Here is a 57,671-nt window from a genome sequence, read left to right as displayed (position 1 = left end):
TGGGGCCGCGACGATCAGGCCCCCGTGCAAAGCCCGTTGGGCGACGGTCCGTCCACGCCCGCGGCGTTGCTCGAAGGCGCCGCGCTGGCCGAACAATGGACGGGGCCGGCCGTGCGCTGGGTCGAGCACGGCCTGCATCACGTGCGGCTGCATTCGGCGCCGCTGTCCGTGGCGCAGGCGTTCTCCAAGTTCCGCAAGCCCGGCCAGGCCTGGATCATGACCTCGGCCACGCTGTCGATAAACGGCGAATTCACGCACTTCACCAGCCAGTTGGGCCTGGATACCGCGCGCACCGGCAAATGGGAGTCTCCATTCGACTACCCCGAGCAGGCGCTGCTGTTCGTGCCGCGCGGCATGCCAGAGCCCCAATCGCCGCAGTTCCTGGATCGCTTCGTTCAGACATTGCTGCCGCTACTGGAGGCCAGCCCCGGCGGCACCCTGGTGCTCTGTACGACGCTGCGCGCCGTGGACAAGGTCGCCAATCTGCTGGCCGATGCCTTTGACGACGCGGGACATGACTGGCCGCTGCTCAAGCAGGGCGAGGGCACTCGCCGCGATCTGCTCGATCGCTTCTGCAAGCTCAAGCATCCGGTGCTGGTGGGCAGCGCCAGCTTCTGGGAAGGCATCGACCTGCCGGGCGATGTGCTGACGCTGGTGGCGATCGACAAGCTGCCGTTCGCGCCGCCCGACGATCCGGTCATCGAGGCCCGCCTGCGCGCCTGCCGTGCGCAAGGCGGCAATCCATTTGCGGAGTACCAGTTGCCGGAAGCCGCCATCTCGCTCAAGCAGGGCGCCGGCCGGCTGATCCGCACCGAATCCGATTGGGGCGTGCTGATGGTGGGCGACGCGCGGCTCGTGGAAAAACCGTACGGCAAGCGTCTTTGGCGCGGCCTGCCGCCGTTTGCGCGCACGCGCGAGCTGGAAGAGGTGCTGGCCTTCTACCGGCGCAAGCGCGGACCGGACGACGCTTAACACGGCACATCGCGCGCCCAGCAGACGAAAAAAAGCCCTTCAGAAATCTGAAGGGCTTTTTGTTTCCCATGCGGGCGGAATCAGTTGAAGGGATTCCACCAGCTCTTGTCGGCCTTCAGGCCCTGGGTCCGGAACGCGCTGTTCGGAAAGTTCTTGTCGTAGACGCGCTGGGCGTCGTTCTTCAGGTCGGTCATGTTCAGTTTGTCGTACGACTGAACCATCAGGTAGAGCGCCTCTTCGGTGGCGGGGGCGCCCTCGAAGTCGGTGATGACGGTCTGCGCGCGGTTGGCGGCGGCCACGTAGGCGCCGCGCTCGTAGTAATAGCGGGCGACGTGGACTTCGTTCATGGCAATGGTGTTGACCAGCCACGCCACGCGCTTTTCAGCGTCGACGCTGTACTTGCTTTCCGGGAAGCGCTTGATCAGCTCGGTGAAGGCGTCATAGGACGCGCGCAGACCCTTGGGGTCGCGCTCGGCCGGATCCTGGCCGGTGAGGTTGCTCATGAAGGCGCTGGCCGGCGTGAAGTTGATCAGGCCCTTCAGGTAGAGCGCGTAATCGGTGCCGGGGTGGTTGGGGTAGAGCTGCTGGAAGCGGTCGATGGCAGCGAGCGCCTGTTCGTTTTCGCCGTCTTTCCAGTTGACGTAGGCCAGCTCCAGCAGCGCCTGTTGCGCGTAGACGCCGAACGGGTAGCGGCTTTCGATGGCGGTCAGGCGCTCGCGCGCTTCTTTCCAGCCGCCCGACGCCATTTCAGCCTTGGCGTCCGCGTAGAGTTGTTCTGCGCTCCAGTTGGTGGTCTTGTCGAACTTGCTGTCCGCCCCGCTGCAACCGGCGATGACAAGGACGGTGAAAAGCGCGATAACCACGCGCAAAACCGACCCGCTGCGGGATGCGGGGTTCGAGGGAGCTGCAGGGTGGTGAATCACGAGAATCGTATCCTTGGTGTTAGCATGGCAGGCTGATTATATGATTTGTCTCCATGTCTGATACAGCCGCCCGCGCAGATCTTGTTTCCGACGACAGCGCCGACGAAAATCTCGACGAATCCGGCCGCCCCGAGCCACAACTTGTAACCGTGCCGTCCGCCACGCGCGCCGACCGGCTCGACAAGGTTCTGGCGGGTCTCTTGCCCGACCATTCCCGCAATCGCCTGCAAGGCTGGATCGAATCCGGCAACGTCCTGGTCAACGGGTCGCCGGGCAAGATCCGGCAGACGGTCGGCCCCGGCGACGAACTCACCATCTGGGCGCAGCCCGCGCCCGATGCGCAGGCATTCACGCCCGAGCCCGTCGAGTTCGGCGTGGTTGCCGAAAGCCCCGACTGGATCGTCGTCAACAAGCCGGCGGGCCTGGTCACCCACCCGGGCGCCGGCAACTGGAGCGGCACGCTGCTCAATGGCTTGCTGCATCGCTACCCGGAACTGGCGCAGGTTGCCCGCGCCGGCATCGTGCACCGGCTGGACAAGGACACCTCCGGCCTGATGGTCGTCGCCCGCAACGACATCGCCCAGACCCATCTCGTGCGCCAGCTTCAGGCGCGCAGCATGGGCCGCGAATACGTGGCCCTGGCGCACGGCTGGGTGGCCGCCGCGGGCAAGGTCGACCGCGCCATCGGCCGCGATCCGCGCGTGCCGGTGCGCATGAGCGTCGAGCGGCCCGTCGCGCCCAAGCCGGCCATCACCAATTACGCGCCGGCCCGCCGCGGCTCCGTGGACCCCGGTGGCCGCGTCACCGAAGTGGTGTGCCGCCTGGAAACCGGGCGCACCCACCAGATCCGCGTGCACATGGCCAGCCTGGGGCATCCGCTGCTGGCCGACACGATCTACGGCGGCAAGAATATCGCCGGAGCGCAGCGCCAGATGCTGCACGCCCGTGCGCTGCATTTCGACGATCCCGGAGGCAAGGGCGACGTCCAGTTCGACGCGCCGGTGCCTGCCGACATGGCGCAGGTCCAGGAGAGCATCGCATGGAACGTCTGATCGCAGGCCTGCCCGTCGTGACGGGACCCGACTGGCATGGCGTCGGCTACTTCTGCACGACCCGAGCCGGTGGCGTCGGCGTGGCGCCGCATGACACCCTCAATCTTGGCCTGCGGGCCGAGGACAACCCCGAGGCCGTGGCCGAGAACCGGCGCCGCGTACGCGCGGCGGTGCCCGCCGAGCCCCTGTGGCTGCGCCAGGTGCATGGCAGCGAGGTCGTGGACGCGGACGCGTCCGATGTGCCCGCCGAGCCTGCAGTGGATGCCAGCGTCACGGCGCAGCCCGGGCGCGTCCTGGCCATCATGGTGGCCGATTGCCTGCCGGTGGTCATCGCCGACGCCGAGGGCAAGGTGCTGGGCACGGCGCACGCCGGCTGGCGCGGCTTGTCGGGCGGGGTGCTGGAGCACACGCTGGACGCCATGCGCGCCAAGGCGCCTCACGCGACCGGATGGCGTGCGTGGGTCGGGCCCGGCATCGGTCCGGAGCAGTTCGAGGTGGGGCAGGACGTGCTCGACGCCTTCACCGCGGACGACCCGGCGACGGTGCGCTTTTTCACGGCGCGTTCCGGCGCCGCCGGCAAGTGGCTGGCCGACCTCGCCGGATTGGCTGATTTCCGGTTGCGGCGCGCCGGGGTACAAGAGGTGTCCCTCAGCGGGGAATGCACGGTGACGCGCAAGGAACGGTACTTTTCGTACCGCCGCGACGGCGTGACGGGACGCATGGCAATGCTGGCCTGGTTGCACCCGGTTTGACGCTGCGCAAAGGCCGGCGCCGGCCTTGCGTCCCGCGGTAGCAGCCTCCTTGTATACCCGCATTGACAGCCCTGAACCCGGAATGCAACATCAATCGCGAAGTCTCGATAACAAGGTGTCGAAGTGAATGCCAATCTCTCCGCAGGTCCCATTCCGGTGAGCGTGGCACCGGAAGTCCTGGCTGACATCCAGGCAGAGTTCGCGCGCGAATGGCAACGCCTTTGCGACGATGCCCAGCGCGGCACGCTGGCGCCGCCGTCCGATCGCCGGTTCTCGGGTGATGCCTGGGCGGCGAACGCGTCGCACCTGTTGCTGGCGCATACCTATCTGCTGTCCGCCCGCGCCATGCAGCGCATGGTCGATGCCGCGCAGGTCAGCGAGCCCATGCGAGACCGCCTTCGATTCTCGATCATGCAGTGGGTAGACGCGCTGTCGCCGTCCAACTTCCTGGCGCTGAATCCCGACGCGCAGCAGTCCATCGTCGAAAGCGCGGGCCGCGCGCTGAACGAAGGCCTGGCGAACCTGCTGGGCGACGTGCAGAAGGGCCGCATCACGCAGACCGACGAGTCCCAATTCGAGATCGGCCGCAACGTGGCCACGACTCCCGGCGACGTGGTGTTCGAGAACCCGCTGTTCCAGCTCATCCAGTACGCGCCGTCGACCGGCACCGTGTACGAACGGCCGCTGGTCATCGTGCCGCCGAACATCAACAAGTTCTACATCCTGGATCTGCAGCCCGAGAACTCGTTCGTGCGTCACGCGGTCGGGCAGGGCTACACGGTCTTCCTGATTTCCTGGCGCAATCCGGTTGCCGCCGATACCGATGGCGTCGACCGCGCCACCTGGTCCGACTACCTTGACGACGCGGTGCTGCAGGCGCTGCGCGTGGCCAGCGACATCACGAAGCAACCGCAGGTCAATGCATTGGGCTTCTGCGTGGGCGGCACGATGCTGGGCGCGGCGCTGGCGCTGGCCGAAGCGCGCGGCGAGCATCCCGTAGCCGCGCTGACGCTGCTCACCTCGATGCTCGATTTTCACGATACCGGCGTCTTGAACGTCTTTGTCGACGAGACTCACGCGCTCATGCGCGACCATCAACTGGGCAACGGCGGCCTGATGCCGGGCCGCGATCTGGCCACCACGTTCTCGTTCCTGCGCCCCAATGAGCTGGTCTGGAACTACGTGGTCGGCAATTACCTCAAGGGACAAAAGCCCCCGGCCTTTGACCTGCTGTTCTGGAACGGCGACAGCACCAATCTGCCTGGGCCTTTCTTTTCCTGGTACTTCCGCAATACCTACCTGGAGAACAATCTCAAGGTGCCGGGCCGCGCGCAGGCCGCCGGCTTGCCGCTGGACCTGACGCGGTTGCGCATGCCGGCCTATATCTTCGGTTCGCGCGAAGACCATATCGTGCCCTGGGTGTCGGCCTATGCGTCCACGCAGGTACTGCGCGGACCGCAGCGTTTCGTGCTGGGCGCCTCCGGCCACATCGCGGGCGTGGTGAATCCGCCCGCCAAGAAGCGCCGCAGCTATTGGGTGGCCGATGCGCTGGAACAGGAAAGCCAGCCGTTGCCCGGCGACCCCAACACGTGGTTCGCGCAGGCCGTGGAACACCCCGGAAGCTGGTGGCCCGACTGGACCGGCTGGCTGGCTGGCCATTCAGGCAAAGAGGTCAAGGCGAGGACAAAGTCAGGCAATGCCAAGTACCGGCCGATCGAGCCGGCCCCTGGCAGATATGTAAAGGTCCGGGCGGCCTGATACCGCGCATTGCGGTCCGATCCCCGGCAGGAAGATGTTTAATCAACGAGGCGTCCGTCGCACACAGGAGGAAGTCCAATGAGCGGAAAACTGGCTTACGTAACAGGCGGGATGGGCGGGATCGGCACCTCTATTTGCCAGCGCTTGGCCAAGGATGGCTTTCGCGTGGTGGCAGGTTGCGGCCCCAGCCGCAACTACCAGCAATGGCTGGATGAGCAGGCCGCGCAGGGTTTCACGTTCTACGCGTCGGTTGGAAACGTGTCCGATTGGGACTCCACCGTTGCCGCATTCGAAAGGGTTACGGCAGACCTCGGGCCGGTGGACGTGCTGGTCAACAACGCGGGCATCACGCGTGACGGGCTGTTCCGCAAGATGACCGCCGACGATTGGCGCGCGGTCATCGATACCAACCTGAACAGCTTGTTCAATGTGACCAAGCAGGTCATCGACGGCATGGTCGAGCGCCAGTGGGGGCGCATCATCAACATCAGTTCGGTCAACGGCCAGAAAGGGCAGTTCGGCCAGACCAACTACTCCACGGCAAAGGCCGGCATCCACGGATTCACGATGGCGCTGGCGCAGGAAGTGGCCAGCAAGGGCGTGACCGTCAACACGATTTCGCCGGGCTACATCGGCACCGACATGGTCCGTGCCATCCGGCCGGACGTGCTGGAGAAGATCGTCGCCACGATTCCGGTGCGCCGCCTGGGCACACCTGAGGAAATCGCGTCCATGACATCATGGCTGGCGTCCGATGAATCCGGCTTTTCGACCGGCGCGGATTTCTCGCTGAACGGCGGCCTGCACATGGGTTGACGTGACGTGGGCCGCCCCGCGGCGGCCCACTCGCGCTGTACGGCTTCGGGCATAGGGCCGTACGGCATTACACTCACATTATTCGAAGCCTAAAGAGATCGCCCGATCCGGGGACAACCATGACGCAAGCACAAACCGGCGCCAGCCTGCGCCTGATTAAAAAATACCCCAACCGTCGCTTATACGACACCCGGACCAGCACCTACATCACCCTGGCAGATGTCAAGCAACTGGTCCTGGCGAATGAGGAATTCCAGGTCGTCGACGCCAAGAGCGGCGAAGACCTGACGCGCAGCATCCTCCTGCAGATCATTCTTGAAGAGGAGAGCGGCGGCATGCCCATGTTCTCTTCGAACATGCTGTCGCAGATCATCCGTTTCTACGGCCACGCCATGCAAGGCATCATGGGCTCGTACCTGGAAAAGAACATCCAGGCGTTCATGGAGATCCAGCAGCGCATGGCCGAGCAGTCCAAGGGCCTGTACGGCAGCCAGTTCGGACCGGAAGCCTGGACCCAGTTCATGAATGTGCAGACGCCGATGCTGCAGAACATGATGAACAACTACATCGACCAGAGCAAAAACCTGTTCGTGCAGATGCAAGACCAGATGCAGGATCAGACGCGCGCCATGTTCTCGACCTTCCCGTTCACGCCGGGCAGCACCCCGGGCGCGGGCCGCAAGTAAATACCGCCGGACGCCGGGCCGCTACGGTCCGCGTCAATGCAAAAAAGCCGTCTTGGTGCATGCCAAGGCGGCTTTTTGACGATTGAGCCAACGCAATGATCTGGCACTTTTAGTGCGGCCAGGTTCAGGGTTGTGTCAGCAAAATCCACTAAATTAATGAAAACGGTTCTTGTTTGTGTTTTGAGAGCCGCTATTTTCATTTGTGTCTCAAGGATTATGCACATGATCAAGAAAGCCTTGGCGCTGGCCATTGTCGCGTTGAGCGTATCCGCCGCCCATGCGGCCGAGTACCCCATCGGCAAGCCTGTCGAGAAAGGTGGCATGGAAATCGGCGCCGTGTACCTGCAGCCGATCGAAATGGACCCGCCCGGCATGATGCGTCCGGCCAAGGATTCCGACGTGCACCTTGAGGCAGACATCCACGCCACGGCCGGCAACAAGACCGGTTTCCCGGAAGGCGAGTGGGTGCCGTACCTGGTCGTGAATTACGAGATCCAGAAGGTCGGCAGCCAGAACGTGCAGAAGGGCACGTTCATGCCGATGGTCGCCAACGACGGCCCGCACTACGGCGAAAACGTGAAGCTCGAAGGCCCGGGCAAATACAAGCTCAAGTACACGATCCTGCCGCCGACCGCGAACAAGATGAGCCACTTCGGCCGCCACGTCGACAAGGAAACGGGCGTGGGCGAATGGTTCGAACCGTTCGACCTGGAGTATGAATTCGTCTACGCCGGCACCGGCAAGAAGGGCGGGTACTGATCGTGCGCCGCCTGCTTCGCGTTCTTGCCGCAATGCTGATCGGCCTGGCCGGCGCGGCGGGCATGGCGCCCGCGCAGGCGGACGAACTGCCCACGTTCACCTTGCGGTTCAAGCCGGACGGCACGTTCGAACCGGCCACGCTGGAAGTGCCGGCGGGCCGTTTCAAGATTGAACTCATCAACGAGAGCAACGAGCCGGTGGAATTCGAAAGCATTCCGCTGCGCAAGGAAAAAGTCCTGGGGCCGGGGGTGAAGTCCTTCGTGGTCATCACCATTTCGCGTCCCGGCGAATATCCCTTTTTTGACGACTTTCACCAGAGCGTGAAAGGCACCTTGGTCGTCAAGCCCAAGGAATAACGCGGCACCAAAGCATGGAACAGGTACTTTTCATCGTCTGGCGCGAAAGCGTCGAAGCCCTGCTCGTGGTGGGCATCCTGTACACGTGGCTGCGCGCCACGCCGGAAGGCAAGCGCGGGCTGCCGTACCTGTGGGGCGGCGTGGCGGCGGGCCTGGCTCTGGCCGTGGCGCTGGCGCTGGTGCTGCTGGGTGTGTCGTCCTGGCTCAGCGATGAAGGCCAGGAATGGTTCCAGGCCATCATGTCGCTGGCCGCGTGCGCGCTGGTGGTGCAGATGGTCGTGTGGATGAAGAAGCACGGCCGCACGCTCAAGGGCGAACTCGAAAGCGGGGCGCGCGCCTCCGTGGCAAGCGACAACTGGTGGGGCCTGCTCGTGCTGGTCGCCATCGCCGTCGCCCGCGAAGGCAGCGAAACCGTCGTGTTTCTGTACGGCACGGTGTCGGCGGGCGAGGGCGGCAGCGACATGCTGATGCTGGCCGTCGCTGGCGTGGCCGGTTTTGCGGTGGCGCTGCTGACGTTCTGGCTGCTGCAGTTGGGCGGCAAGCTCATTACGTGGCGCCGCTTCTTCTTCGTGACCGAAATCCTGTTGCTGCTTCTGGCCGGCTCGCTGCTGGTGGGCGGCCTGGATCACCTGATTTCCCTGGATGTCCTGCCGACCATCGTGGACCCGGTCTGGGACAGCTCCTGGCTGCTGAGCGACAGCACGGGCGTTGGCAAGGTGCTGGCCGACTTCGCGGGGTACCGCGCACTGCCCGCGCTGTCCTCGCTGCTGTTGTGGGTGGCTTACTGGCTCATCGTCTGGGCGCTGCTGCGCTGGGCGGGCGGACGGCCCGCGCCCGTGGCCGCAGCCCGTGGAGCATCCTGATTCCGGTGTTTTCTCCGGACTGAATTTCTTAAGGTTTGACCATGGCTGCTGCACTCGGGAGGGCAACCTCCCGCATCGCCGACTTCCTCCGTGACCATGCCCCGCTGTTGCGCAAGCTGCAGTGGGGCATTGTCGCGTTGTACGCGTTCCTCCTCATCGTGCCCGTGCTGCTGCCGCTGCCCGACAACGCAGCGTCGGTGTTCAACAACCTGACCGTCGTGGCGCAGTTCGCGTTCTGGGGCGTGTGGTGGCCGTTCGTCCTGATCTCGATGCCGATCCTGGGACGCGCGTGGTGCGGCTGGCTTTGCCCGGAAGGCATGCTGACCGAATGGGCCAGCGAGCGCGGGCAGGGCCGAGCCATTCCGAAGTGGATGCGCTGGGGCGGCTGGCCGTTCGTGGCCTTCGCGCTGACCACGATCTACGGCCAGCTCGTCAGCGTCTATCAATATCCGCTCGCCGTGCTGGCGGTGCTGGGCGGGTCCACCGTGGCGGCCATGATCGTCGGTTGGCGCTACGGGCGCAGCAAGCGCGTGTGGTGCAAGTATCTGTGCCCGGTCAATGGCGTGTTCAACCTGCTGGCCAAGCTGGCGCCCTGGCACTTCAAGGTCGACGAGGAAAAGTGGCGGCATCCCGTCATCCGCATCGAACCCATCAACTGTGCGCCGCTGGTGCCGCTGCGCCACATGAAGGGCGCTGGCGACTGCCACGTCTGTGGACGGTGCAGTGGCTATCGCGGCGCCATTGCACTGACACCCCGCTCGCCCGAAGAAGAGATCGTGCACGTGGCCGACGGCGATCCGTGGCAGACGGCGTTGCTGTGCTTCGGCCTGATGGGTATTGCGATCGGCGCGTTCCTCTGGAGCGCCAGCCCGTGGTTCGTGACGGCCAAGCAGTGGGCCGCGACCTGGCTGGTCGAGCACGACATCCTGTGGCCGCTGATGGACAACGCGCCGTGGTTCATCCTGACCCACTATCCCGACGTGAATGACAGCTTCTCGTGGCTGGACGGCGCCGGCATTTTGCTCTTTGTCGTCGGCGCCACGGTATGCGTGGGCGGCGCAACGTTCCTGTCGCTGTGGATCGCCGACCGCATTGCGCCTGCCGCACCCGTGCCGCCGGCGCCCTTGAATTCTCATGCTGCCCATGCACCGGTATCGCGCTGGGGGCGGGCCGGCCTGCACAAGCTGGCGCAGGCGCTGATTCCGTCGGCCGGTATCGGCGTGTTCCTGGGCCTGTCCGCCACCACCATCACGCTGCTCAAGCATGAAGGCGTGCAGGCGGCCTGGGCGACGCCGGTCCGGTTCACGCTGCTGACGCTGGCGGTGTTGTGGACGCTGCGTCTTTACGCGCGACTGCTGAATGCGCGTCCGGTCGGCATGGCGCGCAAGGTTGGCGCGGGGCTGGTGCTGGCCGCGGGCCTCGCGCCGTTCTGCATTGCCTGGGTGCTGTTCTTCGCGGTCTGGTAAGCGTCCGCCCGGACGCTGCGATACAGTTGGGGACTGCGCCGGCGCCGCCGGCAATTTCCCTGACTGCTTTTTGCCATGACTTCCTACGCGTTCCGGCTTCTCAACGTATTTGCGTCTTCCACGTTCAGCGGCAATCAGCTCTGCGTGTTTGAAGATGCCCGCGGCATGGACGACGCCACCATGCTCAATCTCGCGGCGCAATTCAATCTGTCCGAAACCACGTTCATCCTGCCCTCCGAGCGGGCCGCCGCGCGCGTGCGCGTCTTCACGCCTGGGTTTGAAATGAAGTTCGCCGGGCATCCCGCCATTGGCACGGCGCAGGTCGTGCGCGACCTGCGGCAACCCGGCGACGCGTTGACGCTGGAATTTCAGGCCGGCGTCGTGCCTTTGTCCGCCAGCGGCGACGCGTGGACCTTCACCGCACCGTGTCCCGGCGGGGTGCGCACCGCCGCGCCCAAGTTGGACCCCGCCGGCATCGCCGGACTGGTGGGTCTGGGCGAAAGCGACCTGCTGGCCGACCCGATTTGGGTCGACACCGGCGCGGACCAACTGCTTGTGCCGCTCGCCAGTGTGGACGCAGTGCGCCGGGCCAAGCCGGACGCGTCGCTGCTCGGCCGCTGGCAGACCAGCAGCCTCGAGCGCAAGTCGCTGTATCTGTTTGCGTTTGACGAAGGCAATGTCCAGGCGGGCCGGCAGGTCGTCGTGGCCCGCTACTTCTATGCCACGCCGGGCGGTGCGATCAACGAGGATCCGGGCACCGGTTCGGCCTGCGCCAACCTGGGCGGCTGGCTGCTGCATCGCAAGGCTGCACTGTCGGCCAGCGTGCTGGTCGAGCAGGGCGATCAGACCGGCCGGCCGTGCCGCCTGCAACTGGATGTCTCGACCGACGGCCGCATCCAGGTGGGCGGACGCGCGCTCGAAATCGGCCGCGGCGCCGTCACGCTGTAGCGGGAAGCCGCTACCCCAAAGCGTGCATGCGAAATGGCCCCACGTGAAAACGGCGCCTGTGCTAAACACAGGCGCCGTTTTCAAATCAGGCGTCGATTGATTCGATGCCGTGATTACTTGCGGTTCTTGGCCGGATCAACCTTGATGTTGTTCTTGACCTGCTTCACGCCTTCGACGCCACGGGCGACCTTGGCGGCGTGATCCGCTTCGGCAGCGGTGCCCACGGTGCCGGTCAGCGTGGCTTCGCCGTTGTTGGTTTCGACGGCGATTTCCAGGGCGCTCAGCTGCTTGTCGGCAACAAAGGCGGCCTTGACCTTGGTGGTCACGGTGGCGTCGGACGCGTATTCACCCACGGACTGTTTCGGCTTGCCGTCATCGGCGGCAAAAGCCATGGAAGTGAAGACAGCCCCCGTACCCAGTGCGGCGGCGGCGATCAGCTTACGAATTTCCATAGTAATGCTCCTTTTTCTTGGTGTTCAGCGCGTTCGAGACGCTATGACAATCTAAAAACGTTCAGGTGCGAGTTCTATTTCTTGCGGAAGGCGCCGCCCAGAATGGACAGCAGAGCCAGGACCAGAAAGACGAAGAACAGGATCTTGGCAATCCCCGCGGCGCCGGCGGCGATGCCGCCGAAACCCAGGACAGCCGCGATGATCGCGATAACGAAGAAAACTACGGCGTAATGCAACATGTCAGCTTCTCCTGGTGGTTATAAGAATCAGGGATTGCGGTCGAAGAAGTCGCGGACTTCCTTTTGCGCCTCATCCTTGGTCTTGCCGTAGCGTTCCTGAATCAGACCTGCCAGGCGCTCGGCGTTGCCTTCGGTACGGGTCAGTTCGTCGTCGGTGAGTTCACCCCAGGCCGCCTTGGCCTTGCCCGTCAGTTGCTTCCACTTTCCGGCGATGATGTCGTTGTTCATGTGGTGACCTCTCTCTGGTTACGTGCGGCGGCAGGTTCATGGCCTATGAAGCTGCCGGGACGCGGTGTGTTGGGCACTGATCAGCTAGCTTCTAAGCTACGAGTCGCCCCCAGGGGCTGTCAAACGACGCTGTGGGGAAATGTAACTGCGCCGCCGTGGAAAATGCCCCGGGTTTGAGACGGGAAATCGCGTTCCGGGAGCAATCGGGTCGAGTTACATTTGAGCAACCATTTGACCCCTTTTGTGCGCGGCTAGTAACCGATCCGCTCTCGAAAGCCAGTGCTGGCGCGGCTGGCCGGGCAGGGCGCATGCCGGTATAGTCCACACGGAACCGGCTGGCGGTTCGACACGCAACGGGAGAAACACTCGCATGACGAAACGACTTTGCAGCGCCATCTTGCTGGCGCTTGGCGCCTTGGCGGCCGTGGGATGCACGCACGTGACGGACCGATATCAGGCCACGGCGCCCGTCGCGTCACCGCACGGCTAGCGGCGGCATAGCCGGACGAAAAAACGGGGCGCCTGGGGCGCCCCGTCCGCTTTGCCGCCGTGCCGCTCAGGGCTGGGCGATGCGCTTGGCGATGTGGTCCAGCGCTTCTTCCACCTGATCGACCAGGATCAGGCAGAGGTCGCCGGGATTCAGGCGCGCCAGCGCCGTGTCGATCGCCACGAATTCGCCGTGGATCTCGTCGATCTGCGTGGTGCGGCTGGCGCCCACCAGACCCTGCTGCAGCAGGGCCAGCACTTCGCCGTCCGCGCGGCCGCGTTGGCACTGGTCCTGGTAGAGCAGCACGTCGTCGAAGGCGGCGCCCAGGATTTCGGTCTGCATGCGGATGTCTTCGTCGCGGCGGTCGCCCGCGCCGCTGATGACGACAGAACGCTTCTTGGCCGGCATCGCATCAACGGCACGCACCAGCGCCTGGATGGCGTCGGGGTTGTGGCCGTAGTCGGCGATCACCGTGGCGCCGCGGTAATCGAACACGTTAAAGCGCCCGGGCGCCGTCTGCGCGTCATTGACGAACGTGGCCAGGCCGCGGCGCACGACATCCCAGCCCAGGTCCAGCGCCCACGCCGCCGCAATCGACGCCATCGCGTTCTCGACCTGGAACGTGATCGTGCCATTGCGGGTGAGAGGGATCTCGGCCAGCGGGAAGCGCACCTCATCGGCGCCTTGCGCCGCGACGATGGCATCGCCATCGCGGTAGACCGAACGCAGGCCCTGCGCGCGGTGCGTGGCCAGCACGGGATGATTGCGGTCTTCGGCGAAGTAGGTGATCGAACCCGGGCAGCTCGCGGCCATCTCGGCCACGATGGGATCGGCCGCGTTCAGCACCGCCATGCCCGACGGATGCACGTGCTGCACGATGACGCGCTTGACCACTGCCAGGTCCTCGACCGTGCTGATGTAGCCCAGCCCCAGGTGATCGCCCATGCCGATGTTGGTGACGATGGCGACGTTGCAGCGGTCAAACGCCAGGCCTTCGCGCAGGATGCCGCCGCGCGCGGTTTCAAACACCGCGGCGTCCACGTCCGGGTGCATCAACACGCTGCGCGCGCTGCGCGGGCCGCTGCAGTCGCCGGTGTCGATGCGCAGGTTGTCGACGTACACGCCGTCCGAGTTCGTCATGCCCACGCGGTTGCCGGCCGCGCCCAAGAGGTGCGCGGTCAGGCGGACCGTGGTGGTCTTGCCGTTCGTGCCCGCGACGGCCACGACCGGAATGCGGCCGTCGTCGCCATCCGCGAACATGTTGGCGATGATGGCTTCGCCCACCGCGCGGCCCTTGCCGAACGAGGGGTTCAGGTGCATGCGCAGTCCGGGCGCGGCGTTGACTTCCACGACGCCGCCGTGCTGGTCTTCAAGCGGGTACTGCACGGTCTCGGCGACCACGTCCACGCCGCAGATGTCCAGGCCGATCATGCGGGCCGCGGACACCGCGCGCGCCGCCATTTCGGGATGGACCTCGTCGGTCACGTCGGTGGCCGAGCCGCCCGTGCTCAGGTTGGCGTTGTTGCGCAGGAAGATCAGCGTGCCGGCGGGCGGCACGGAATCGGCGTCAAAGCCTTGTTTTTTCAGCGTCGCCAGGGCGATGTCGTCGAAACGGATCTTGGTGAGCGAGGTGGCGTGGCCGTCGCCGCGCAAGGGGTCGGCGTTGACCTGGTCGACCAGTTGGCGGATGGTCTGCTGCCCGTCGCCCGTGACCTGCGGGGGATCGCGGCGCGAGGCCGCGACCAGCGCGCCGCCCACCACCAGCAGGCGGAAGTCGTGGCCCGGAATGTAGCGTTCGACGATGACTTCGGAGCTGATCTCCTCGGCCACTTCAAAGGCCTGGATCACGCGCTCGCGAGTTTCGATGTTGACGGCAACACCGCGGCCCTGGCTGCCGTCGCGCGGCTTTACCACGACCGGGCCGCCGAGTTCCTGCGCCGCTTCCCAGGCTTCCTCGGCGGTGGTCACGGAACGGCCCATCGGCACCGGCACGCCGGCGGCGTCCAGGAGCATCTTGGTCAGGTCCTTGTCCTGCGCAATGGATTCCGAGATGGCGCTGGTCAGGTCGGTTTCGGCCGCCTGGATGCGGCGCTGCTTGCTGCCCCAGCCAAACTGCACCATGCTGCCCTGCGTGAGGCGGCGGTAGGGGATGTTGCGCGCCGTGGCGGCGTTCACAATGGAGCCGGTGCTGGGCCCCAGGCGCACGTCCTCATCCAGTTCGCGCAGGCGCTTCAAGGCGTCGGCAATGTCGAACGGCGTGTCGTCCAGCGCGGCGCGCACGAGTTCCTGCGCCAGTTCCATCGCCAGCTTGCCGACTTCTTCTTCGCTGTACTCGACCACGACCTGGAACACGCCCGGCTCGATGGTGGAGGCGGTGCGGCCAAACGTGACGGGGCAGCCGGCGTGCGCCTGCATCGTCAGCGCGACGATCTGCAGCACGTGGGCGATGGACACCGCGCCCTGATGACCTTCGGGGCGCAGCAGCCCGGTTTGCGGCAGCCGCGCGCGCAGGCGGGCTTCGAACTCGGGCAGGTTGTCGATGGAGCATTCGGCGTCGCCGCAGGACACGATGGCCTCGATTGCGGTGTTCTTGCTCCAAAGATTGGGGCCGCGCAATGCTCGGATACGGGAGACTTCCATGGCAGGGTTTCCTGTCGTCTGGCGCGCGTCCGCCGGGGGCGGCCGCGCGCGCAATAAGGTCAGTTTTGTTGGATCCAGCGGCGGACCAGGTCGATGGTCGGACCGGAGAACGCCTCGTCGGACTGAAGCAGGGCGAAGTCGCCGGCGCCGATGCCGTCCAGCACGCTGGCGATGGCCTTGCCGTGGTCGGGCTCGTCCTGGATGTCCTTGACGCGGCTGCCTTGCGCCAGGCCCTGGCGCAGCAGCGCGCGGGCCTCGCCGTCGGGGCGCTTGCTGCGCACGGTCGCGTCGTCATACAGAACCACGCGGTCGAAGGCGTCGCCAAGCAGCTTGCCCTGTTCGATCAGGTCCGCGTCGCGGCGGTCCGCGCCGGCCGAATAGACCGCTGCGCGCTGGGTGGCCGGAAACTGGCCGATGGCCGAGATCAGCGGGCGCAGCGCCGACGCGTTGTGCACGTCGTCGACCACCACCGTGGCGCCGTTGCGCTCGAACAGCGTGAACTGCCAAGGCGCGTCGGCCTGGTCGATGTCGAAGGTCTCGATGCCGGCGCGGATCAGTTCCACCGGAATGTCCAGCGCCCACGCCGAGCCCACGGCCGCCAGCACATTTTCAACCTGGAAGGCCACCCGGCCGCCGTGCGTCAGCGGAATGGCGGCCACGTCGGCCAGGCGTTCTTCCTGGCTGCCGTGCGCCAGCACGATGCTGCCGTCGCGCACGAACACCGCGCGTCCGTCCTGGGCCAGGTGCTGCGTAATGGCGGGCAGGGCGGGGTCGATGCCAAAGAAGATCACGCCGCCGTCGCAGAGCTCGGCCATTTCCACGACGCGCGGATCGCGTGCGTTCAGCACGGCCACGCCGTCCGGCAGGACCACGTCAACCTGCGTGCGGAAAACGTTGAACAGGCGTTCCGTTTCGTTGATGTCGAAGTCGCCGAGATGATCGCCGTCGTCGATGTTGGTGACGACGCCGACCTGGCAGCGGTCGTAGGCCAGGCCCTGGCCCAGGATCACGCCGCTGTCGTTCTCGATGACGGCGGCGTCCACGTTGCGGTTCATGAGCAGGCGCGTGCCCGACGCGTAGTCGGCGCGGTCGCCTTTCTGCACGAGACGGCGGTCCAGGTAGAGGCCTTCGCTGCACGCGAGGCCGGTGCGCTTGCCGGACAGGTGCAACAGGCGCGCCACCAGGCGGGCGACGACGGTCTTGCCGTTGGTGCCCGTCACGCCCACGATGGGAATGCGGCCCGCGTCGCCCGCTGGGAAGAGGTGGTCGACGATGGCGCGGCCCACGGGACGCGGCGTGCCGTCGGCGGGCTTCAGGTGCATCAGGAGGCCTGGTCCGGCGTTGACCTCGACGATGGCGCCGCGCTGTTCATCCAGCGGGCGCGTGATGTCTTCGGCCACAAGGTCCACGCCGGCGATATCCAGGCCGACGATGCGCGCAGCCAGCGTCACGGTGGCGGCTACGCTGGGGTGGACGCGATCAGTCACGTCGAATGCGACGTTGCCGCTGCGCTGCACCAGCACGCGCTGGCCTTCGGGCGGCACGCTCTCTTCCGACAGACCCTGGCGCGCGATTTCCAGCCGGGCGGCGGAATCCAGGCGCACGGGATTGAGCGGATGGTTTTCGGTGCGGCCGCGGCGCGGGTCGGTATTGATCTGGCTGTCGATGAGTTCGGTGATGGTCGACTTGCCGTCGCCCGTCACCCAAGCCGGTTCGCCGGCGGCGGCGGCCACCATCCGGTTGCCCACCACCAGCAGGCGGTGTTCGTTGCCCAGCACGAAGCGTTCGACGATGACGCCGCTGCCTTCGTCCACGGCGACGCGGTAGGCCGAGACCACTTCCTCGCGCGTCGTCAGATTGGTGAAGACGCCGCGGCCATGGTTGCCGTCGTAGGGTTTGACCACCACGGGCAGACCGATGTCCTCGGCGGCGTCCCAGGCGTCTTCCTCGCTTTCGACCAGGCGCCCTTCAGGCACCGGCACGCCGCAGGTCGACAGCAATTCCTTGGTCAGGTCCTTGTCGCGCGAAATGCCTTCGGCGATGGCGCTGGTGCGATCGGTCTCGGCCGTCCAGATACGGCGCTGGGCGGAGCCGTAGCCGAATTGGACGAGGTTGCCCTCAAAAAGGCGGATATAGGGAATATCGCGATCATCGGCCGCATCGACGATGCAGGCGGTGCTGGGACCGAGGCAGTGGCGGTCGACCAGGCTGCGCAGCTTGGCCACCGTGGCGGGCACGTCGAACGGCCGGTCTTCAATGGCGGCCATGACGAGGTCGCGCGCTTCGTTCAAGGCGGTGCGGGTGACCTGTTCCTGCCAGGCGCGCACGACGACCTTGTACACGCCGCGCTTGGAGGTCTCGCGCGCTTTGCCGAAGCCGCCGCGCAAGCCAGCCAGGTTCTGCAGTTCAAGGGTGACATGCTCGAGAATGTGGCCGGGCCACGTGCCTTCTTTCAGGCGGGCCAGAAAACCGCCGCGCACGCCGGGGCTGCATCGATGTTCGATAAGGGTCGGCAGCCATTCGGTCAGGCGCTCATAAAATCCGGGAATCGTGTTGGAGGGGTAGTCCTCCAGTTCGCCGATATCCACCCATGCTTCAAGGACCGGGCGATACGTCCAAATGTTCGGGCCGCGCAAAGCCACGACATCGATAAATTCAATGTCTTTCTTTTTCATGTTTTAATTTGCTCGAGAAGCAGGTTGGCACGCGCGGACGCCCCTATGCAAGACCGCGATTTTATTGGGGTTGCGCCTTAAGAATAATGCCAACGAGTGGGGGATCCCAGATATTCCTAATTAGAAAAATCGGCTGATACTATACGACGCCTTCATGGCGTGAACTCGTTGTGTTGTAAGGAAGGGACACGTTTGCCGCCGATGGCGTCAAACCGGTTGCCGCCTAGTAGGGCAGAGTCCTGGCCCGGTATGCGTTCCAATGAAAAAACCACACCTGCTTTCCGGCCTTGCCGACGCATTTCCTGCCCGCTGGCGGGATGAAATCCGCACCGAACTGGCGGATGACGAAACCCTACTGGCCTGGGTCGAAATAGACCTAGATCAGCGTTTGAAGTTCCAGCCGGGTCTGGTCGCCGTGACCGACAAACGGCTGATCGCCCGCCTTCCCGACGATTCCGCTTGGGAATCCTGGCCATACGGCCCTCAATTGAAGCTATCTCTCAGCGACCACGCCGGCGCCGCCGTGCTGGAGCTGCACGACGACACCGGCCGTCTGGGCGTCTGGCGATTCACGCTGGCTTGCAATCCCGCGGCGCTGCGGCTCTTGGCCCAGTTCGAAACCCAGCAGTCGATTCGTCTGTCGGGAAAACCGGCCGAAGCGCTCGAAGAACGCACCTGCACGATCTGTAATAACGTCATTCCCGCGGGCGAGGAAGAATGCCCGACGTGCAACCAGGAACAGGCCGCGCCGTCGACCACGTGGGCGCTGCTGCGGTTGTGGCGTTTTGCTCGGCCATATCGCGGCCCGTTGTTTGCCGGGTTTCTGCTGACGCTGCTGGGCACCGCGGCTACGCTGGTGCCGCCGTATCTGACGATGCCGCTGATGGACGATGTGCTGATTCCGTTCCAGAACGGCGCGCCCATCGATTACGGCCTGGTGCGGCTTTATCTGGGCGGCCTGCTGGGATCGGCCATTTTGGCGTGGGGATTGGGTTGGGCGCGCACCTATATTCTGGCGTGGGTCAGCGAACGCATCGGCGCGGATCTGCGCACCACCACTTACGCGCACCTGCAGCAACTGTCGCTTGAGTATTTCGGCGGCAAGCGCACCGGCGATCTTATTTCTCGCATCGGCAGCGAAACCGACCGCATCTGTGTATTCCTGTCGCTGCACCTGCTGGACTTCGCCACCGACATCCTGATGATCGTCATGACGGCGGTTATCCTGATCAGCATCAATCCGTGGCTTGCGCTGGTCACGCTGGTGCCGCTGCCGTTCATCATCTGGATGATCCACGCCGTGCGCGACCGCCTGCGGCATGGCTTCGAAAAGGTCGACCGCATCTGGTCCGAGATCACGAACGTGCTGGCCGACACCATTCCCGGCATCCGCGTGGTCAAGGCATTTGCCCAGGAAAAGCGCGAGGTCGCGCGCTTCCGCGAAGCCAACAACCGCAACCTGGAAGTCAATGATCGCGTCAACACGACCTGGTCGCTGTTCTCGCCGACGGTCACGCTGCTGACCGAGGTGGGCCTGTTGGTGGTGTGGATTTTCGGCATCTGGCAGGTGTCGCAAAGGCAGATCACCGTGGGCGTGCTGGCCGCGTTCCTGGCGTATATCGGGCGCTTCTACCTGCGCCTGGATTCCATGAGCCGCATCGTGTCGGTCACGCAGAAGGCTGCCGCCGGCGCCAAGCGTATCTTCGACATTCTGGACCACGTGTCCAGTGTGCCGGAACCGCAGAACCCCGCCAAGCTGCCGCACATCAACGGCCGCATCGAACTGCGCGACGTGGGCTTTCGCTATGGCAACCGCCAGGTCATCCGCGGGTTGAATCTGACCATCGCGCCGGGCGAGATGATCGGGCTGGTGGGCCACAGCGGCTCCGGCAAGAGCACGCTGATCAACCTGATCTGCCGCTTCTACGACGTGTCCGAAGGCGCGGTGCTGGTGGATGGCGCCGACATCCGTTCGGTGCGCGTGGCCGATTACCGTCGCAATATCGGGCTGGTGCTGCAGGAGCCGTTCCTGTTCTTTGGCACCATCGCCGAGAACATCGCCTACGGCCGGCCGGACGCCACGCGCGACGAGATCGTGGCCGCGGCGCGCGCCGCGCACGCGCACGAATTCATCCTGCGCCTGCCGCACGGCTACGACTCGCTGGTGGGCGAACGCGGTCAGGCCTTGTCCGGCGGCGAACGCCAGCGCATTTCGATCGCGCGCGCCCTGTTGATCGACCCACGCATCCTGATCCTGGACGAAGCGACGTCGTCGGTGGACACCACGACAGAGAAAGAGATTCAGAAGGCCCTGGACAACCTGGTCCGTGGCCGTACCACCATCGCAATTGCGCACCGCCTGAGCACGCTGCGCAAGGCCGACCGGCTGGTGGTTCTGGACCGCGGCCAGATCGTGGAGCAGGGACCGCACGAAGAACTGATGGCCCGCGAGGGCGCCTACTATCGCCTCTATCAGGCGCAGGCGCGCCAGGCGGAAGCCGACGCCCAGTCGTCGGGCAGCGAAGACATGGCCGCCGTGGCCTGACGCGGAAACGGGATTCTCGCCATGACCTTGCCGTTCTTTCAATTGCGCCGCAACGCCTTCGGACGCCTGGAGTTCCAGTCCGCCGACGGCGAATCGCACGAAGGCGTCATCCCGGTGCGCGCCTTCCCGATCAGCGAGGCGGGCCGCGGACTGTCGCTGGTGACCACCGACGGGCACGAGCTGCTGTGGATCGAACACCTGTCCGACGTCCCCGCCGAGCCGCGCGCCCTGATCGAAGAGGAACTCGCCAGCCGCGAGTTCATGCCCGAAATCCGCAAGCTGTCCAGCGTGTCGACCTACGCCACGCCCAGCGTCTGGAAGGTGGACACCGACCGCGGCCCGACCTCGTTCACGCTACGCGGTGAAGAAGACATCCGCCGCCTGTCCCCCCAAACGCTGCTCATCGCCGACAACCACGGCATCTTCTATCTGGTGCGCGACATCCAGTCGCTGGACAAGCACAGCCGCAAGCTGCTGGACCGGTTTCTCTGACGGTTTAGGCGGTGTTTCTTAAGTCGGTGTCAGACACCCGGCGCCGTCTTTCTTAAGTCGGTGTCAGACACCTGGCGGGACGCGGCTTCAGCCTGCGCGTGCGGTTCAAGGGTGTCAGACACCTGGCAGAGGGGCGTGCGATTCATAGGGGGCAGACACCTGGCAGAGGGGTGTCGCACACCAGGCAACACTCTCAGGTGTCTGACACCCTGCAGAGACGGCCTTCAATTCGCCCGTGCGAATCATGGGTGTCTGACACCGCCGCCAGCATCACTCACCCCGACCCTTGAACGGCGTGTGCGATTCCAGCTCGCCTAAATAGTCCGTCACCGCCGCGGTTTCCTCGTCCAGGAAGTTCTGGATCGCCTCGGCGAAACCCGGATGCGCCACCCAGTGCGCTGACCACGTTGGCGTGGGCAGCAAGCCGCGCGCCATCTTGTGTTCGCCTTGCGCGCCGCCTTCGAAGCGTTCGATGCCATGCGCGATGCAATAGGCGATGGACTGCATGTAGCAAGTCTCGAAGTGCAGCCCGGGCACGTATTCCGTCGCGCCCCAGTAGCGCCCATACATCGCGTTGCCGCCCGCCAGGTTGAGCGCCGACGCGACCGGCACGCCATCGCGCTCGGCCAGGATCAGCACGAAAGCATCGGGCTGGTCGCGGTGCGCCTGCTCGAAGAACTCGCGGCTCAGATAGGGCGGGTTGCCGTGGTCGAAGTAGGTGCGGCAATAACAGCCGTAGAAGAATTCCAGTTCGTCAGCGCCGATCTCGCCGCCGCGCAGCCAGCGGAAGGTGAGGCCCGCCGCGGTGACCTTCTTGCGGTCCTGGCGGATCTTCTTGCGCTTGTCGTGGCTCATGGCGGCCAGGAACGCGTCGAAGTCGGCATAGCCTGCGTTGGTCCAGTGGAACTGCACGCTCTCGCGGATCATGAAGCCTGCCTCCCGCAGCGCGCGCACGTCGGCGTCAGCGGGAAACAGCAGGTGCAACGACGACACGTTGACCTCTTCGGCAAACGCGACCAGCCCGCGCACCAGTGTCGCGCGGTCTTCGTCGTTGGCGGCGAGCAGCCGCGGGCCGGTGACTGGCGTGAACGGGATGGCCGACAACAGCTTGGGGTAGTAGCGCATGCCGTGCCGCTGGAAGGCATCGGCCCACGCGTAGTCGAACACATACTCGCCGCGCGAATGCGACTTCAGGTAAAGCGGCACCGCGCCCGCCAGCACGTCGTCACGCCACAGCGCCAGGAAATGCGGCGCCCAGCCCGTCTGGCGCGATGCGCAGCCGGTGTCGTGCAGGGCGAGCAGAAAGGCGTGCCGCAAAAAGGGTTGGTCTCCGGCCAGCGCGTCCCATTGCCGGGCGTCGATGCGGGACAGATCGGTTTCCAAGGTAAGGCGCAGGGGATCCATCCGCGAATGATAAAGTCTTCGGGATCGCATGGCGTGCAAGCCATGGCAATGACAGGGATTTGAGGCGTCCACGCGGCGCCCGGGAACGACGGCAACATGGACAGCAGCAAGACTGCCCCCGGCGGGCAGAAGGACGATATGTACGGCATGCGCGAGCAGGCGCTGGCTGCGTTGGCCGCCACGGCTTGGCCCGATAAGCTGGCGGGCGTGCGCGCCATTGCCGACGACGCCCGGCTGGATTGCGAGCGGGTCCTTGCGCCCATCGCCGGATTGCCCGGCCGCCCGCCACGGCCAGAACTGGTCGCGCCGGCCGAGGTCCGCCATCGATCCATGGCCACGCAGGAAGGCAGGGCGGCGCTCCTGCACGCACTGGCCCATATCGAATTCAACGCCGTGAACCTTGCGCTGGACATCATGTGGCGGTTTGCCGGCATGCCCGAGGCGTTCTACCGCGACTGGCTGCGCGTCGCGCGCGAAGAAGCGCTGCATTTTGATTTGCTGCGCCAGCGGCTGGACACGCTTGGCGTTGATTACGGCGACTTCCCCGCGCACAACGGATTGTGGGATATGGCCGAGCGCACGCAGGACGACCTGCTCGCGCGCCTGGCGCTTGTGCCGCGCACGCTGGAAGCGCGCGGCCTGGACGCGTCGCCCATGATCCGCAACAAGCTGGCGGGCGCGGGAGACTCGGAAAGCGCCGCCATCGTCGACATCATCCTGCGCGACGAGATCGGCCACGTCGCCATCGGCAACCATTGGTACAAGCAGCAATGCGCGCTGGCGGGCAAGGAGCCGGTGGCCTGCTATGCCGAACTGGCGGCGCGCTATCAGGCGCCGCGCCTGCGCGGCCCCTTCAACCTGGAGGCGCGGCGCGCCGCCGGATTCGACGACGACGAGCTTGCCGCGCTGCAGGCCGGCTAATAGGAAGACGGGAAGATGGACATCACAATCGACGCGCTGCTGACGGGCGCCTTGCGGCCGCTGGGCGATTCGGGACGCGACAGCGGCATCGACAAGCATCCGGTCGGCGAGCGGCGCTGGCTGGGTCTGGAAGGACTGGATGGGGACGCGCAGGCAGACCGGCGCTTTCATGGCGGGCCGGAAAAGGCGCTGCACCATTACGCGCGCGACCACTATCCTGCCTGGCTGCAGACGCTGGGCGAACGCGCGGTGCTGCGCGCGCCGGGCGCCTTCGGCGAAAACATCTCCACCACCGGCGTGACCGAAGGCGACGTGTGCGTGGGCGACGTCTATCGCGCGGGCACCGCGTTGATCCAGGTGTCGCAGGCGCGCCAGCCGTGCTGGAAGCTGGATCACCGGTTCCAGCACAAGGGCATGGCCGCGCAGGTGCAGGCCAGCGGCATGACGGGCTGGTACTACCGCGTGCTGCAGACCGGCTGGCTGGCGCCGGGCGACACGTTGACGTTGCACAAGCGCCTGCATCCGCAATGGTCGCTGGCGCGCGTGCAGGACATCCTGAACCGCCGCGTGCTGGACCCGGATGTGCTGCACGCGCTGGCGGCATTGCCGGAGCTGTCGCCGAACTGGCGCGCGCTCTTTGAAAAGCGCGCCCGTGCCGGCGAAGTCGAAGACTGGACGCGGCGCCTGCAAGGCGATGCCGCGATCGCACCTCCCAAGGAATCCCAAGCATGAAATTCCTGTTGCGCCGCGCGCGGCCGAACACCGCTGTAACCCGCGTGCTGATGGCCGCCGCCGTGACGACCGCCGCGCTGATCCTGCCGGCACCCGCGGCGCTTGCCGCCGGCGACTTTGCTGCTTGCCTGTCGCAGCTGCGCGCGCCCGCCTTGAAGGCCGGCGTGTCGGCGGCGACCTTCGACACGCACACGGCGCAGCTTGCGCCCGATATGGCGGTCATCGGCCTGCTGGACGCGCAGCCGGAGTTCAAGACGCCCATCTGGGACTACATGGCGGGCCTGGTGGATGACGAGCGCGTGGCGGACGGGCAGGCCGGCATGGCGCGTTGGCAGGCAGACCTGGACCGGGCGTCGCAGCGATATGGCGTGGACCCGGCCACGATTGCCGCGGTGTGGGGCGTGGAAAGCAATTTTGGCCGCACGCTGGGCGGACGGCCGCTGCTGACGTCCTTGTCCACGCTGTCGTGCTATGGCCGGCGCCAGGCGTATTTCCGGGGCGAATTCTTCTCTACGCTGAAGATCATCCAGGACGAACACATTGCGCCCGAGCGCCTGGCGGGCTCTTGGGCCGGCGCGTTCGGCCAGACCCAGTTCATGCCTTCTACGTATCTGCGGCTGGCGGTGGATTTTGACGGCGACGGCAGGCGCGATCTGGTCGACAGCGTGCCGGACGCGCTGGCGTCCACGGCGAATTTTCTGAAGCGCGCGGGCTGGAATGCGGGAATGGCGTGGGGCTACGAGGTCAAGCTGCCCGCGAAACTGGACACCTCCGGCGCGGGCCGCAAGAACAAGCGCCCGATGTCGTCGTGGGTGAAACAGGGCGTGACGCGCGCCGATGGACAGGCGCTGCCAGGCGGCGATACGCCGGCCGGTCTGCTGCTGCCGGCAGGCCGCAATGGTCCGGCGTTTCTGGTGACACGAAATTTCGACGCCCTGTACTCCTACAACGCCGCCGAAAGCTATGCGCTGGCCATCGCGCATTTGTCCGACCGCCTGCGTGGCGGCGGCCCGCTGCTCCAGGCCTGGCCCACGGACGATCCGGGGCTGTCGCGCGCGGAAAGGCGCGAATTGCAGCGCCTCTTGATCGCGCGTGGCTACGATCTGGGCGAGCCCGACGGCATGATCGGCGCCCGTACGCGCCAGGCGTTGCAGGCCGCCCAGCGCGAACTCGGCCTGCTGCCGGACGGGCGCGCGGGCCAAAAGGCGCTGAAGGCGCTGAAAGCGTCGACGCCCGCGCCGGCGACCTGAACCAAAAGCACTATTCGAAAGCATGACCCGCCCACGCGATTTACAACTTTTTCAAAGTCGTCGCGGGCGGCAACAGCATTGCCGCACACCGCGCTTTTCATCGGCCTATACTGATTTCCCGACTTTTTCAGGAGCGCGGCAATGAGCCTATTGGACACTTTGGCCTCGATGGCCGGTGGCGGTCAGCAAGGCGGTTCGGCCTCGCTGCTGCCCGCGTTGATCGAGCAACTGAACAAATACCCGGGCGGTCTGACCGGTTTGATCGCCAGCTTTCAGAAGGGCGGGCTGGGCGAAGTGGTGGCGTCCTGGGTGGGCACGGGCCAGAATCTGCCCGTCAGCGCTGACCAGCTCGGTTCCGTGCTTGATCCCGGCGTCGTGAACGAACTGGCGGCCAAGACGGGGCAAGACACCACCTCCGTGCTGGATTCGCTGTCGGCCCTGCTGCCGCAACTGGTCGACAAGGCCACGCCGGAAGGCGCGGTGCAGCCCGGCCAGCAATTCAATCCCGCCGACCTGCTGGGCTCGCTGTCCGGCCTGTTCGGCAACCGCGGATAAAGGCTGGGCAGTCTCCTGATACCTCCGCAGCTCAAATCCCCCCTGCGCCGGCGCCTGTTCCAGGCGCTGGCGTTAAGCGCCCTGGCGCCGCTGGCGGCATGTTCGCCGCCGCTTTCCCTTAACGCCACCTTCCTGCAGCTCTGGCGCAGTCACGCGGACCTGACGCCCGAAGACTGGCGGCTGCGGCTGCGCAGTTTCCGGCGGCTGGGCTGCCGCGAGATCTTCCTGCAGTGGACCGGCCTGGAAGGCGGGCGGCCGGACGACTGGATGGCCCCCCAAGCGCTGCTCGGCACGCTGTTCGACGAGGCCGCGCATCAGGGCATTGGCATCCACGTGGGCCTGCCGTACGACCAGCGCTGGTGGGACATGCTGGCCCGCGCCGACACGCCCGCGCTGGCCGCCTTTCTGGACCAGACGCGCGAACGTGGCGCCGCGTACATGCGGGGGTCCGGCTGGAACCAGCGCCGCGCCTTCCGCGGATGGTATCTGCCGTACGAACTGGAACAGTACAACTGGGCTTCCGCCGAACGGCAGGCGCTGCTGGTGCCATGGCTGGATGCGTTGTCGCGCGCGTCGCAAGAGACCAGCAGCAGCGTGCCGTGCATTTCCACGTATCACAGCCGCCTGCCGGGTGATGGGTCATTGATGAAGTTGTGGAGCCATATCCTGGACCACGTGGGCATACACCCCATGATCCAGGATGGCGTCGGCGTGGCCGGGCTGGAGAACCTGCGGGCGCTGGAACCGTTGCACGACATGCTGCTGGCTCGCCACGCGTCTTTCGACCTGATCCTGGAACTGTTCGAGGAACTGCCGTCGGGCGCCACGGACGGCTCGACCTTCAAGGCCCGTTCCGCTGATTTTGAGCGGGTGCGCGAGCAGTGGGAGGTGGCGCGCGGCTACGGCGCCAAGCGCATCGTGGCCTTTGCGCTGGACCCGTGGGTCATCGACGATACACCGGAGGCGCGCGCGCTGATGCAGGCCTGGATGGACGCGCGGCTCTGAAGTGGGCCTCTGAAGTTCGCCGCGTCAGTTGAAGCTGCGGCCGATGATCTCCAGCATGACCTCGTTGGTGCCGCCAAAGATGCGCAGCGCGCGCGCGTCGGCCCAGGCGCGGCCGATGCCGTATTCCGCCATGTAGCCATAGCCGCCGTAAAGCTGCAGCAGATCGTCCAGAATGCGGCCCTGCATTTCGGTGGCATTGAGCTTGGCGATGGCTGCCGTTGTGGCGTCCAGGTCGCCTTCCATCATGCGCGCCAGGCAATCGTCCAGAAAGACGCGCAGCATCGCGCTCTGCGCGCGCGCATTCGCCAGCTTGAAGCGCGTGTTCTGGTAGTCGATGACGCGGCGCCCGAACACTTTACGATCGCGCGTGTATTGCGCCGCCTGTTCCAGCATGCCTTCCTGCGACGCCGCCGCACGCAGCGCAATGGCCAGGCGTTCACGCGCCAGTTCGCGCGTCATGATCTCGAACGCATTGTTCAGCGGACCCAGCAGGCAATCGGCGGGCAGGCGCACGTCGTTGAAGAAGAGCTCGCAGGTGTCCTGACTGTGCTGGCCGATCTTGTGCAGCGGCGCGCCCTTCGTGTAACCCGGCAGGTTTTCATCGACACAGAACAGCGACAGGCCGCGCGCGCCCAGATCGGGATCGGTGCTGGCCAGCACGATGGCCAAGCCCGCATTTATGCCGTTGGTGATGAAGGTCTTCTGACCATTGAGCACGAAGTGTTCGCCGTCGCGCCGCGCGCGCGTGCGCACCGCCTTCAGATCGCTGCCCGCATCCGGCTCGGTCAGCGCGATGGCGCCGATGGTCTCGCCGCGCGCCATGGGAGGCAGCCAGCGCTGCTTCTGCGCGTCGGTGCCGACGTTCAGCAGATACGGCGCGACCATGTCGGAGTGGATGGAAAAGCCGATGCCCAGGAAATTGGCGCGGGCCAGTTCCTCGATCACCACGGCCGAATGCCCGAAGTCGCCGCCCGCGCCATACGGATCCGGCACCGCGCAATTGAGCAGCCCCTCATCGCCGGCCCGCCGCCACAGCGCGCGCGGGGTCACGCCTGCGTCTTCCCATTCGGCATAGCGGGGCGCGATTTCGCTCTCGATGAAGCGTTTGACCTGGTCGCGGAAGAGTTCGTGGTCGTCCCGGAAAACGCGTCGCATGCTGGTCTCCCTATTTCTTGTAGGCGTCCGTGCTGCTGGTCTGGCCACGCAGCATGGGGGCTTCGGGCGTGCCGGTCAGGAACAGGCTGTAGTGGTCGCCCGGCTGCAAGACCGGCAGCGGCAGCGCCTGCGACACGGCCGTGCCGCAGCTGGCGGCCAGCGTCGCGCTGACCGGATTGATCGCGCGCGCGGCGGACGCGCCGGGCTCGACGTTCTTGAACAGGACCGGGCCCGACGGACTGACGGACATCTGGCCGGCGGGGCAATCCGTCGCCAGGTTGTAGAAGCGCAGCTCCGCCTTCAGCGCGTCCTGCGCGCCGGCGTTGTCGTCGATGACGCTGAACGACAGCCTGCCGCCGTCGCGCCGCGGCACCAGCGTGCTGAACGTGTCGGGCGCCACCTGCAGTGTGCCGGCGAGCTTGCCGTCGATGCGCACGTCGAAGGGCTGATTGCCCTTCACGATGGCGTAGGTGGTGGCCTGCTGGTCGGGTCCGATCTCCTGGACCGGGCCCTGCGCGACCTGCGCCTGCAGTGGATTCACGTGCGGATTGACCACCCGCACGAACGAAGAACCCGCCGGCGGGCGGGCGGCATAGAGCTGGGCCAGCACGCCTTCGGCGGCGGCACTGGCGGCGCAGGCCGCCAGCGTCACGGCAAGGGCGAGGCGTAAGGGTGTGCGAGTCATGTTTGCGGCTCCGGTTTCCTGCTCAGGCGCGTTTCAAGATAAATACGTTCGAGCTGCCTGCGGTCCGCTTTGTCCGTGCTGGTGGTGGGAAAGCGCGGGCACGCCACCAGCTCAGAGGGAATCATGTACGGGGGCAAACGCCGGCCGAGCGTGACCTTCCAGTCCGTCAGATCGGCGGGCAGCGGTTGCAAGCCTGCGGCAGGGGCGTGCGAACCCTGGCCGTTTGCTACGGGTTCGACGAAGCCGATCAGCCGGACGATGGCGCCGTCGGGGCGGCGCAGCGCCACCGTCGCGCCGGCGCGCACGCCGGGCAGGGCGGCGATGGCCGCGTCGATCTCCGCAAGTTCAATGCGGTAGCCATGCAGCTTGATCTGATCGTCGATGCGGCCGCGGAAGGTCACGAGGCCCTGCGCGTCGATCTCGCCCAGGTCGCCGCTGCGATAGCCGCGCTTGCCGTGGCGCGTGAACATGCGCGTGGCGTTCAGATCGGGGCGGTTCAGGTAGCCGCGCATGACGTGATCGCCCGCGATGCTGATCTCGCCGTTTTCGATGAAGACCTCGGCATAGGGCTTGGCGCGGCCAATGGGAAATGGATTCGGCGCTGCCGCGCGCAACGCCGGGTCGATCTCGACCCAGGTGGTCGAGCAGGTCGCCTCGGTCGGGCCATAGGAATTGACGATGCGCGCCTCCGGAAAGCGTTGCCACAGTTCCTCGGCCAGCGCGGGCGTCAACGATTCGGCGCCGAACACGAAGACGCGCAGGTCGGGCAGGTGGGTGTGGTCGAACTCGGGGTTGAACAATTGCTGCCGCACGAACGAGGGCGTGGAGGCCCAGACGCTGATGCGGCTGTTGGCCAGATATTGCACAAAGGCGTCGCGCTGTGCGATGGTCTCGCGCGGGCACAGCACGCAGGTGCCGCCCAGCGTCAGCGCGCCCACCCAGTTGAAGAGCGAAAAATCGAAGCTGAACAGCATCTGATCCATGAAGATCGGCGACGCGCCCAGCGCGAGACAGTCGCGGATCCATCCCGCAAAATGGCCCATGCTTTCGCGGCCGATCTGCACGCCTTTCGGGTCGCCGGTGCTGCCCGACGTGAACATGATGTAGGCGAGGCCCTTTTCTTCCAGCGACGTGCCCTGGCCGCCCGTGGAAACGAAATGTGCGGCCTGCGCGTCGTAACGCAGGCCCGCGTGCACCAGCTCGCCGATGCGTGCGATGCGCTCGGGCGGATTGATGATATCCACCGGCACGAAAGGCACGCCCAGCCGCAGGCAGCCCAGTATCGCCACGAGAAACGCCGTCTCCTTGTGACCGGAAATCACCAGCGGCGTATCGGGTCGTGCGCCCGCTGTTCGCGCTGCCTGCTCCCAGGCCTCGGTGGCGGCGCGCAGCGCGCGCCACGACGTGGCCCCGCGCGCGTCCACGACCGCGATGGCGTCCGCGCCAGCCTGTGTGTCCGCGAAATCGAACGTGTTGAAGTCGAAGCGCATGGTCCGGCCCTCCCGTGGCTGCGCGCTAGGCGCCGCGGCGTTCCGCGATGAATGCTGCCAGCGTATGCACCGATTCCAGATGCACGTCGATCTCGGTGGGCGGGATCTTGCAGCCGAACTCGCGCTCGACCGCCAGCGCCACGTCGACGGCGGCCAGCGAGTCGACCAGCCCCGATTCGATCAGCAACGTGTCCGGGTCCACCTGCGTGAGGATGATGCCTTCGACGAGTTGCGCCACTTTGGTTTCGATAGCGTTGATGTCCATGTCTTGCTCCGCGACCCCGCAGGGTCAAAATTGGAAATAGAGAAACCGGGCTTCCTTGTGCAGGTTGACCAGGCAGAAAGCCAGCAGCACCAGCATGACCGCCATCCACGCCAGGTTGGGGCGCCAGCGCAGGTAGGGTTGCGGGGCCTCATTGGGCTTGAACAGGGCGGGCGACCAGCGGCCCAGGATCTGGTGCGAATTGGGCGCGAACCACGCGATGCCCAGCAGCACGACGGCATAGATGAGCTGCATGTGGTGGCCGGCGATGACGCGCCAGGCGTCGCCAACGGCCAGACCCGCGACATGAGCGGACATATCCAGCGACTCGATGCCGCGCGCGCCCGTCATGCCCTGCACCAGCAGCATTGCATCGCCCACGCCGTGCGCGCGGAAAAATGCCTGCGCCACCAGCACCGCGACAAATGTGATCAGCACGCACAGCGCGCGCGTGGTGGCCCGCGTGTTGCGCGCTGCGGCCGGCTTGCGGCCCACGACGAATATCCGCCAGGCATGGTTCACCGACAAATACATGGCGTGCAGCAGCCCGAACACCACGAACTGGAAGCCCGCGCCATGCCACACGCCCGCCAGCGTCATCGTGAACAGCGTGGGCAGCACGATGCTGCCGGCAAAGCCGCCCAGCGTCTTCAGCCCGGCCGAACCCACCGGCAGCTCGCGATTCGTGCGCCACTTGTTTACGGCCACCGCCACGGGGTAATACAGATACGCGGTGATGTAGCGCGTCAGCGTCATGTGCCAGCGCGCCCAGAATTCGATGATGTTGCCCGCCTTGTAGGGCGAGTTGAAATTCAGCGGGAAGCGGATGCCGAACATCTTGGCCAAGCCCAGCGCCATGTCCGAATAGCCTGAGAAATCAAAGTAAAGCTGGAGCGCATAGCAGAGGCTGGCGCCCCATGATCCGAAAAACTGCAGCTCACCCGGCGCCGCGAACCCCGCATCGGCGTACGGCGCGATGCCGTCGGCCAGCAGCACCTTCTTGGCCAGGCCGATCACGAACAGGATCGCGCCCACAGACAGGTTTTCGGCCTTGAACCGGTAATTCTCCGGCTGCGCGAACTGCGGCATCATTTCCTTGTGATGCAGGATCGGGCCGGCGATCAGGTGCGGAAAGAACGTCACGAAGAGCACGTAGCTCAGCAGGCTGCGTTCCTTCACCACGCCCGCCTTGCAGTCCAGCAGATAGCCGATCTGCGTGAACGTGAAGAACGAGATGCCCAGCGGCAGGATGATGTCGTCTACGGTTGCCGCCGTCATGCCCAAGTCATTCAGGAAGTTGAGCAGCGTCACGAAATACTTGTAGTGGAACAACAGCGCCAGGTCGGCGCCCACGCCCAGTCCCACGATCAGGCCCTGCAACCGGGGGCGTGCGGCGTTGTGCAGGATCAACTGGCTGACCAGGTAGTTGAAGGCGATGGAGCCGGCCAGCAGCACGACGAACTGCGGATTCCACCAGCCGTAGAAGACCAGCGAGGTCAGGCACAGCCACAGCGCCGCCAGCCGCACGTTCAGCCGCCCTAGCGCGTAGTACGCCGCCAGCGTCACGGGCAGGAAGATGAATAGGAACAGGTAGGAGTTGAATAGCATCTTGGTCCGCTACGGGATGCGCGCCAGCAGGGCTTGTTCGTCCGCGGTCAGCGGCAGCGACAGGGCGTTCTCCGAGAATTCCCAGATCACGAGCTTCAGGCTGGCGGGCCACTGCGCGCGCTGTCCCAGCGCCATCGTCAGCGCACCCGAGAACTGCCCGCCATCCAGGCTCATGTTCCAGACCTCGCGGCCCAGGCCCATGCCCAGGCGCTCCCCGAACTGGCTGCGGCGGCCATTGGAGGTGCCCGCCAGCAGCACCTGAACCGGCGGCGGCTCATCCAGGAGGCCGCCGCTGCGCACGGGTTCGATCTTTGCCTCCGAGACCTGCTCCAGGTCCGGCCGCCATCCGGGTGGCGCGTTTTCCAGGCCCGCCAACACGATCAGGTCGCCCATGCGCGGCTGCGGCGCAGAGGCCGGTTCCGTCTTGAACGCCTGCGTGCTCTTGCCGTTCAGAAGCGGCAACGCCGCCTCGGCCACGCGTGCGGCGGCGGCCTGCGCGCCTTGCGCATTCATGTGCACGTCCGTGCGGAAAAAGCGGGGCGCCGGGGCCGCCAGCAGCGCGTCGCGCAGGTCCACGAAGGGCACGCCATCCGCGCGCAGCGCCGCTTGCCAGGTGTCCAGCGTTTGGCGCATCGGTTGCGACACCGGCAGACCGCAGAGTTGGGCGGATTCGATGCGCGACTTGTCGGGCACCGCGACCACCAGCACCTGCACTTGCTTGGCGCGCAGTTCGCGCACCCAATGCCGCATCAGGCGCAGGCGTTCGTCAAAGACGTGCACGCCCGGCGGCGGCCGCAGTCCGTCGCGGTAGAACAGCCAGCCGGGGCAGCCCATCGCGACCTGTTCGCCCAGGTCGCCGAACAATCGATAGCGCAGCGCGGCGTTCCAGGTGTCGACATCGGCCTGGCGCGGCAAGGCCAGCGCCTTGTTCAGCGCGGCGCCCGCCGAGCCATCCAGCCACGCGGACGGTGACATCGCGACGGCGCCGACGCGCGCCTGCGCCAGGCGCCAGCCGCCCCACCCCAGGCCGACGGCCAGCAGCACGGCGACCACCCAGGCGGTCAGCCGGTGGCCGGCGGACGGGCCTTCTGTGCTCGGCCCTCCTGTGCTCGCCCCGCCCGCGGCGCGTGTCTTGTCCGGCGTATCCACGTGCCTACTTCCCGATGGCCGCTTTCATGCGCGTGCGCCAGGTGTCGGCGCTCATGATGGAAGCGTTGTCCCACAGGCCGCGGGCCTCCGGCCCCTGCGCGTAGGTGGGCTCGAACATCTGCCAGACCAGCACCTGCGGCTTGTTCTGCTTGAAGGCGGGCGATTCCAGGTATTCCAGCAGCATCACCCAATGGCCCACGTTGCCGGGCTTCCAGTTGACGGAAACCGGACGGTCCAGCGCGTTGGACAGCTTCTGCGGAAAGCCGAAGTAGGGTTGCACCATGCTGTGACCGGTGACGTGCACGGGCGCCGGCGTGTCGTCCACGAGGCTCTGGCTGTCGGACTGGCGCCGCACCGTGAAGGTCTCGCGGCCGGCCTGCTTGCGCTGGTCCGGTGTGAGGAACAGCTCGGCCAGATCGCCGTAGCGGCGCTCGTTGACCACGCTGCCCAGTGGCATGCCGGTGCCGGGCTTGCCGGCCAGCGTCTTCACGTCTGTCTTGATGCGCTGCGCCAGCGCATCGGCGGTGGCGTCCGCGGCAGCCTGCGTCCAGTGCTGGTCGGTCCGGTAGAAGACCTCCTGGCCGCTGCTCTTCACGCGCTGCAGCACCGCCTCGTCGTCGATGGTCGCGATGCCGGCCTGCTTGAGCTTGTCCTGGATGGTCTGATAGCGCTTCTTCACGTCGGCGCTGAGCGCCTTGCCGTCCGGCAGCTTGTCCTGATAGAAGAACGTCTTGTCCGGCAGCACCAGCACCTCAAGCTGAATGCCTTTTGCCGCCAGCGCGTCGCGCGTCTCGCGCACGAGCTGCGTGGACGCGTCGATGCCGCGCATGTCCACCTGCGTCAGGCTGCCCCAGCCGGGAAACAGCCAGTTGTCCTTGCCCTGAATCACGATGGAGGAAGCCTGCTGCGCCTGCGCTGCGGTGGCGCAGGCCGCCAACAGGGCGGCCGATGCCAGCGCGCGGGCCAGCGCGCCGGAAAGACCCGGCAGGGCGCGCTTCGGAAGACGGGTTGCGGTGTGCATGGATGAACTCCTTGTGTTGCGGATCGGCGTGCCGTCAGTACGACAGGGTCAGGTTGATGAACAGGCCCTTGGCCCGGTCGGCCTGCCCGCCGCCGATGTTGAAACGGTATTGCGTCGTCAGGTCCAGATAGGACATGGGCGCGGTGTAGTGGCCTTCACGGAACCAGTAGCGCAGGTTGAAGCCGGGGCCGGCGCCCATTGACCACGACGTCGAGTCGCCCGCCAGCCGGAAAGACTCCGCGCCAGCAACGTCCAGGTCCGTGACGCGGTTCTTGTTCCACAGCCAGTCCGCGCCGATGACCGCATAGGGAAAGAACACCAGCCGTTCGCTGATGGCGTCCACGCGATAGCTTCGGCCCACGCGCAGTTCGCCTGCGCCGAACGCCTGGTTGCGCTTCAGCCGGCCCGACGATTTTTCGCCGTCCACGCCCGTCGCGTTGTCGCGCAGCCAGAACTTGGCCGGCATGTCCTGCCAGGAATAGCCGGCCTGCACATAGCCTTCCATCGTGAACCAGTCCGGGCGGTCGATGCGCAGCGTCGTGCCTTCGTACAGGCCGTAGGTCACGTAGGCCAGCCAGCCGCCGCTGCCGGCGTTCGTCTCGTAGTGCGCCGTCTTGTTACTGAGGACGGGGGAACAGCGCAGCGCCGTCGGGGCGGGGCTGAACGTGCCGCGGCGCGTAGCGCTGCCCAGGTTGAACTGACGCTCCAGTCCGAACGTCAGACCTACTTCGGTGGACGGCGTGAACCGCATGCCGAGCGACCCGATGGTGGTAGGGATGCCTGAGATGCCGGGATTGGATGATTCTGCGATGTCGATCGTGGATGATTCCGAGTCGTCGAGGGTTCCCTGGCAGGGGTTGGAAACGGTCTGGCTCGCGGTCCGGCCGCCCTTGTCGTACAGCGTGTTCGACAGGCGCCCGTACAGTTCAAAGGTGCGCATCGAGGAATTCAGGAAGTCCGAGGGCCGCCAGAAGATCTCGGCGGTGCTGAACACGGCGTCGCCCGGCACGGTGATGGCCGCGCCGCCCAACCCCGAGGACGCGGGGCGTGCGCCGCGGTAGCCCGCGGAAAAGTACCCGCCCCATTCGCGCGCCAGCCCGCCGATGGCGTTGCGCGTGTCGAATCGCTGCTGCGGCGTGAGGTCCAGCTTGCCCGCGTCGTTCTCGTCGATGGCTTCCTTCAGGCGATCCACCGCGCCGCGCTTGTCGCCTACGCCGGCCAGCGCATAGCCTTCGTCCAGAATCACGGTGGGCGGCGCCTTGCCGGTGGCGCGCGCGGCCTGGAAGTCCTCGAGCGCGAGCTTGGGCTGGCGCATGCGCTGGTGCAGGTAACCGCGCTGCATCAGCAGCGTGGGATCGTCGGGCTGCGCGGCCAGCGCTGCGCTCATGCGCGTGTTGGCCTCGGCCAGTTGCGCGGCGTTGCCGGCCGCCAGCGTGGTGGTCAGCAGGCGCTGGTATTCCTTGTTGGCGGGATCCTGCTCGGCCGCCTTGCGCGCCTGACTGATGGCTTCCTGGTAATCCTCGCGCGCGTAGGCGGCATAGGCCAGCGAGGCGGGGCCGCCGCTGCCTGCGGCATCCGACGGCAGCAGCTCGCACGAGGTGCCGTAGGGCGTGTCGCGGCAGTCCTGCACCGGCGCGGGATAGTTCGCCAGCGTCAGCGTGGCGGGGATGGCCGGGCGCGCGCCCGCGCGCTTGATGCGCTGCGCCGCGGCTTCATCTTTGCCGCCCAGCGGTTCGATCAGCGCCAGCGCGCGCGCGTTTTCGCCGGCTGCCAGGGCGGCGTCGGCCGCGATCAGGCGCACGTTGCGCCGCTGTTCGTCGTCCAGCCAGTCCTGCTTGAGCGCCGCGTCGAAGTCCGCGTCCGCCTCCTGCGTTCTGCCCTGGCGCTGGCGCAGATAGCCGCGCATCAGCAGTGCAACGGTGTTCTCGTCGTCCTGCCGCATGGCGTCCGTGGCGGCTTCCTCGGCGGCGGCGAGCTGGTTGTCCAGCATGAGCGCCGTGATGAGCAGCAGGCGATGGCTGGCGCTTTCGGGCGCCAGCGCCACGGCCTGCCGGGCGAGCGGCACGGCGTCGCCGGGACGGTTGGCGATCAAGGCCTGATAGCCTTCCTCGGCCGGCTTGACCGCCATCCGGCGCTTGAGCGTCTGCTGGCGCGCGGCCAAGTCGTTGCTGTTCGGCGCGCCCAGCGACACGGCCTTGGCCGCAGCCGCTTCGGCCTCGGCGTACTTGCCCTGCGCTTCCAGCGCATCGAGCCACAGCATCGCCCACGCGCCCTGTTTGGGATCGATCCGGAATGCGCGTTCGGCGCCGCGCTCGGCTGCGGAATAGTCCGCGCGGTTGTAGTCGGCGTAGGCGCGGGTGGCGATGGGAAACCCGCGCTGGTAAGCGCTGCTGGCCCGGGGCGCGGCGGGGGAGGCGGCGGACCGCGTTGCGGCGGCGGGGCGCAGGTTGGCGCGCGCCTGGCGCAGGGCAGGCGAGTCCAGCCCGCTGGCGATGGCATCGGCCGCGGCCTTGTCGGCCTCGTCAAGCTTGCCCTGCTTTTGCAGCGCATAGATCAGCAAGAGGCGCAGGCGCTCCACATCGGGGCGCAGCACGATGGCCGACTCCGCCTGCTGCTGCGCCAGCGCATAGTTGCCGGCGTCGTAGTTCTTGTAGCCCTCGTCGGCGAACTGCCAGGCCGCGCCTTCCAGCGGCGCTTCGGCCCTGGCCTGCGCCTGGGCGCCAACGGGCGCCGCGGCCCAGGCGCAGGCCAGGGCCGCGGACAGAACGAGCGAGCGAGGAAAGGACATCATGGGGTCGAAGGTTTGGTGTCGGGCGCGGCCGGCGGCTCGCCTTGTCCGGCCTGTTGAAATTGGATGGCTTCGTGCAGCGTGCCTTCGTCCAGCCAGCCCTGTTCCGTCAGGATCTGGCCCAGCGGCTTTTTCTCGCGCGCCTGGATCTCCAGCGCCTGCTCCAGCGTGGACTGGTCAATGGCTTGCCACGACAGCAGCAGCTCGCCCAGGCGCTGGCGCTGCTGCGCCAACTGATCGGTGGACGGGAAGTCGTGCATGGTCTTGTCCCACGCCAGCCGCTTGCCCGAGATCAGGTGGCCGATGAACAGCCGCCACGCTCGCGCCGCCGCCATGGCATTGATGAAGTTCCCGACGATCATCCGCGGAATCGACAGCAGCGCATGCTCCCAGCCGTACATCCGGCCGACGAAGTACGCGCGCTGCACCACGCGCAGCAGCAGCGCGACGGCATTGGCCCACATCAGTGTCACCAGCCAGCCGCCGGGCCGGAAGTACGAGGGGTAGTACACGGTCCACCAGCCAAACAGGTCGGCCAGATAAAAGACGAAGAAGTTGGCCAGCAGCACATAGGCCAGGATGGCGATGAAGGACGTCACCAAGCCCTTGCGATCGCGGAAAAGCAGGTATTTGGTCGCGAGCGACCCCGTCCAGCCCACCTGCTGCCAGCCCTGCAGCCCGATGCCCAGCGTCCAGCGGGCCTTTTGCCGGTAAGCGGTGCGGAAGGTGTTGGGAAAGTATTCGCGCACGCCCAGCGGCATGCGCAGGCGCGCGACCTGTTCCTTGCCCAGGCCGAACCACGATTGGCGCCGCGTCACGTACTCGACCGGGAACTTGCCGAAGATCTGGCGCATGCCGCGCTGGGCCAGCCGTGCGCCGATGTCGTAGTCCTCGGTCAGCGTGTCGGTGTTGAACGGCTGATTGTTCGTCTCGGCCGCCAGCTCCACCAGCGCGCGGCGCGAAAAGCACGTGCCCACGCCGGCCGACGGCACCATCTTCGACAGGCTCTCGCGCACCACCAGATCCTTGGTGTGCCACTCCGCGAATTCGTCCATGTAGGTGCCCGCCACCAGCTCGTACCAATGGCGCTCCAGCGACGTGACCGGCAACTGGATGAAGTCGATGCGCGGCAGCAGGTAGTTGTAGTACTTCAGCTCCAGCGGATGCAGCACGTCTTCGCTATCGTGCAGGATCACGCCGGCAAAGGGCACGGGCTGCTTGGCGTCCTGCGCAAAGATCGCCTGCACGATCCAGTTCAGGCAGTCGGCCTTGCAGGTCGGGCCATCGTGCGGCACCTCCACGCGGACCAGTTGGCGGTAGCGCCGCCGCATCCGCTCCACTTCGTTGATCGTGCGCTCGTCGTTCTGGTAGGTGCCGGCAAAGATCATGTAGTTCTTGTATTCCAGCGTCGACACCATGGTTTCCAGCATCGACGCGATCACGTCGTACTCCAGCCAGGCCGGCACCATGATCGCAAGCGGCTGCTCTTCCTTGGCGCGGAGCTGCGCGGCGGTCAGCGGCGTGTAGCGGCGCTTGATGGTCAGCGACCGCCACAGCTCGCGCACCCAGTACCAGCCGTCGATGAAGAGGTCATCCAGGCTGGACAGGAGGATGATCACGCCGACGACGGCGGTCACAACCTCCAGCCCGCGGTAGTAATCCGCGATCAGGTAGGGCCAGTAGAGCGAGGACATGACGCCGTGGCCTTATTGGGGATCCTTGCGCTTTCTGCGGCTGACGCGCATGGCGAAGATCAGGAACAGCAGCAGCACCAGCAGGCTGATGCTGATGGCCGGCACACTCCACGAGATGTAGCGCCGCCACTCGAAGAAGGCGCTTTCTCCGGCGCCGGGCGGATGACTCGCGTCAGGATTGGCGCTGTCGATCCACGCAACAGGCCCCGCCGCGCCGATGATGGCGATGTTGCCGCGATTCAGCACAAAGGGCGCATCGGTCATGCCGGGCTGCTCGCCCAGCGTGTGCCACAGCACGCCGTCCTGGCCGCCGGCGCTGACGACTTCCGCGGTGCTCAGTTGCGTCAGCCCGGAGATGTCCAGCAACGTCGTGTCCTTGCCGGCCACCTGAAGCTGCTTGCGTGCCGTGACCTTGACCGCGGGCTTGGCGCCGTCGACCGGCAGCTCCATCGCCAGAAACGCGCGGGCGGGCTTGACGGCCTGGCCGGCGGGCGACACCGACAGTTCGGCGCGCGTGGCCGACACGCCGCTGGCCGCGGCGATGCCGATGACGCGCTTGATGTTGTCGGGCGCGTCGGCCAGATAGCTGTCCGGAATCAGCACCTGCGGCGACCCTGCCATCAGCGGCAAGAGGCCCACGAAGGTGCCGTCGGGCTGCGCCTTGCCGGGCTTCACGTAGCTGGTCGGCAGTACGTTCACGGGATAGCCCTGCGGAATCTCGTTGCAATCCACCGACACGGGTTGGCGCTGGAAGGTCACGCGCACCGCGTTCGTCACGCCCAGCGCATAGCCCGGCACGCGCGCCGTCAGCCGCTCGGGCCGGCCGTCGGCCTCCAGTTGCTTGGCGCCCAGCAGAATGCCGTTCCAGAAGACGGACGCCACCGGCCGCGTCGACGAGGCCCCGGGCGCCGCCGCCACATCCATGACCAGTTCATCCGGCACGCGGCCGTCGGTGGTCACGGCGGCCAGCGGGAACGACGCGTTCCAGTCGCCGCGCGCCACCACGTCGAAGCTCGCCGACGAGCCGCCCAGCGTCGACAGGCGCACGCCGCCATCCTGCATGGACTGCGGGGGGAGGGCGGTCTGCACCTGCACCTGGCGGCTGGCCAGGATGCGGCGCCAAGCCGAGTCGAAAACGCCGGCGCCTTGCGCGCCCGCGTCGGCCGCCACGGCAATCACCGCCTGACGGCCCAGGGACACCAGGCGGATCTCCTTGGACGCCAGGCCGGCGCCCGCCAGCGGCATGCGCTCTTGCCGCCAAGCCTTGAAGGCGTCCGCCGCATCGGGATCGGACGCAAGCTGCGCCTGCAACGCGTCCAGCGCGGCGTTGTATTGCGTGCTCAGTGCGGCATCGGCAATGACCACGTCCCCGGCAACGGCGGGCGCGCCCATCACCAGCAGGGCGCCGATCTCCGCCGGGTTGGCGAGCTTGTGCGTTTCCTTGCCGGCCAGCGCGGCAAATGCCGGCACCTGGCCCAGACCGGCCGGGGCCTGCAGACCGCGCGTGTCGACCTCTTCGCCCACTGCCGGGAAGGCCCTGACCGCCACGCGCTTGCCGCTGCGCTCCATTGCCACGCCCAGGCGCCAGGCGCTGTCGAAAGCCTGCTGGTCCAGCTTGCGGCTGGCGACCATCAGCACGGGTTTGCCGGGCAGCGAGCCCCAGGCATCGTCCAGGCTGTTGATCGCCGAGGCGTCATAGCGGTAGCTCAGCCGCGTCTGCGGCGAGATCGTCAGGGCATTGCCCGTGGCGCGGTTGCTTTCACAGTGGCGCAGCGCGATGTCGGACTGCCAGTCCACGCCCACGCGCAGGAATCCCGAATCGCGTGTGCGACGTTCCACGGCGAGCGTCCGGCTGGCCGAGCCTTCGCCATCGGCGACGCGCTGCGCGGTCTGCGGCACGCCGTCCAGCCACAGCACCATGCTGGTCCGGCCCGGTTCGCCCTTGGTGTAGCGCGCGTCGAAGTCCAGCCGCGCGTCCGTGACCGGCACGCCGCGCGGCACCGGCAGGTAAAACTCCTGCCGCGCATCGCTGTTGGACAGGACCACAGGCTCCTTGATGCCCAGGTCTTCCAGCGTGGTGCTGCGCGTCACCATGTCGTCGCTCTGCAGCCGGCGCAGCGCGTCGCCGGCCGGACTGGCTAGCGCGGCCAGCGGCGCCAGCAGCCCCGCCGCGACCAGGGCGCGGCACAACGTACGGACATCGGTGGCTTGTAAGGAGGAGGGCATGAAAGCTCCAGGCAAGATAGGCATCGCGTCAGAAGTCAGAGAGAGGAGGGGGCGGCGTGGGGCGAGAATTCCGATACGGCGCGGCCGCAGAGCGCATCGACAATGCGCTGGCTGGCCTTGCCGTCGCCGTACGGATTGATCCGCCGCGAGAAGGCCCCGTGCAGCGCGGGGTCATCGAGCAGGCGGTTGACCTCGGTGACGATGCGGCGCGTATCGGTGCCCACCAGCGCCACCGTGCCCGCGCGCACCGCTTCAGGCCGCTCGGTGACGTCGCGCATCACCAGCACGGGCTTGCCCAGATACGGCGCCTCTTCCTGAACCCCGCCCGAGTCGGTCAGGATCAGGTGCGAGCGCTGCATGAACCACACGAAATCCAGGTAATCCAGGGGGTCGATCAGGTGCACGTTGGGCAGTCCGGACAGCTCCGCCATCACGACGCCGCGCACCTGGGGATTCAGGTGGACCGGGTACACGATCTGCAGGTCCGCGCGCCGCGCCAGATCGGCCAGCGCCGCGCAGATATTGCGGAAGCCCTCGCCAAAGCTCTCACGCCGGTGGCCCGTCACCAGCAGCAGCCGGCGGTTCGGATCCAGCCACGCGTAGCGGGTTTGCAGCATGCGGGTCAGTGCGCTGCCGGCGGTCAGCTTGGCGCATGTCATCGCCAGGGCGTCGATCACCGTATTGCCGGTCACCGTGATGCTGCCCGCCAGGTTTTCGCGCAAGAGATTGCCGCGCGACTCCGCGGTGGGCGCAAACAGCAGGTCGCCGATCGCGTCGACGACGCGCCGGTTCATTTCCTCGGGAAACGGCATCGCCAGGTTGCCGGTGCGTAGCCCGGCCTCGACGTGACCGATGCGCACGCGCCGGTGAAACGAAGCCAGTGCACACGCCGACGCCGTGCTCGTGTCGCCGTGCACCAGCACGCAATCCGGCTTCTCCGCCTCAAGCACGCCGTCCACGCGATTGATCAGGCGGGCGTACAGGCCGTTCAACGTCTGGTTGGGCACCATGATGTCCAGGTCGTGCTGCGCCTTCAATTCGAAGAGCGCCAGCACCTGGTCCAGCATTTCCCGGTGTTGCCCGGTTACGCAGACCACGCTCTGGATCTGCGGCTCGTTCTGCAACGCGGTGACCAGCGGGGCCATCTTGATGGCTTCGGGCCGCGTGCCGAATATCGACAAGACTTTCATGGCGGAATTGGCCCCCAGCGCCGGTGGCATTTTCGTGCGGCTATTTTGTCTTGAAAGCATTCGTAATATGTGTCGAAATATATCGAGCTTCTCGGGAGGCATTCGCTCCGTGGAGAACTCCTCGCCCAGTGGCGCTACAGGGGAGGCACGCGCTTTATCTGAAATTTGGGGTCAAATCAGGTGCCGCCGTTACAACTGCCAAGATAAAGCACGAAACAATAAATTTCCGTTATGAACGCAGGGCGTTGAATGCACCGCTTCGTGCCCGCGGAAATGCCGCATTGCAAAACAGGGCCGTTGTGCGGATAATCACGAGTAATTCTTATTTAGATTTCCGGGCGTCCCAGGATGGCTCGAGGTCCTACTTCCGCCGTGGCCAGCGACACGCCGTCCTCACAAATCGAATCCCTGTACACCCACCATCACGGATGGCTTCATGGGTGGCTGCGCCGTCGCCTGGGCAATTCGTGTGACGCGGCCGACCTCGCGCACGACGCTTTCGTGCGCCTCATTCAGAAACCCCGCCGCTTCGACAGCGCGCCCGAGGCTCGGGCTTATCTGCGCGCCATGGCCAACGGCATGTGCGTGGACCTGTGGCGGCGCCGTCAGATCGAGCAGATGTGGCTGGAAGAGCTTGCCGCGCGGCCAGAGGCCCTGGCCCCGTCTGCCGAGCATCAGGTCATCGTCATCCAGGCATTGCTGGAAATCGACGGCATGCTGCGCAGCATGCCAGTGAAGGCCGCCAACGCATTCGTCATGGCGGTCGCCTGCGAGATGTCGGACAAGGAAGTGGCGCAGGAGCTGGGCGTGTCCACCCGGATGGTCCGCAAGTACGTCGCCCAAGCCATGCTGCACTGCCTGATGCTGGAAGCGCGGTCGGTGGTCACCGAACCGCCGATCCTTGTGCCTCCGGCCACGCCCGTGGGAACCGGTTCGGCATGACGCGCCCGGATATCCAGTCACGAGGCGCGGCATGACCTCCTTGCAATCCGCCGTCGAACCCACGCACCAGGCGCTTGAGCAGGCTGCCGAATGGTTTGCGCTGCTGCGCTCCGGCGAGGCCACGGCCGACGAGCGCCGACGCTGGCAGAGCTGGCTTGAACGCGCGCAGGAGAATCGGACCGCCTGGGGCTACGTCGAGCGCATCAGCAGCCAATTCCAACCCGTCCAGTCCAGCCCCGGGCGCGACGCCGCGGCCAAGGGCTATTGCGCGGCCAATAGCCGCATGGCGCGGCGGCGTCAGATGCTGTTCGGCCTGGCGGCGCTGGCCGGCTCGGGCCTGTCCGGTCTGGCGGCATGGCGCCTTACGCCCTTGCCCGGCGTGGTGCTGGCCTGGGCGGCCGATCACCGCAGCGCCACCGGTGAGGTCCGGCGCATCGAACTGGCCGACGGGTCCATCGTCTGGCTCGGCACCGGCAGCGCCTTCGACGAGGATTACAGCGATGGCCTGCGCCGGCTTCGCCTGTTGGCGGGCGAAATACTGATACAGACCGCGGCCGATCCCGCACGCCCGTTTGTCGTCGATACCCCGCAGGGTAGATTGCGCGCCCTCGGCACGCGATTCACGGTTCGGCTCGACGGCGACGAGACACTTGTGGCGGTCTACAAGGGCGCCGTCGAGGCCCGCACCTCCGTCACGGGCAGCATCCGCGTCGTGCAGACGGGCGAGCAGACGCGCTTCACCGACGCAACGCTGGCCGCTACGCAATCCGCCGACCCCGCGCGCGAAGCCTGGTCGCGCGGCATCCTGGTCACCAACAACACGCCGCTGGCGGACGTGGCCAGTGAACTGCAGCGCTATCGCGGCGGTGTGCTGCGCGTGGCGCCCGAGATCGCCAACCTGCCGGTCATCGGCAGTTATCCGGCCACCGACCCCGATCGGGCGCTGGCCATGCTCGAAGCCGTTCTGCCCATCCGCATCCAGCGGACCTTGCCGTGGTGGATCAGCATTCAGCCAAGAGGCGGTGCGCTCAACAGCCGTTGACGCGATCCTCACCTTTTCCCGCCACCCGCCCGTCCGCGCTGCATCGCGATTGGCGCGGCATCGCAAAAAATTCTTCCCCTCCCGGTTCCGCTTTTGAGGTTCTCGTTCGATTCCCCTAATGAGAGCGAATCCAATCGCACGGCTCGTCGATAAACCTCATCGGAACTCAGTTCGTCATGCCCCGTCATTCAGTCCTTGCCGCCCCGCGGCCGCCCCACTCATTCCGCCGCTCGGCGGGCAGATCCCGCCTGACCTGCACGGCGCGTCTCGTGCAATTGGCGATCGCGGGCGGCGTGGCGGTCCTGGCCGTCGACGCGCCGGACGCCGCAGCGCAGCCCGCGGCGGCTCAACAATCCGCCGCCGCCGCAACGCGGCATTACGACATTCCGGCTGGCCCGTTGAGCACGGTGCTCGCGCGCTTTGCCAGCGAATCGGGCGTGCTGGTCGCCGGCGCCGGCGAGCTTGCGCAGGGCAAGCAGAGCCCGGGCGTGTCGGGCGACCTGGACCCGCGCGCCGCGTTGAACGCCTTGCTGGCCGGCACCGGCCTGGCCGCGTCACCGGCAGATGGCGGCAGCTATGTGCTGCACCGCGCGGCGCCCGCCGGCGTCGCCACGCTGGCGCCCGTCACCGTGCAAGCCGACGGATTCGGCCCGACGGAGGGTTCGCACAGCTACGCCATGACCGGCCCATTGTCCTTCGCCACCGGCCTGCCGCTCACGCAGCGCGAGACGCCGCAGACCATCAGCGTCATGACGCGCCAGCGCATCGAGGACGAGGGCGTCGACAGCATCGAGGCGCTGCTGGACCGCACCCCGGGCATTTCGGTGCAGAACATCGGCGCCAGCCGGTTCTCCGTGCTTTCGCGCGGCTACAACATCGACAACTACCAGTTCGATGGCGTCCTTACCGCGACCGACATCGTGTCGCAGAACATCCCGCAGAGCCAGACGGACCTGGCCATCTATGACCGGGTCGAAGTCCTGCGCGGCGCCACGGGCCTGATGACGGGCGCGGGCGATCCCTCGGGCACCGTCAACCTCATCCGCAAGAAGCCCACGCGCGAATTCCAGGGCTACGCCAGTCTGGGCGCAGGCACCTGGGGCCGCGGGCGCGGCGAACTGGACGTGGGCGGCCCGATCAACGTCGCCGGCACCTTGCGCGGCCGTTTCGTCGCCGCGCACGAGCAGGGCAACACCTACATCGACTACTACAAGGAAAACAAGACGGTCCTCTACGGCGTGCTGGAGGCCGATCTCACGCCAAACACGCTGTTGACGGCGGGGCTGGACTACCAGAAGAATGATCCGCGCGGACAGTCGTCGACCGGCCTGCCGCTTTTCTACACCGACGGCCAGCAGACCGACTTCAAGGCGTCCGACAACGCGGGCGCACGCTGGAACACCAATGAAATCCAGGTCTACAACGCCTTCCTGAACCTCGAGCACAAGTTCGCCAACGACTGGAAGCTCAAGTTCTCGGGCAACTACCTGTATGGCGAGCGCGAGTTCTCATCCGCGAACGCGAGCTGGGGCTTCGTCGAACGCAACACGGGCGACGGCGTGCAGTTTTACGGCGGCCTGGGCAGCGCCCGCCAGCGCCAGTCCGGTTTCGACGTGCAGGCGGCCGGACCGTTCGAGCTCTGGGGCAGAAAGCACGAGTTCGTCGTGGGCATGAACTGGGCGGAATTCAAGAACTACCACGAGCCGATGTCCGGCGCCGGCATCGAAGGTCGCCCGGTCAACGTCTACGACTGGGACAACGAAACCGCAGGGCCCACCGTGACTGGCCAGAAGCTCATGGACTACGACGGCTGGCAAAAGCAGCAGGGCGTCTATTCCGCGCTGCGCCTGAAACCCACGGACGATCTCGCCGTCATCGTGGGCGCGCGCGTCAGCAACTACCGCTACAAGCTCTCGCAGATCTACACGTCGCCTGCGCTGGCGCGGAACAACAAGATCACAGAGATGAGCGAAAGTGGCGTCGTCACGCCGTATGCGGGCGTCGTCTACGACCTGAACGACCAGCATTCCGTCTACGCCAGCTACACCAGCATCTTCAAGCCGCAAAGCGCCCGCGAGCGCTACGGCAACGTGCTGGACCCGCGCACCGGCGACAACTACGAAATCGGCTTGAAGAGCGACTACTTCGGCGGCCGCCTGAGCAGCGCCATCGCGCTCTATCAGATCCGCCAGGACAACCTCGCCGAAGTCGACGAAGGTCAGTTCGTGCCCGGCACCGTGCGAGAGCCGGCGTACCGCGCCGTCAGCGGCGCCAAAACGTCGGGCCTGGATGTCGAGCTCAACGGCGAACTGGCCCCCGGCTGGCAAGCCGCGCTGAGCTACAGCTACAGCATCACCAAGGACGGCGAGGGCGGGACCATCCGCACCATCTTCCCGCGCCACATGGCCAAGCTGTGGACCACCTACCGCCTGCCCGGCGACTGGCATCGCCTGACGGTGGGCGGCGGCGTCAACTGGCAGAGCCGCATCTACTACAGCGCCACCACCTGGTCCTTGCCGGGCGTCACTCTCAAGGGCGAGCAGCCCGCCTACGCCGTCGCCAACCTGATGGCGCGCTACGACTTCAACCGCCAGTTGTCGGCCACGCTGAATCTGAACAACGTGTTTGACAAGAAATACCTGCAGGGTCTGGACACGACTTTCTACACCGGCATCTACGCGCCGACGCGCCACGCGATGCTGACGTTGAAGTACCAGTTCTGAAGCGGGGGCGGGGCAGGCTGACGCCGGCAGCCCAATGCGAGTAAGGTACGGGGAAGGCCTTATCGCCCGGCACGCCGGCCTGTGCCGCCAGCAGGAACTTGAACACCATGAAGATTCATCACGCAGCGCTGCGCCTCATCCTCGCCGGGGCAGCCATCGCGTCCCTCGCCGCCTGCGCGGATACGCCGCAGCAACCGCGAGGCAACGTGGACTACCGCAGCCGGCCGTTGGATTCGCCGGCGCCGTCGAACGCCAATACCAACCCGTCGGGTCAGCGCCTGACGATCCAGTCGGGCGAGGGCGAACGCCTGAATCTGCCGTGGTTTATCGAGGGCGCGCAGGACTGGGTCAACCGGCAGTGATCCAGACGAAAAAAATCCTCAAGGGTCTGCACCCTTGAGGATTTTTGGTTTCAGCTGACGTTGCTGAACGGAATTTGGTGGAGCCGGGGGGAATTGAACCCCCGTCCGCAAGCCCTCCGCAACCAGTTCTACATGCGTAGTCGATTTATTTGGTTTTAACTTTGGACTTAGCCAACCGACAGGCCGGACCAAAGCGATTCACGTAATTTAAATCTGAGCCGTGTGACCCCAGCGCAGATCGATTCCTTGTGAATGTCGCTGCTGCGGTTCGAGGGTTACCCCCCTAGGAAGTTGCCTTCCTCCGCCTGACCCAAGGACAGATCAGTGCAGCGGCTCACCGCTTAAGCGGCGAGAGCGAAACGCTCGTCGTTGGCGTTTGTAGTGTTCCAGTGGTTTAACGAGCGTACTGGTGCTCGGCATGCCCTGAGTTGTTTCGCGACCCACGTCGAATCCGGATCGGCCCCAAGACCTTGCATTGTACTGCAAATGCAGTCGCCTGCCATTCTGCAAATCCAGGCGGTCAAAGCGTGGCTGGGACGAGACAGACATCGCGTCAGGCCGCGTTGGCGCACGCCGTCTTGGACTGGCGCCGGCCGCGCGACGCCGCCATCATCAGCGCGGCCAAGCCCACGGAAATCGCCACGATGACGGCCGCGGCGCCGCCGAGCGTTGCCAGGCCGTAGTGGTCGATGACGTGCCCGCCAACCACCGCGCCCAGGCCGATACCGATGTTCGCGCCGGAGATGTTCAGGGACGCGGCAAACGCGGGCGCCTCGGGGGCGGACTTCATCAGCCGCACGTGGCAAACGATGAACAGCGCGGCCTGGGCGATGCCCCAGGTTCCCAGCGCGACAGCCAGCAGGCGGTGCGACTGCATGACCGGCGCGACGAATGCCAATCCAACGGCCATCAGCGACGAGAACAGCGCCGTGGCGCCGAGCGGGCTGCGGTCCACGAGGCGTCCGCCCAGCGTGTTGCCCACCAGTCCGACGGCGCCGAACGCCATCATCGTCCAGCCGACGGTCTTGCCGTCGAACCCGCCCAGCCGCTCCAGCATGTCCGCCAAATAGGTATAGGCGGTGAACATGCCGGTGAACACGAGCAGCGACAGCAGCACGTGGCTCACCACCATGGGATTGCGCAGGATGCGCAGTTGCGTGACGAGGCGCACGCTGTCGGCGCGGATGCGCGTGCTCGGGAAGGTCAGGAACAGGAGCAGGGCCTTGGCAAACGCCACCACCGACAGCACCCAGAACGCGGCGCGCCATCCGAACGCGTCCGAGATCAGCACACCGATCGGAATGCCGAACACCGTGGCGGCCACGATGCCGAACGCCACCGTCGAAATGGCGCGTCCGGCGCGCGCGGGACCCACCAGTTCGACGGCGGTGGCGCTAGCCAGCGACCAGAACACGGGCAAGGCCAGCGCCGGCACAAAGCGGGCGATCGCCATGACCCAGATATTGGGCGCCACGGCCGCCAGCGCATTGGACAGGCCGAACAGCACCAACACCCCTATGAATAGGCGCTTGCGCTCCATGTTGGCCATCAAGGCGGTGAGCAGGGGGCCGGTCGCCGCTACCGTGAAGGCAAAAAGCGTCACCAAGAGGCCCGCCTGGGATACGGTCACGTCCAGGTCGCGGGCAAGGCCGGGCAGCAGGCCCACGATCAGGAACTCGGTGGTCAGAATGGTGAAGCCGGCGGCGGAAAGTAGCAGGATGGGCAAAAGCATAGGCATTCCTTGGACGCGAGGCCGGGTGGCGCCGCGCGGGCAGGGAGTTGAAGGCGAGGTCAAAAGGTCTGGCGTGTGCCGCGTCAATGTGACGGAGCACGGTGCGGCGGGACGCGCAGGTCCGCCAGCACGGAGATGTCGTTACGGCCCGCAGGGACGGCAACGCCGGCATGCGCCGGAAACGGGGCGATCCGGACCACCCGGATCGCGATGCACGGTTCACACTTTAGGGGAGTTCGCGGGTTGGATAAACCCCCGGCATCCGGATAGATTGTTCGGTTAGCCGCACTAATAAAGCCGAATAACCGCGGGCAGCAGCGGTGCAATCAGCGAGGATGCCGTTCAGGGAAAATCGGCATGGCCGCCGGCGGGACGGGCCGGTCGGCGGCCCGTGTTCCGCACTCAGCGCAGGTCGCGGGGCAGCAGCGGTTCGATGGCGGACCACAATTCCGCCGGCGAATTGGCGCAGGTTTCCGCCTGCCAGGCAATGACGTTGTCGTCTTCGCCGACGTAGCCATAGGCCGCGGCCACGGCGGGCATGCCCGCGGCGTGGGCCGCCTGGATATCGCGCAGGTCATCGCCAACGTAGACACAACGATCGGTCCCAAAGCCCGCTTCGCGCGCGGCGTGCTGCAAGGGCAGGGGGTGCGGCTTGGCGTGGGCGGTGGTGTCGCCGCAGACCAGCACGGCGCTGTCGCGCGTCAGGTCCAGGAATTCGACGATGGGCAAGGTCAGGTAGGTGACCTTGTTGGTGACGATGCCCCAGGACATGCCACGGTTGCGGATATCGGCCAGCAGGTCTTCGATTCCGGGGAACAACTTGCTGTGCACCGTCGAACTGGCGGCGTAGTCTTCCAGGAACTGCAGGCGGGTGGGCTCGTAGTCCGGATGGCCCGGTTGCAGGTCCAGTGCAACGCGCAACAGTCCGCGCGCGCCCTGGGATGCCACGGGGCGCAGCGCTTCGTATGCCATCGGCTCCAGGCCGCGGCGGGTGCGCTGACGGTTCGCGGCGGCTGCCAGGTCGGGGGCGGTGTCGGCCAGGGTGCCGTCGAAATCGAACAGAATCAGGGCGCTCATTTACGGGTAGCCATCAGATAGTTGACCGAGGTGTCGGAAGACAGCGAGTAGATCTGGGTGATCGGGTTGTATTCCATGCCGCGCATGCTCACCGGCTCAAGGGCGGCGCCGCGCGCCGCCGCCGACAGCTCGCTCGGCTTGATGAACTGGTCATAGGTATGGGTGCCACGGGGCAGGAGGCGCAGAACGTACTCCGCGCCGATGATCGCGAACACGAAGGACTTGGCGTTGCGGTTCAATGTGGAAAAGAACACCCAGCCGCCGGGCTTTACCAGGGTCGAGCAGGCGCGCACGATCGATGCCGGATCCGGCACGTGCTCCAGCATTTCCATGCAGGTCACCACGTCGTACTGGCCCGGCTGCTCGGCAGCCAGTTCCTCGACGGGCACCTTGCGGTACTCCACCTTCACGCCCGATTCCAGGCCATGCAGGCGCGCGATCTTCAGGGATTTGTCGGCCAGGTCGATGCCGGTCACGTCGGCGCCGCTACGGGCCATGGCTTCCGACAGGATGCCGCCGCCGCAACCCACGTCCAGCACTTTGCGGCCGGCCAGGCTGCCCGCGCATTCCTGAATCCATTCCAGCCGCAGGGGATTGATGGCGTGCAGCGGCTTGAACTCGCTTTCGGGGTCCCACCAGCGGCTGGCCAGGGCGCTGAACTTGTCGATTTCGGCCTGATCGGCGTTGACGGAGGCTTGCGCGGTGTCGTGAGTTTGCGTGTTCATGGGCGGTCCGGCGTAAGGCTGCTCTATATATAGAGGGGTCCAGCGCGCTAGGCGAGGAGGGGGCTCGCCGATGCACCAGATGGGTGCATCGCATGCGAAAAAAAGGGCCTCGCTATGCGAGGCCCCCTTATTGTAGCTAGTCCGGCAATTACTTGCGGCTACCCACGATTTCGATCTCAACGCGACGGTTCTGGGCGCGGCCTTCCTTCGTCTTGTTGGAAGCGATCGGCTGCAGTTCGCCCTTGCCTTCCGTATAGATACGGTTGGGGTCGATGCCCAGGCTGACCAGGTAAGCCTTAACCGAAGCGGCGCGGCGCTCGGACAGCTTCTGGTTGTACTGTTCGGTACCGATCGAGTCGGTGTGGCCGACGGCGATGATGGTTTCCAGATCGATGGTGCTGGCTTGCTGAGCGACTTGCTGCAGCAGCTGGCGGCCTTCGGGCTTCAGGGTCGACTTGTCAAAGTCGAAGAACGTGTCAGCATTGAACACGACCTTTGCCGCCATCGGGGCCGGCTTCGCCTTCTGTTGAGCAACCGGGACGCCGTCGCAACCGGGGATACCGGTGGCCGGGGTCCAGAAGGCATCGCGCCAGCACAGTTCGTTCGTGCCGTTCTTCCAAACGTTACCGAACGGGTTGCGCCAGTTGTCCACGGTTTGCGCGGAAGCTACACCAGAGGCCGTGACGGCGGCGAAGGCGAGCGCCAGAGCGAATTTGGAGGGTTTGTTCATGTTTCTCCTCGTTGAGCTTGAAGCTGGATAAGTGACTCGCAGCGAACCCCCGCCGCATATCAGGAAAACGGGGCCAGTATAGCAACGCCAAGAGCTGGTTCAAAGGAATAGCTACTGGGTTTCCTGCGTGCTGGAAACAATCTTAAGGCATTTGGGGGCCTTTGGCTTCCCTGGACAGGCGCATTAATGCTGGATATGACGTTTTCGGCACTCCTGCCGTTTCCCATGTTGGTTTTTGACAACAGGGCTGCAGGGCGCGGATGGGCGTGGTCGGGCGGCGTTTCTGGTCGATCCGTTGCTGCCCGCTTGCGGAGCCTTGGGGCGGCCCATCGGACCGGTCCCTCAATCGAATGATAGAATTTCCTGTTTACCCGGCTCGGGTTCCTCCTTACACGGTTCTGTCGTTATATATATGGATTCCTTTGCCAAGGAGACGCTTCCGGTATCGCTGGAAGAAGAGATGCGCCGCAGTTACCTCGATTACGCGATGAGCGTGATCGTTGGTCGGGCGCTACCGGATGTGCGGGACGGCTTGAAGCCCGTCCACCGGCGCGTGCTCTACGCGATGCACGAGCTGAACAACGATTGGAATCGCGCCTATAAGAAGTCGGCGCGTATCGTCGGGGACGTCATCGGTAAGTACCACCCCCACGGCGACCAGTCCGTTTACGACACCATTGTCCGCATGGCGCAGGATTTCTCCATGCGCTATATGCTGGTCGACGGCCAGGGCAACTTCGGTTCCATCGACGGCGATAACGCCGCGGCGATGCGTTACACCGAAATCCGCCTGGCCAAGATCGCCCACGAGCTTTTGGCCGACATCGACCAGGAAACCGTCGATTTCGGGCCCAACTACGACGGCAGCGAGCAGGAACCGCTGCTGCTGCCGTCGCGCCTGCCCAACCTGCTGGTCAACGGCAGCTCCGGCATCGCGGTGGGCATGGCTACCAACATTCCGCCGCACAACCTCCAGGAAGTGGTCGACGGCTGCCTGTACTGCCTGCGCAATCCGGCGTGCACGGTCGATGAGCTGATCGAGCTCATCCCGGCGCCGGACTTCCCCACGGGCGGCATCATCTACGGCATGTCCGGCGTGCGGGAAGGCTATCGCACGGGTCGCGGCCGCGTCATCATGCGCGCCAAGACGCACTTCGAAGACATGGAGAAGGGCAATCGCCAGGCGATCGTGATCGACGCGATTCCCTACCAGGTCAACAAGAAGACGCTGCAGGAACGCATTGCGGAGCTGGTCAACGACAAGAAGATCGAAGGCATCTCGGACATCCGCGACGAGTCGGACAAGGACGGCATGCGCCTTGTCATCGAGCTCAAGCGCGGTGAAGTGCCTGAGGTCGTGCTGAACAACCTCTACAAGAACACCCAGCTGCAGGACACCTTCGGGATGAACCTGGTGGCGCTGGTCGACGGCCAGCCCCGCCTGCTCAACCTGAAGCAGATGATCGACTACTTCCTGCAGCATCGCCGGGAAGTGGTCACGCGCCGCACGGTGTTCCAGTTGCGCAAGGCCCGCGAGCGCGGCCACGTGCTGGAAGGCCTGGCGGTGGCGCTGGCCAACATCGACGATTTCATTGCGATCATCAAGGCGGCCCCGACTCCGCCAGTCGCCCGTCAGGAATTGATGGCGAAGTCCTGGGACTCGTCGCTGGTGCGCGAAATGCTGTCGCGCGCCGATGGCGACACGCCTGGCGGCCGCGCGGCCTTCCGCCCGGACGACCTGGGCGTCGAGTTCGGTCTTCAGGGCGACGGCATGTATCGCCTGAGCGATACGCAGGCTCAGGAAATCCTGAACATGCGCCTGCAACGCCTGACCGGGCTGGAGCAGGACAAGATCGTCGGCGAGTACAAGGACATCATGTCCACGATCGCCGACCTGCTCGACATCCTGGCCCGTCCCGAGCGCATCACGTCCATCATCAGTGAAGAGCTGCAGGCCATCAAGGCCGAGTTCTCGACTGGCGCCAAGGATTCGCGCCGTTCGGAAATCGAACTGAACGCGACGGAACTCGATACCGAAGACCTGATCACGCCGACCGACATGGTCGTGACGTTGTCGCACGGCGGCTACATCAAGAGCCAGCCGCTGTCCGAATACCGCTCGCAAAAGCGTGGCGGACGCGGCAAGCAGGCGACGGCCATGAAGGAAAACGACTGGATCGACCAGCTCTTCATTGCCAACACGCACGACTTCCTGCTGTGCTTCTCGAACCGCGGCCGCGTGTACTGGCTGAAGGTCTGGGAAGTGCCGCAGGGCACGCGCAATTCGCGCGGCAAGCCCATCGTCAACATGTTCCCGCTGGCCGACGGCGAGAAGATCACGGTGGTGCTGCCGGTCAAGGAATTCAGCGAAGACCACTTCGTCTTCATGGCGACCTCGCGCGGCACGGTCAAGAAGACCCCGCTGTCCGACTTCTCCAACCCGCGCAAGGCCGGCATCATCGCCGTCGACCTCGACGATGGCGACTACCTGATCGGCGCTGATCTCACCGACGGCAAGCACGATGTCATGCTGTTCTCGGACGCAGGCAAGGCCGTGCGCTTCGACGAAAACGACGTGCGCCCGATGGGCCGCAACGCCCGCGGCGTGCGCGGCATGATGCTCGAGGACACGCAGACGGTCATCGCGCTGCTGGTCGCCGGCGACGAGACGCAGACGGTGCTGACCGCCACGGAAAATGGCTACGGCAAGCGCACGCCGATCGCGGAGTACACGCGCCACGGCCGCGGCACGAAGGGCATGATCGCCATCCAGACCACTTCGCGCAACGGCAAGGTGGTGGGCGCGGTGCTGGTCACGCCTACCGATGAAATCATGCTCATCACCACCGGCGGCGTTCTGGTGCGCACCCGCGTCGCGGAAATCCGCGAAATGGGCCGCGCGACGCAGGGCGTCACGCTGATCAACGTCGACGACGGCAGCACGCTGTCCGGCGTGCGCCGTGTCGTCGAAAGCGATGCGGACGATGACGGCGAACTGGACGAAGACGGCCAGACCGGTGGCGACGACAGCAGCGACGCAGCAGATTCGACGGAACCTACGGAGCAATAATGGCCCGCCCCTGGAACTTCTCGGCTGGCCCCTCGGTCTTGCCCGAGGTGGTGCTGCAGCAAGCCGCTGCAGAAATGCTGGACTGGCACGGCAGCGGCATGTCCGTGATGGAAATGAGCCATCGCGGCAAGCATTTCGTGCAGATCTGCGATGAAGCAGAATCCGATCTGCGCGACCTGCTGGGCCTGCCGGCGGACTACGCCGTCATGTTCATGCAAGGCGGCGGTTCCGGGGAAAACGCCATCGTCCCCATGAATCTCATGGGACGCCGCGGCGCGCCAGCCGCGGATTTCGTCGTGACGGGCCATTGGTCCAAGCGTTCGTACAAGGAAGCCGGCCGCTATGGCAGCACGCACATCGCGGCCAGCTCCGACCACGCCACCCAGCTCGACGGCCGCGAGCAGGGGCCGCTGACCTGGGTGCCGCCCGCCAACACCTGGCAGGTGCGCAAGGAATCGGCCTACCTGCACCTGTGCAGCAACGAAACCATCGGCGGCGTCGAGTTTCTGGACTGGCCTGACACCGCCGATCTCGGCGCGCCCGACGTGCCGCTGGTCATCGATGCCTCGTCGCATTTCCTGTCGCGCCCGATGGACGTGTCGCGCTGCGGCATGATGTACGCCGGCGCGCAGAAGAACGCCGGCCCGGCCGGTGTCACCATGGTCATCGCGCGCCGCGACCTGATTGGGCAAGCCTTGCCGATCTGCCCCTCGGCGTTTGATTACGCCAACGTGGCGGCCGAACACTCGCGCTACAACACCCCGCCCACCTTTGCGATCTACATCGCGGGGCTGGTGTTCAAGTGGGTCAAGGCCAACGGCGGCGTGGCCGGCATGGAAGCGGCCAACAAGGCCAAGGCCGATCTGCTGTACGGCTACCTGGACAGCACTGGTTTCTACCGCAACCCCATCCACGCACCCGTGCGTTCGCGCATGAACGTGCCGTTCGTGCTGCATGACGAGTCGCTCAACGACGCCTTCCTGAAGGGCGCCGAGGCAGCGGGCCTCACGCAGTTGAAGGGCCACAAGAGCGTGGGCGGCATGCGCGCCTCCATCTACAACGCGCTGCCGCTCGAAGGGGTGACGGCGCTGGTCGAGTACCTGAAGGAATTTGAGCGCCGCCATGGATGACGAGCTGCAGCGCAAGCTGCTTCCCCTGCGCAAGCGCATCGATGACCTCGATGCGCAGATCCTTGATCTTCTTTCGCAGCGCGCGCGCGCCGCGCTGGAAGTGGGCGAGGCCAAGCATGCCGCGCACGCCGATGGCCCGGTGCTTCGCCCCGAGCGCGAGGCCGAGGTCATCCGCCGCCTGCAGCAGATCAATCCTGGTCCGTTTCCGAACGCCGGCGTGGCGTCGGTCTGGACCGAAATCATCTCCGCCTGCCGGGGCTTGGAACGCGGCATGACGGTCGCATTCCTGGGGCCGCAGGGTTCGTTCTCGGAACAGGCCGCGCTGGAGCATTTTGGCCATGCGGTCCAGAAGCTGCCTTGCGCCTCGTTCGACGAGGTGTTCCGGGCCGTCGAGGCCGGCCAGGCAGACGTGGGCATGGTGCCAGTGGAGAACTCCACCGAAGGCGCCGTCAACCGCAGCCTGGACCTGCTGTTGAACACCCCGGTCAAGATTCTGGGCGAGCGTTCGCTCGTCATTCGTCATTGCCTGATGTCGCAATCGGGCGGCATGGACGGCATCAAGACCATTTCCGCGCACCCGCAGGCGCTGGCCCAGTGCCAGGGCTGGTTGACGCGCAACTATCCCGACGTCGAACGCGTGGCCGCGGCCAGCAATTCCGAGGCGGCGCGCGCTGCCGCGTCGGATGCGAGCATTGCCGCCATTGCCGGCGAAGTGGCCGCGCCCGCCTGGAACCTGCAGATCGTCGCCGCCGGCATCCAGGACGACCCGCACAACCGCACCCGCTTCCTGGCGATCGGCAACATCGAGCCGCTGGTTAGCGGCAAGGACAAGACCAGCCTGATTCTCGCGGTGCCGAACCGCGCGGGCGCCGTCTATGAAATGCTGGCGCCTCTGGCCGCGAACGGCGTGTCGATGACGCGTTTCGAGTCGCGCCCCGCGCGCACCGGCCAGTGGGAATACTATTTCTACGTCGACGTCCTGGGTCATCGGAACGACCCAAATGTCGAGCGCGCCCTGGCGGCCTTGCAGGCGCAGGTTGCCTACCTCAAAGTGCTGGGCTCGTACCCGGCGCAGTGACTCCCTCATCATGACCCACGCATCCAAGCCCCTCGTTGCCCCCGCGCACGTCAGCGCCATCGCCCCGTACCAGGCTGGCAAGCCGATCGAAGAACTGGCCCGCGAGTTCGGGCTGGATCCGGCAACCATCGTCAAGCTGGCCTCCAACGAAAATCCCTTGGGCATGCCCAAGTCGGCACGCGCGGCCATGCTGGCCGCCGCCGAATCGCTGGCGCGCTATCCGGACCCCAATGGTTTTGACCTGAAGGCGGCGCTTGCCGAACGCTATGGCGTGCCGATGAGCTGGATCACGTTGGGCAACGGCTCGAACGACATCCTGGAAATCGCCGCGCTGGCGCTGCTGGAGCCGGGCGCTTCGGCGGTGTACGCGCAGCACTCGTTTGCGGTCTACCGCCTGGCCACGCAGGCGCGCGGCGCGCGCCATATCGTGGTGCCGGCCGTCGACCACGGCCACGACCTGGATGCAATGTTCGACGCGATCGCCGACGACACGCGTCTGGTGTTCATCGCCAACCCGAACAATCCCACCGGCACCTTCGTGCCGGGCGAGAAGATCGCCGAGTTCCTGGAACGCGTGCATGCCGCGCACGGCGACCGCGTCACGGTCGTGCTGGACGAGGCCTACAACGAATACCTGGACCCGGAATTCCGCTTCGACAGCACCGCGCTGGCGCGCCGTTATCCGAACCTGATCGTGTCGCGCACGTTCTCCAAGGCGTACGGCCTGGCGGGTCTGCGCGTGGGCTTCTCGGTTGCGCAGCCCGGCCTGACCGACCTGCTCAACCGCGTGCGCCAGCCGTTCAACGTCAACACGCT

The 57,671-nt window shown here is 66.0% G+C and carries 48 protein-coding genes and 1 other RNA gene (2 of these 49 only partly in view); 26 read left to right on the top strand and 23 right to left on the bottom strand.

Annotated elements, in window-relative coordinates; translation table 11 throughout:
- Nucleotides 1-972, top strand: the 3' end of a protein-coding gene (locus ASD71_RS18220) for an ATP-dependent DNA helicase (RefSeq protein WP_056567766.1). Its footprint begins 1,119 nt before the window's first position; only the last 972 of its 2,091 coding nucleotides appear in the window; its start codon lies beyond the left edge, outside the window; its stop codon occupies nucleotides 970-972.
- An 80-nt stretch (nucleotides 973-1,052) separates the two neighbouring features.
- Here the strand turns inward: ASD71_RS18220 and ASD71_RS18215 are convergent, their stop codons facing one another.
- Nucleotides 1,053-1,841: an outer membrane protein assembly factor BamD gene (locus ASD71_RS18215; RefSeq protein WP_056567764.1), complete on the bottom strand. Its 789-nt coding sequence runs from the start codon at nucleotides 1,839-1,841 to the stop codon at nucleotides 1,053-1,055.
- 107 nt (nucleotides 1,842-1,948) lie between these two features.
- Here ASD71_RS18215 and ASD71_RS18210 point away from each other — a divergent pair, with 107 nt between their 5' ends.
- From ASD71_RS18210 to ASD71_RS18165, 10 genes are all read left to right on the top strand, one after another.
- Complete coding sequence (locus tag ASD71_RS18210) at nucleotides 1,949-2,947, top strand: RluA family pseudouridine synthase (protein WP_056567762.1); 999 nt, start codon at nucleotides 1,949-1,951, stop codon at nucleotides 2,945-2,947.
- Nucleotides 2,935-3,699, top strand: a complete 765-nt coding sequence (gene pgeF, locus ASD71_RS18205; protein ID WP_056567758.1) for a peptidoglycan editing factor PgeF — start codon at nucleotides 2,935-2,937, stop codon at nucleotides 3,697-3,699. The genes ASD71_RS18210 and pgeF overlap by 13 nt, the downstream gene beginning before the upstream one ends.
- Before the next feature lie 123 nt (nucleotides 3,700-3,822).
- Complete coding sequence (locus tag ASD71_RS18200; protein WP_056567756.1) at nucleotides 3,823-5,457, top strand: alpha/beta hydrolase; 1,635 nt, start codon at nucleotides 3,823-3,825, stop codon at nucleotides 5,455-5,457.
- Nucleotides 5,458-5,535: 78 nt separating this feature from the next.
- Complete coding sequence (locus ASD71_RS18195) at nucleotides 5,536-6,273, top strand: 3-ketoacyl-ACP reductase (protein WP_056567753.1); 738 nt, start codon at nucleotides 5,536-5,538, stop codon at nucleotides 6,271-6,273.
- 119 nt (nucleotides 6,274-6,392) lie between these two features.
- Nucleotides 6,393-6,959 (top strand): polyhydroxyalkanoate synthesis repressor PhaR, encoded by a 567-nt coding sequence (gene phaR / locus ASD71_RS18190; protein ID WP_056567750.1) that lies wholly within the window; start codon nucleotides 6,393-6,395, stop codon nucleotides 6,957-6,959.
- A 222-nt stretch (nucleotides 6,960-7,181) separates the two neighbouring features.
- Nucleotides 7,182-7,718, top strand: coding sequence for an iron transporter (locus ASD71_RS18185; RefSeq protein WP_056569437.1), 537 nt, complete (start codon nucleotides 7,182-7,184; stop codon nucleotides 7,716-7,718).
- Between the two features lie 32 nt (nucleotides 7,719-7,750).
- Nucleotides 7,751-8,074, top strand: a complete 324-nt coding sequence (locus tag ASD71_RS18180) for a cupredoxin domain-containing protein (protein WP_056569434.1) — start codon at nucleotides 7,751-7,753, stop codon at nucleotides 8,072-8,074.
- A gap of 14 nt (nucleotides 8,075-8,088) precedes the next feature.
- Complete coding sequence (locus ASD71_RS18175; RefSeq protein ID WP_056567746.1) at nucleotides 8,089-8,937, top strand: FTR1 family protein; 849 nt, start codon at nucleotides 8,089-8,091, stop codon at nucleotides 8,935-8,937.
- 41 nt (nucleotides 8,938-8,978) lie between these two features.
- Nucleotides 8,979-10,403: a 4Fe-4S binding protein gene (locus tag ASD71_RS18170; protein ID WP_056567743.1), complete on the top strand. Its 1,425-nt coding sequence runs from the start codon at nucleotides 8,979-8,981 to the stop codon at nucleotides 10,401-10,403.
- A 75-nt stretch (nucleotides 10,404-10,478) separates the two neighbouring features.
- Entirely contained in the window at nucleotides 10,479-11,351 is an 873-nt protein-coding gene (locus tag ASD71_RS18165; RefSeq protein WP_056567740.1) for a PhzF family phenazine biosynthesis protein, read from the top strand.
- A 113-nt stretch (nucleotides 11,352-11,464) separates the two neighbouring features.
- Here the strand turns inward: ASD71_RS18165 and ASD71_RS18160 are convergent, their stop codons facing one another.
- From ASD71_RS18160 to cphA (ASD71_RS18145), 5 genes are all read right to left on the bottom strand, one after another.
- Nucleotides 11,465-11,803, bottom strand: coding sequence for a BON domain-containing protein (locus ASD71_RS18160; protein ID WP_056567736.1), 339 nt, complete (start codon nucleotides 11,801-11,803; stop codon nucleotides 11,465-11,467).
- Nucleotides 11,804-11,877: 74 nt separating this feature from the next.
- On the bottom strand, nucleotides 11,878-12,042 hold the full coding sequence (locus ASD71_RS27750) for a DUF1328 domain-containing protein (RefSeq protein WP_006389411.1): 165 nt from the start codon (nucleotides 12,040-12,042) through the stop codon (nucleotides 11,878-11,880).
- A gap of 27 nt (nucleotides 12,043-12,069) precedes the next feature.
- A complete protein-coding gene (locus ASD71_RS18155; RefSeq protein ID WP_006218180.1) occupies nucleotides 12,070-12,270 on the bottom strand; it encodes a CsbD family protein in 201 nt (66 codons plus the stop codon).
- A 556-nt stretch (nucleotides 12,271-12,826) separates the two neighbouring features.
- Nucleotides 12,827-15,397, bottom strand: coding sequence for a cyanophycin synthetase (gene cphA, locus ASD71_RS18150; RefSeq protein ID WP_056567733.1), 2,571 nt, complete (start codon nucleotides 15,395-15,397; stop codon nucleotides 12,827-12,829).
- Nucleotides 15,398-15,456: 59 nt separating this feature from the next.
- Nucleotides 15,457-18,072, bottom strand: a complete 2,616-nt coding sequence (cphA, locus tag ASD71_RS18145) for a cyanophycin synthetase (RefSeq protein ID WP_056567731.1) — start codon at nucleotides 18,070-18,072, stop codon at nucleotides 15,457-15,459.
- Between the two features lie 259 nt (nucleotides 18,073-18,331).
- Between cphA (ASD71_RS18145) and ASD71_RS18140 the strand changes: the two genes are divergently transcribed.
- Together ASD71_RS18140 and ASD71_RS18135 are read left to right on the top strand one after the other, a co-directional pair.
- Nucleotides 18,332-20,617 (top strand): ABC transporter ATP-binding protein, encoded by a 2,286-nt coding sequence (locus ASD71_RS18140; protein WP_056567728.1) that lies wholly within the window; start codon nucleotides 18,332-18,334, stop codon nucleotides 20,615-20,617.
- Between the two features lie 21 nt (nucleotides 20,618-20,638).
- Nucleotides 20,639-21,109, top strand: a complete 471-nt coding sequence (locus ASD71_RS18135; RefSeq protein ID WP_056567726.1) for a DUF1854 domain-containing protein — start codon at nucleotides 20,639-20,641, stop codon at nucleotides 21,107-21,109.
- 270 nt (nucleotides 21,110-21,379) lie between these two features.
- Here ASD71_RS18135 and ASD71_RS18130 read toward each other — a convergent pair whose 3' ends face one another.
- Nucleotides 21,380-22,513 carry a GNAT family N-acetyltransferase gene (locus ASD71_RS18130; protein ID WP_056567722.1) on the bottom strand — a complete coding sequence of 378 codons (1,134 nt, stop codon included), beginning with the start codon at nucleotides 22,511-22,513 and terminating at the stop codon, nucleotides 21,380-21,382.
- A 96-nt stretch (nucleotides 22,514-22,609) separates the two neighbouring features.
- Here ASD71_RS18130 and ASD71_RS18125 point away from each other — a divergent pair, with 96 nt between their 5' ends.
- From ASD71_RS18125 to ASD71_RS18105, 5 genes are all read left to right on the top strand, one after another.
- Nucleotides 22,610-23,434, top strand: coding sequence for a ferritin-like domain-containing protein (locus ASD71_RS18125; protein ID WP_056567719.1), 825 nt, complete (start codon nucleotides 22,610-22,612; stop codon nucleotides 23,432-23,434).
- A 15-nt stretch (nucleotides 23,435-23,449) separates the two neighbouring features.
- Nucleotides 23,450-24,166 (top strand): MOSC domain-containing protein, encoded by a 717-nt coding sequence (locus ASD71_RS18120; protein WP_056567716.1) that lies wholly within the window; start codon nucleotides 23,450-23,452, stop codon nucleotides 24,164-24,166.
- 50 nt (nucleotides 24,167-24,216) lie between these two features.
- Nucleotides 24,217-25,416: a lytic murein transglycosylase gene (locus tag ASD71_RS18115; protein WP_369818986.1), complete on the top strand. Its 1,200-nt coding sequence runs from the start codon at nucleotides 24,217-24,219 to the stop codon at nucleotides 25,414-25,416.
- Nucleotides 25,417-25,557: 141 nt separating this feature from the next.
- The gene (locus ASD71_RS18110; protein WP_056567711.1) at nucleotides 25,558-25,971 is read left to right on the top strand and encodes a YidB family protein; all 414 of its coding nucleotides are present in this window, start codon (nucleotides 25,558-25,560) and stop codon (nucleotides 25,969-25,971) included.
- 3 nt (nucleotides 25,972-25,974) lie between these two features.
- Nucleotides 25,975-26,976 carry a DUF4434 domain-containing protein gene (locus ASD71_RS18105; protein WP_156395224.1) on the top strand — a complete coding sequence of 334 codons (1,002 nt, stop codon included), beginning with the start codon at nucleotides 25,975-25,977 and terminating at the stop codon, nucleotides 26,974-26,976.
- Between the two features lie 24 nt (nucleotides 26,977-27,000).
- Here the strand turns inward: ASD71_RS18105 and ASD71_RS18100 are convergent, their stop codons facing one another.
- The 11 genes from ASD71_RS18100 to wecB form a co-directional block, all read right to left on the bottom strand.
- Entirely contained in the window at nucleotides 27,001-28,131 is a 1,131-nt protein-coding gene (locus tag ASD71_RS18100) for an acyl-CoA dehydrogenase family protein (protein WP_056567705.1), read from the bottom strand.
- 10 nt (nucleotides 28,132-28,141) lie between these two features.
- The gene (locus tag ASD71_RS18095; RefSeq protein ID WP_056567703.1) at nucleotides 28,142-28,816 is read right to left on the bottom strand and encodes an alginate O-acetyltransferase AlgF; all 675 of its coding nucleotides are present in this window, start codon (nucleotides 28,814-28,816) and stop codon (nucleotides 28,142-28,144) included.
- Nucleotides 28,813-30,306: an AMP-binding protein gene (locus ASD71_RS18090; protein ID WP_056567700.1), complete on the bottom strand. Its 1,494-nt coding sequence runs from the start codon at nucleotides 30,304-30,306 to the stop codon at nucleotides 28,813-28,815. The genes ASD71_RS18095 and ASD71_RS18090 overlap by 4 nt, the downstream gene beginning before the upstream one ends.
- Nucleotides 30,307-30,331: 25 nt before the next feature.
- Complete coding sequence (locus ASD71_RS18085; RefSeq protein WP_056567696.1) at nucleotides 30,332-30,571, bottom strand: acyl carrier protein; 240 nt, start codon at nucleotides 30,569-30,571, stop codon at nucleotides 30,332-30,334.
- Nucleotides 30,572-30,595: 24 nt separating this feature from the next.
- Entirely contained in the window at nucleotides 30,596-32,176 is a 1,581-nt protein-coding gene (locus tag ASD71_RS18080) for an MBOAT family protein (protein WP_056567693.1), read from the bottom strand.
- Nucleotides 32,177-32,185: 9 nt separating this feature from the next.
- Nucleotides 32,186-33,241, bottom strand: a complete 1,056-nt coding sequence (locus ASD71_RS18075) for a cell division protein FtsQ (RefSeq protein ID WP_056569431.1) — start codon at nucleotides 33,239-33,241, stop codon at nucleotides 32,186-32,188.
- A gap of 88 nt (nucleotides 33,242-33,329) precedes the next feature.
- Nucleotides 33,330-34,346 carry a twin-arginine translocation pathway signal gene (locus tag ASD71_RS18070; protein ID WP_056567689.1) on the bottom strand — a complete coding sequence of 339 codons (1,017 nt, stop codon included), beginning with the start codon at nucleotides 34,344-34,346 and terminating at the stop codon, nucleotides 33,330-33,332.
- A 34-nt stretch (nucleotides 34,347-34,380) separates the two neighbouring features.
- The gene (locus ASD71_RS18065; protein ID WP_056567687.1) at nucleotides 34,381-37,137 is read right to left on the bottom strand and encodes a hypothetical protein; all 2,757 of its coding nucleotides are present in this window, start codon (nucleotides 37,135-37,137) and stop codon (nucleotides 34,381-34,383) included.
- Complete coding sequence (locus ASD71_RS18060; RefSeq protein WP_056567684.1) at nucleotides 37,134-38,828, bottom strand: glycosyl transferase family protein; 1,695 nt, start codon at nucleotides 38,826-38,828, stop codon at nucleotides 37,134-37,136. Before ASD71_RS18060 ends, ASD71_RS18065 begins: the two co-directional genes overlap by 4 nt.
- 12 nt (nucleotides 38,829-38,840) lie before the next feature.
- A complete protein-coding gene (locus ASD71_RS18055; protein WP_056567682.1) occupies nucleotides 38,841-41,054 on the bottom strand; it encodes a cellulose biosynthesis cyclic di-GMP-binding regulatory protein BcsB in 2,214 nt (737 codons plus the stop codon).
- A 35-nt stretch (nucleotides 41,055-41,089) separates the two neighbouring features.
- The gene (wecB, locus tag ASD71_RS18050; protein WP_056567679.1) at nucleotides 41,090-42,244 is read right to left on the bottom strand and encodes a non-hydrolyzing UDP-N-acetylglucosamine 2-epimerase; all 1,155 of its coding nucleotides are present in this window, start codon (nucleotides 42,242-42,244) and stop codon (nucleotides 41,090-41,092) included.
- Nucleotides 42,245-42,592: 348 nt separating this feature from the next.
- Here wecB and ASD71_RS18045 point away from each other — a divergent pair, with 348 nt between their 5' ends.
- The 4 genes from ASD71_RS18045 to ASD71_RS18030 all read left to right on the top strand — a co-directional run bounded on the left by ASD71_RS18045 (nucleotide 42,593) and on the right by ASD71_RS18030 (nucleotide 47,313).
- Complete coding sequence (locus ASD71_RS18045; protein ID WP_056567677.1) at nucleotides 42,593-43,186, top strand: sigma-70 family RNA polymerase sigma factor; 594 nt, start codon at nucleotides 42,593-42,595, stop codon at nucleotides 43,184-43,186.
- Between the two features lie 31 nt (nucleotides 43,187-43,217).
- The gene (locus ASD71_RS18040; protein ID WP_056567675.1) at nucleotides 43,218-44,228 is read left to right on the top strand and encodes a FecR domain-containing protein; all 1,011 of its coding nucleotides are present in this window, start codon (nucleotides 43,218-43,220) and stop codon (nucleotides 44,226-44,228) included.
- Between the two features lie 269 nt (nucleotides 44,229-44,497).
- Complete coding sequence (locus ASD71_RS18035) at nucleotides 44,498-46,951, top strand: TonB-dependent siderophore receptor (RefSeq protein ID WP_056567672.1); 2,454 nt, start codon at nucleotides 44,498-44,500, stop codon at nucleotides 46,949-46,951.
- A 107-nt stretch (nucleotides 46,952-47,058) separates the two neighbouring features.
- On the top strand, nucleotides 47,059-47,313 hold the full coding sequence (locus ASD71_RS18030; protein WP_156395223.1) for a hypothetical protein: 255 nt from the start codon (nucleotides 47,059-47,061) through the stop codon (nucleotides 47,311-47,313).
- A 75-nt stretch (nucleotides 47,314-47,388) separates the two neighbouring features.
- Here the strand turns inward: ASD71_RS18030 and ssrA are convergent.
- The 5 genes from ssrA to ompA all read right to left on the bottom strand — a co-directional run bounded on the left by ssrA (nucleotide 47,389) and on the right by ompA (nucleotide 51,577).
- Nucleotides 47,389-47,777, bottom strand: a transfer-messenger RNA (tmRNA) gene (gene ssrA / locus ASD71_RS27745).
- Between the two features lie 89 nt (nucleotides 47,778-47,866).
- Nucleotides 47,867-49,045: an MFS transporter gene (locus tag ASD71_RS18025; protein WP_056567667.1), complete on the bottom strand. Its 1,179-nt coding sequence runs from the start codon at nucleotides 49,043-49,045 to the stop codon at nucleotides 47,867-47,869.
- 402 nt (nucleotides 49,046-49,447) lie between these two features.
- Complete coding sequence (locus ASD71_RS18020) at nucleotides 49,448-50,122, bottom strand: HAD-IA family hydrolase (RefSeq protein WP_056567664.1); 675 nt, start codon at nucleotides 50,120-50,122, stop codon at nucleotides 49,448-49,450.
- The gene (ubiG, locus tag ASD71_RS18015) at nucleotides 50,119-50,847 is read right to left on the bottom strand and encodes a bifunctional 2-polyprenyl-6-hydroxyphenol methylase/3-demethylubiquinol 3-O-methyltransferase UbiG (RefSeq protein WP_056567660.1); all 729 of its coding nucleotides are present in this window, start codon (nucleotides 50,845-50,847) and stop codon (nucleotides 50,119-50,121) included. Before ubiG ends, ASD71_RS18020 begins: the two co-directional genes overlap by 4 nt.
- Before the next feature lie 148 nt (nucleotides 50,848-50,995).
- Nucleotides 50,996-51,577, bottom strand: coding sequence for an outer membrane protein OmpA (gene ompA / locus ASD71_RS18010; protein ID WP_056322232.1), 582 nt, complete (start codon nucleotides 51,575-51,577; stop codon nucleotides 50,996-50,998).
- Between the two features lie 412 nt (nucleotides 51,578-51,989).
- Between ompA and gyrA the strand changes: the two genes are divergently transcribed.
- The 4 genes in view from gyrA to hisC are tightly spaced (at most 10 nt apart) and all read left to right on the top strand, a layout consistent with a single transcriptional unit that may run on beyond the window.
- On the top strand, nucleotides 51,990-54,647 hold the full coding sequence (gene gyrA, locus ASD71_RS18005; RefSeq protein WP_056567657.1) for a DNA gyrase subunit A: 2,658 nt from the start codon (nucleotides 51,990-51,992) through the stop codon (nucleotides 54,645-54,647).
- The gene (gene serC / locus ASD71_RS18000) at nucleotides 54,647-55,777 is read left to right on the top strand and encodes a 3-phosphoserine/phosphohydroxythreonine transaminase (protein WP_056567655.1); all 1,131 of its coding nucleotides are present in this window, start codon (nucleotides 54,647-54,649) and stop codon (nucleotides 55,775-55,777) included. The genes gyrA and serC overlap by 1 nt, the downstream gene beginning before the upstream one ends.
- Nucleotides 55,770-56,855, top strand: a complete 1,086-nt coding sequence (pheA, locus tag ASD71_RS17995; RefSeq protein WP_056567654.1) for a prephenate dehydratase — start codon at nucleotides 55,770-55,772, stop codon at nucleotides 56,853-56,855. Before serC ends, pheA begins: the two co-directional genes overlap by 8 nt.
- Before the next feature lie 10 nt (nucleotides 56,856-56,865).
- On the top strand, nucleotides 56,866-57,671 hold the 5' portion of the coding sequence (hisC, locus tag ASD71_RS17990; protein WP_056567651.1) for a histidinol-phosphate transaminase. It continues 316 nt past the right edge of the window; 806 of the gene's 1,122 nt are visible here — the first part of the coding sequence; the start codon lies at nucleotides 56,866-56,868; the stop codon falls past the right edge of the window.

This window comes from Achromobacter sp. Root565 (assembly GCF_001427425.1).
GTDB classification, from domain to species: domain Bacteria; phylum Pseudomonadota; class Gammaproteobacteria; order Burkholderiales; family Burkholderiaceae_B; genus Achromobacter; species Achromobacter spanius_D.
The sequence above is the reverse complement of the archived record's forward strand: the minus strand, read 5'-3'. Positions and strand labels throughout refer to the sequence as shown.

Coding starts and splice junctions, on each gene's coding strand:
- ASD71_RS18210 (WP_056567762.1), top strand. CDS start 1,949: ATGTCTGATACAGCCGCCCGCGCAGATCTTGTTTCCGACGACAGCGCC.
- pgeF (WP_056567758.1), top strand. CDS start 2,935: ATGGAACGTCTGATCGCAGGCCTGCCCGTCGTGACGGGACCCGACTGG.
- ASD71_RS18195 (WP_056567753.1), top strand. CDS start 5,536: ATGAGCGGAAAACTGGCTTACGTAACAGGCGGGATGGGCGGGATCGGC.
- phaR (WP_056567750.1), top strand. CDS start 6,393: ATGACGCAAGCACAAACCGGCGCCAGCCTGCGCCTGATTAAAAAATAC.
- ASD71_RS18185 (WP_056569437.1), top strand. CDS start 7,182: ATGATCAAGAAAGCCTTGGCGCTGGCCATTGTCGCGTTGAGCGTATCC.
- ASD71_RS18180 (WP_056569434.1), top strand. CDS start 7,751: ATGCTGATCGGCCTGGCCGGCGCGGCGGGCATGGCGCCCGCGCAGGCG.
- ASD71_RS18175 (WP_056567746.1), top strand. CDS start 8,089: ATGGAACAGGTACTTTTCATCGTCTGGCGCGAAAGCGTCGAAGCCCTG.
- ASD71_RS18170 (WP_056567743.1), top strand. CDS start 8,979: ATGGCTGCTGCACTCGGGAGGGCAACCTCCCGCATCGCCGACTTCCTC.
- ASD71_RS18165 (WP_056567740.1), top strand. CDS start 10,479: ATGACTTCCTACGCGTTCCGGCTTCTCAACGTATTTGCGTCTTCCACG.
- ASD71_RS18160 (WP_056567736.1), bottom strand. CDS start 11,803: ATGGAAATTCGTAAGCTGATCGCCGCCGCCGCACTGGGTACGGGGGCT.
- ASD71_RS27750 (WP_006389411.1), bottom strand. CDS start 12,042: ATGTTGCATTACGCCGTAGTTTTCTTCGTTATCGCGATCATCGCGGCT.
- ASD71_RS18155 (WP_006218180.1), bottom strand. CDS start 12,270: ATGAACAACGACATCATCGCCGGAAAGTGGAAGCAACTGACGGGCAAG.
- cphA (WP_056567733.1), bottom strand. CDS start 15,397: ATGGAAGTCTCCCGTATCCGAGCATTGCGCGGCCCCAATCTTTGGAGC.
- cphA (WP_056567731.1), bottom strand. CDS start 18,072: ATGAAAAAGAAAGACATTGAATTTATCGATGTCGTGGCTTTGCGCGGC.
- ASD71_RS18140 (WP_056567728.1), top strand. CDS start 18,332: ATGAAAAAACCACACCTGCTTTCCGGCCTTGCCGACGCATTTCCTGCC.
- ASD71_RS18135 (WP_056567726.1), top strand. CDS start 20,639: ATGACCTTGCCGTTCTTTCAATTGCGCCGCAACGCCTTCGGACGCCTG.
- ASD71_RS18130 (WP_056567722.1), bottom strand. CDS start 22,513: ATGGATCCCCTGCGCCTTACCTTGGAAACCGATCTGTCCCGCATCGAC.
- ASD71_RS18125 (WP_056567719.1), top strand. CDS start 22,610: ATGGACAGCAGCAAGACTGCCCCCGGCGGGCAGAAGGACGATATGTAC.
- ASD71_RS18120 (WP_056567716.1), top strand. CDS start 23,450: ATGGACATCACAATCGACGCGCTGCTGACGGGCGCCTTGCGGCCGCTG.
- ASD71_RS18115 (WP_369818986.1), top strand. CDS start 24,217: ATGGCCGCCGCCGTGACGACCGCCGCGCTGATCCTGCCGGCACCCGCG.
- ASD71_RS18110 (WP_056567711.1), top strand. CDS start 25,558: ATGAGCCTATTGGACACTTTGGCCTCGATGGCCGGTGGCGGTCAGCAA.
- ASD71_RS18100 (WP_056567705.1), bottom strand. CDS start 28,131: ATGCGACGCGTTTTCCGGGACGACCACGAACTCTTCCGCGACCAGGTC.
- ASD71_RS18095 (WP_056567703.1), bottom strand. CDS start 28,816: ATGACTCGCACACCCTTACGCCTCGCCCTTGCCGTGACGCTGGCGGCC.
- ASD71_RS18090 (WP_056567700.1), bottom strand. CDS start 30,306: ATGCGCTTCGACTTCAACACGTTCGATTTCGCGGACACACAGGCTGGC.
- ASD71_RS18085 (WP_056567696.1), bottom strand. CDS start 30,571: ATGGACATCAACGCTATCGAAACCAAAGTGGCGCAACTCGTCGAAGGC.
- ASD71_RS18080 (WP_056567693.1), bottom strand. CDS start 32,176: ATGCTATTCAACTCCTACCTGTTCCTATTCATCTTCCTGCCCGTGACG.
- ASD71_RS18070 (WP_056567689.1), bottom strand. CDS start 34,346: ATGCACACCGCAACCCGTCTTCCGAAGCGCGCCCTGCCGGGTCTTTCC.
- ASD71_RS18065 (WP_056567687.1), bottom strand. CDS start 37,137: ATGATGTCCTTTCCTCGCTCGCTCGTTCTGTCCGCGGCCCTGGCCTGC.
- ASD71_RS18060 (WP_056567684.1), bottom strand. CDS start 38,828: ATGTCCTCGCTCTACTGGCCCTACCTGATCGCGGATTACTACCGCGGG.
- ASD71_RS18055 (WP_056567682.1), bottom strand. CDS start 41,054: ATGCCCTCCTCCTTACAAGCCACCGATGTCCGTACGTTGTGCCGCGCC.
- wecB (WP_056567679.1), bottom strand. CDS start 42,244: ATGAAAGTCTTGTCGATATTCGGCACGCGGCCCGAAGCCATCAAGATG.
- ASD71_RS18045 (WP_056567677.1), top strand. CDS start 42,593: ATGGCTCGAGGTCCTACTTCCGCCGTGGCCAGCGACACGCCGTCCTCA.
- ASD71_RS18040 (WP_056567675.1), top strand. CDS start 43,218: ATGACCTCCTTGCAATCCGCCGTCGAACCCACGCACCAGGCGCTTGAG.
- ASD71_RS18030 (WP_156395223.1), top strand. CDS start 47,059: ATGAAGATTCATCACGCAGCGCTGCGCCTCATCCTCGCCGGGGCAGCC.
- ASD71_RS18025 (WP_056567667.1), bottom strand. CDS start 49,045: ATGCTTTTGCCCATCCTGCTACTTTCCGCCGCCGGCTTCACCATTCTG.
- ASD71_RS18020 (WP_056567664.1), bottom strand. CDS start 50,122: ATGAGCGCCCTGATTCTGTTCGATTTCGACGGCACCCTGGCCGACACC.
- ubiG (WP_056567660.1), bottom strand. CDS start 50,847: ATGAACACGCAAACTCACGACACCGCGCAAGCCTCCGTCAACGCCGAT.
- ompA (WP_056322232.1), bottom strand. CDS start 51,577: ATGAACAAACCCTCCAAATTCGCTCTGGCGCTCGCCTTCGCCGCCGTC.
- gyrA (WP_056567657.1), top strand. CDS start 51,990: ATGGATTCCTTTGCCAAGGAGACGCTTCCGGTATCGCTGGAAGAAGAG.
- serC (WP_056567655.1), top strand. CDS start 54,647: ATGGCCCGCCCCTGGAACTTCTCGGCTGGCCCCTCGGTCTTGCCCGAG.
- pheA (WP_056567654.1), top strand. CDS start 55,770: ATGGATGACGAGCTGCAGCGCAAGCTGCTTCCCCTGCGCAAGCGCATC.